The sequence below is a fragment of the Nocardia sp. CA-136227 genome (assembly GCF_050955695.1).
Taxonomy (GTDB): domain Bacteria; phylum Actinomycetota; class Actinomycetes; order Mycobacteriales; family Mycobacteriaceae; genus Nocardia.
Window position 1 is genome coordinate 3,931,410 of the sequence record NZ_CP192081.1, and the last position, 55,190, is coordinate 3,986,599.

Below are 55,190 nucleotides of genomic sequence, written 5' to 3' on the forward strand. Positions count from 1 at the left end.
GTACCGGCCGGGCGGCTCGGCGACCGGAACGGGCACAAGACCGCCTTCCTGACCGGGCTCGGTGTCTTCGTACTCGGATCCGCGCTGTGCGCGGTCGCCCCGAACAGTGCGGCGCTCGTCGCGTTCCGGGTGGTTCAAGCGGCCGGCGCGGCACTGCTCACCCCGTCCTCGCTCGGTCTGCTGCTGGCCGCGACACCGGCGGAGAAGCGGGCGACCGCGGTGCGGCTGTGGGTCGCGTTCGGCGGCCTGGGCGCGGCCCTGGGTCCGGTGGCGGGCGGGCTGCTCGTCGAACTGCACTGGCGCTGGGTGTTTCTGGTGAACGTGCCACTGGGGATCATCGCGGTGATCGTCGGCATCCGGCTGCTGCCGCGGCCCGCGGGCACCGGGGGACCGCTGCCGGACGGGGTGGGCGCGCTGGCGCTGATCGGCTCGGCGGGCTCGCTGATCCTCGCGGTGGTGAAGGGCCAGGACTGGGGCTGGGGTTCGGCGGGCGTGCTCGGCGCGTTCGCGGCGACCATCGCGTTCGCGGCGGTCTTCGTGGTCTCCTCGCGCCGCCACCACAGCCCCGTCGTCGATCCGGGTCTGCTGCGGGTCCCGAATTTCGCTGTCGTACTCGGCAATTCCCTGTTGTTCAACTTCGCGTTCGCGGGCATGCTGCTCTCCGCGGTGCTCTGGATGCAGAACGTCTGGGGCTGGTCCGCGCTGAAGACAGGCCTGGGCATCGCACCCGGCCCCCTGGTGGTGCCGGTGGTGGCCATCGCGGCGGGCCCCTTCATCGCCCGCGTGGGCGTCGGCCGAGTGCTCGCTCTCGGCGGACTGGCCTTCGCGGCCGGGATCGTCTGGTGGGCCCAGGCCGTCGCCCTGCATCCGAACTACGCGACCGGACTGCTCGCCGGCATGCTGCTGACCGGGCTCGGCGTCGGTCTCACCCTCCCGACCGGCACCGCCGCCGGCACCTCGGGCCTCCCACCCCAGCAGTTTGCGACGGGCTCCGCCGTGCTGACTATGGCCCGGCAGATCGGAATGGCCGTGGGCGTAGCGGTTCTGGTGGCAGTGCTGGGTTCCCCGCTCGGGGGACCGGCGACCCTGGACGCCTTCCGACACGGGTGGTACGTGATCGCGGCCGCCTCCTTGGTGGCGGGCGCGCTGGGTCTGGTCGTGCGGATGCCCAAGCCTGCGGCCGGCTAGACCCGAGCCCCGGCATGGTCGAGTAGGGCGAGGATCTCGGCGGTGCGTCCCGTCTCGCCGAGCTTCGGGAAGATCCGTTCGATGCTGTTGCGATGGGCGTCCATGTCCAGATCGGCCATGGCGTCCGTCGCGAGCGTCACGTGGTAGCCGTGCTCGTAGGCGGCTCGGGCGGTCGACTCCACACCGACGCTGGTGGTCAGGCCCGCCAGCACGATCTGGGTGATGTCACGGCGGCGTAGGTGCAGGTCGAGGTCGGTTCCGTGGAATGCGCCCCACGCCCGCTTGGTCACCACGATGTCGTCAGGGTGACCGGTCAACTCGTCGACGATCGCGTCCCAGCCCTCGGGCAGGGCGCTGGGCTGCCGCGGGATCTCGTTGCGCCCCGGCGGCGCATCGGATCCGTCCGCACGTGCCGTGACCCGCACCAGGACGATCGGGGCGTGGTGCTCACGAAAGGCCCGGGCCAATTCGACTGTGCGAGCGACCACCTCGGGGCCGGAGTGCGGGACCACGGGAGCGGCGACGAGGGCCCGCTGCACATCGATGATGACCAGTGCGGTGGAAACATCCAAAGCGGTGACAGTCATGAGGGTGCGCCTTTCTGCGGTACAGCATGGGAAGGAGCCGCGGCCGGGTCGACCGGGGTGATGGGATCGGTTCGGCGGGGGAGTAGGAGCGGGCTGGCCAGGATCAGCAAGCCCGCAGCAGCGATGGCCGTGCGCGGCGTGGTCAGGCTCGCGAGCAATCCGCCCAGGGCGCTGAGCACCGCGATGGCCGCGCCACTGCTGATCGACCACGCCGAAAGAGTTCGGGCGACACGATCTTTCGGCGTGTGTTCCAGCCGGTATGTGGCCAGTACCGGGTTGTACAGGCTCATGCTGATGATGATCGCGAGCTCGACGGCGATCACGGTCATGAGGCCGAGAGCGCCAGGATGGATGAAGACGAGGCCGATCAGCCAGATCGCGCGCAGGGTGCCGACGGTCCGGAGCACCCGGAGTTGGCCGTAGCGGGCCACCACGCGGCCCGCCAGGCGCGAGCCGATCAGGCCGCCGAGGCAGGGGGCGGCGAAGGCGAGACCGTATTGCCAAGGACTGAACCCGAGTTCGCGTAGCAACACGACGGCCAGTAATGGCTCGGTGGCCATGATCAGGCCGCTGACGAGCAACTGGTTGAGGTAGAGGGCCCGCAGTCCGGGGTGATTCAGCAGATGGCGCCAGCCTTCGAGCAGGTCGGCGGTTCGGAGGGGGCTAGCGGTGGTGCGCTGGGGCCGTTGCTCGGCGCCGCGAATCGCCGTGACGCACAGCGCCGAGAACAGGTAGCTCAGAGCGTCGGCGATGACGGTGACGACCGGTCCGAACAGACCGATCGCCGCGCCGCCCAGCGGCGGACCGACCGCGATCGAACTCCAGTTGGTCGACTCGAAGCGCGCATTCGCGACGAGCAGGTCGCCCGGGCGGACGAGGGCCTTCAGATACGCGCCACTCGCCGCGCCGAAAGCGATCTTGGCCGAGGCGACAACCGCCGAGACGATGATCAACTGGATGAAGCCGAGATGGCCCAAGGCGTAGGCGATCGGAATGGTCGCCATGACCGCGAATCGCATCAGGTCCATCGCGATCATCACCGGGCGTTTGGGCTGGAACTCGACCCAGGGGCCGAGCGGCAGGGCGATCAGCGCGCCCACCGCGGGCCCGACCGCCGCGAGCACGGACACCTGAATCGGACTGGCGTGCAACACCGTGACGGCGATCAGTGGAAGTGCGCCGAATCCGAGCCCGGAGCCGTAGGCGCTCACCGCGTAGGACGCCCACAGCCATCCGAACTCGCGGCCCAGTTCTCGTCTGGCCATCACGCTTCCGCACCTCCTGAACAACCTGCTGTTGACACCGGTGATCCAAGCAAGACCGGGAATTCGAGATCAAACAACCGATCAGTCGGCGAGCCACAACCAGGCGTTGTGGGGGGTACGGTGTGCCGGTGGATCTGACGAGTGTGCGAACTTTCGTCGTGGCCGCGGACGCGGGCCAATTCCAGGAAGCCGCCTACGAGTTGTCGATCACCCAGCAGGCGGTCTCCAAACGCATTGCGGCGCTGGAGAAATACCTGGATGTGCGCTTGTTCCACCGGACCGCGCGCGGCGCCGAACTGACCATTGACGGGCGGACTTTCCTGCCGCACGCCCGGGAACTGCTGCGGGTCGCCGACCGCGCCGATGCCTCGGTGCGGCCTGGTCGGCGCGCGCTGCGCGTTGATGTGGTGAATCGACGCGTCGTCATGGCGACACTGTTGCAGGACTTCCACCTCGCACACCCCGATATCGCGCTCGACATCGTTACCCTCGAGGGCGATGCCGAAGCCGCGATCGCGGCAGTCGAAGCGGGCATGATCGACGCCACCTTCCATGCCGTCCCGGCGCGACAGCAGCTGCCCGCGGCGATCAGCAGGGCACGCGTGGTCGACGAGCCGCACGAACTGCTCGTCGGCCCCCGCCATCGGTTCGCCGATGCTCGCGCGGTGACGCCTATGCAACTGGCGGGACATCGCATCTGGATGCCGGGACTGCCCACCCACGGCGAGGTCGCCGACTATTTCGCCGAGCTCACCGAAACGTTCGGGTTCACGATCGACCGGCTCGGCCTCGTCTTCTCGAAAGAGGCCCTACTGGAGGAGATCGCCGACTCGTCGAACCTTGCGACCCTGGTCGGCGAAGGCACCCGGTACCTGTGGCCCGACCGTTTCGACCTCCGACGCATCCCCGTGAGCCGTCCCTCGCTGATCTACCCGCTCTCCATCATCTGGCGTAGTGACAATCCGCATCCCGCCCTCGGCAAACTCCGCGACCATCTCGACTCCCGCCGGACGGTTACGCCCGACCACGAGATCTGGCTCCCGACATGGGCATAACACATCCCGCTACCAGCGGCGCGGAAGTTGGCTCTGCAGGTCCTCGAACATCACGGCGAGCTTGACCGGATCGGTCAGAACCAGCGCCTCGGTGTGCTTGTTCCAGCCAACGTACCGTCGGCCCGACCAGTCCAGTCGCAGCTCCTCGATCACGCTGATCTGCTGCCAGTCCTTGTCGAAATGGACGATCAGGTACACCGGAATACCTGCGCGAGCATACAATTCACGCTTGATGCCGATGTCGTCATCGATAGTGCTGTCGGATGTCACCTCGACGACCAGTAGCGTCTGGTCAGCGACGTGCCCGACATCGTATGGTCCGTCGGAGCAATCCCGCAGGATCAAATCCGGATAGCGTGCCCGCAACCGACGTCGCGGTTCGCCCTGATCGTTGTCGGCCAGTCGCATCGGCGTATCGCTGTGCACCTCCCGACAGGGCCCGTCCGGGTCGATGGCGTACTCGAGTGCGGACCTGAGCCGATGCACGACCCGATCGTGCCCCGGGCTCAGCGCCATGCACTCGAGCAGCACGCCGTCATGGATCTCACCGAAAGCATCGGCGGGGCCGGCGAGAAACTCCTCGACCGTCACGAGTCGAGGCGGCTCCTGGCCCGGCTTTGACATGGCGACAGCCTACCTCCGCTGACGCCGCGCACTCGGGCGTCGGCACCACGCGCGCTATGGTGCGCGAATGCGGACGGAGCGGGAGCAGCGGCTGATCGACACGGTGGCGTGGGTGCGGATCGAGGGCGGGAGGATTCTGTGCGCGCGGCCGAGCGGCAAGGACGTCTTCTATATCCCGGGCGGCAAACGCGAAGGGGACGAGACCGATCTGCAGACGCTCGTGCGCGAGATCCGCGAGGAGCTGACCGTCGAGATCACCGCGGAGACAGTGGCTCACGTGGGCACCTACGAGGCTTTGATTCCCGACGCCGTCGTACGCATGGCCTGCTATACGGCCGAATACTCCGGCGATATCGCGGTCAGCAGCGAGATCGAGGAGATCGCCTGGTTCAGCTACGCGGACCGGCCGCACGTGCCGCCCGTGGACCAGCTCCTTTTCGATGATCTGCATGCCGACGGGCTGCTCGCGCACGGCTGACATTCCCGGCAACTAGAACATGTTGTTGACAGTTGCCTAGGCGTGGGCATCGAGAGACTGGTCCGAATGTAGAACATGTTCTAGTGTGGTGGGCACAACATTTCCAGTGTCGGAAAGTTCAGAGGAGCCCACCACACCATGCGTACCGAGATCTGTGATCGCCTCGGCATCGACGTGCCCATCTTCGCCTTCACCCACTGCCGGGACGTGGCCGCCGCGGTCAGCAACGCGGGCGGTCTCGGTGTGCTCGGCGCGGTCGGGTTCACCGCCGAGCAGCTCGAGGTCGAGCTGCAGTGGCTGGACGAGCACGTGCAGGGCGTCTACGGCGTCGACCTGGTCATCCCGTCCAAGTACGAGGGCAAGGGCGTCGAGGGCCTGAGCCCCGAGGAGCTGGAAGCCCAACTGGCCAAGCTGGTTCCGCAGGGCCACCGCGACTTCGCGGAGAAGATCCTCAACGACCACGGCGTGCCGCACCTGCCGCCGGAGGAGAAGCACAACCAGCTGCTGGGCTGGACCGCCACCACGGTCGCCCCGCAGATCGAGGTCATCCTCAACCACCCCAAGGCCAAGCTGGTCGCCAACGCGCTCGGCACCCCGCCCGACGACGTGATCAAGCAGATCCAGGACTCCGGCCGCCTGATCGGCGCGCTGTGCGGTTCGGTCAAGCACGCCATGAACCACAAGAACGCCGGACTGGACTTCGTGGTCATGCAGGGCACCGAGGGCGGCGGCCACTGCGGCGAGATCTCCTCGGTGGTGCTGTGGCCGCAGGTCATCGACGCGATCGGCGACATGCCGGCGCTCGCGGCCGGCGGCATCGGCGACGGCCGTCAGGTCGCGGCGGCCCTGGCCATGGGCGCCGCGGGCGCGTGGACCGGCTCGCTGTGGCTGACCGTCGAGGAGGCCAATGTGCCGCCCGCGCAGATGCAGACCTACATCGACGCCACCAGCTCCGACACCGTGCGTTCGCGCTCGTGGACCGGCAAGCCGTGCCGCATGCTCAAGAACGACTGGACCGAGGCCTGGGAGGCCGAGGACACCCCGAACCCGCTCGGCATGCCGCTGCAGATGATGGTCGCCCTCGACGGCGTCAAGCGCGGCCACCGCTACCCCGAGCAGGCCAAGGACGTGAACTTCAACCCGGTCGGCCAGGTCGTCGGCATGATGAACAAGATGGAGCGTTCCGCGGACGTGGTGCAGCGCCTCATCAGCGAGTACCTCGAGGCGTGCGAGCGACTGAACAAGCTGAACAACGCCTGATCCACACCGCCTGATTCTCAGGACGATTCGGCGCGCCGGGTAGCCACTACCCGGCGCGCCGTCGTATTTCCGCAGGTGGCGGCACGGGAGAGGCTGCGGCGCCATTGTTTTCGATCTTCGCGGGACCCACCATGGAGTCACGGCGGGTGTGACACAGGTCTCCGAACCTCACGCGCGACTTGCCGTTTCGGGTCGCCGATTGCGAAGGTTTGCGGGATATGTTGCGCACAAATCCATTACGCCTGTCGGATCGCCTGTCCCCGGCCCAGCGCCGCCTGCTGCAAGCGGTCGTATCGCTCTTGATCGTGGTCGCACTGGCCGTCGCGATCACCGTCCTCGAAAAACGCGGCGGCACAGACAAACCAGAATCGAGTGGCCCGCCGATTCCGGATCGCGGCGCACAACCGGCCGGATCGGCCAAGGAGATCAACGCGCTGCTGGGCAAACTCAAGGTGGCCGACGAACTGCCGATGACCGGCTATTCGCGCGATCGGTTCCCGCACTGGGACAGTGAGAAGCCCGAGCACGGATTCGGTGACAGCTTCGCGCAATACAGCCGCTGCACCACCCGTGAGGTGGTGCTACTGCGCGACGGGACCGGACCGGTGAAGCTGGATCCGAGCAGCTGCAAACTGAGTCTCGGCACCGATGCGGGCTGGCGCGATCAGTACGGGGTCATGGACAAGAAGACCAATGCCCTCAAGCCCTACAAGTGGACCACCGATTCGTCGGGCCTGGACATCGACCACATCGTGGCGCTGGCCGAGGCATGGCGGTCGGGCGCGGCGAAACTCGATGACGACACCCGCCGCCATATCGCCAATGACGCGCTGAATCTGGTGATTTCCGATCCCACCGCCAATCGTTCCAAGGGCGATCAGGATCCGTCCAGTTACCTGCCGCCCGGAAACTTCCGGTGCGCCTATATCGGGCACTACATCCAGGTGAAACTAAAGTACGGATTGAACGTCGACACCAAGGAACAGTCCGCATTGCAGACAGCGGTGAAGGACTGCATCAGCAAGGGAGAGTTCACATAGTCGCCATCGTCGAAATCCAGAGCGAGGCAGCCGTCATGACCCGGGAAGAGGGAACGGTCTCCGGGGATCTCGATGTGACGCTGGACTACTCGGGCCACGGGCTCGTCCGCTATCGCGGTACCGCCACCTGGTACACCATCGGAAATCTGGAGGACGAGGAGCCGCGCAGCTGGACCAGCGTGCAGGACCTGGCCACCGCTATCGAGCACGAGAGCGGTGGCCGCGACGCCGCCGGCAATGTGACGCCGTTCGAGGCGTGAATGCTAGTCGCGCACGGCTTTCAGGGCCTCGGCCCGCGTCTTGACCGCATCGGTCATGCCGGTGAAGCCCTTGCGCAGCGCGCCGCCGAGCAGGCCGCCGACCACCACCGACAGTGGGCCGTTGAGCTGGAAGTGCGAGTCGTAGCGGGTGCGGCCGTCACCCAGATCGGTGATCAGGTGCGAGCGTTCGCTGCTGAGCACACCGAGCGGCGCGGGCTTCATGTTGTAGCTGAACTCGCGTCCCGGGGTGCAGGAGCGGATGAACTCGCGCTGCTGCTTGGGCGGGCCGACCAGCTGCACCCGCATGTCGATGGGGGAGCCGGGTTCCAGGGTGGTCTTGCACTCCAGGACGAAGGGATTCCATTCCCCGTACACGTCCACATCGGTGAGCACCTGCCAGACCAGCTCGGCGGGTGCGTCGATCTCCACACTTTTGTCGATGACGAAGGCCATGGGGGAACAATACTGACACCAGTTCTAGACGGTGGGGTGGGTCTCACTCCGCGGAGCCACCCGCATCTCGCTCCGGCGGGGGATCCCGGTGACCGGCAGGTGACCCTACGGTCCGGGCATGACGGTTGAGCAGGCCCCTCTGGCGGTGCCCAGACTGCGGGAACTCGACGCGCTGCGTGGATTCGCCCTCGGCGGAATCCTTCTGGTCAATATCGAGATCATGTCGGACCCGAGCGGATTCGCGCCCGGCGCCGCGCGGACCCTGTCAGAGGCGCTGTTCCACAACAAGTTCTATGTGCTGTTCTCGTTCCTCTTCGGTTACTCGCCGACCATGCAGTTCCGATCCGCCGAACGAGCCGGGGTGAGCGGGCTCGGGGACAGCGCGGCTGCTCGAATCGCCCGAGCGCTATCTGCCGTGGCTGCCTCGCGTGCAGTGGGTAGGTTTCGGTGCCGGACTGCCGATTTCGGCATCTAATGCGCTGACGCAGTGGCCGCCCCTCGCGGGACCCGCCATGATCGCCGGTCCGCTGGTGGCCGCGGCGTACGGGGCCACGCTGCTGCGGATCAGCCACAGCAATCCCCGGGTGGCCGAGGTCTTCGCACCCGCGGGTCGGATCGCCGCCACCATCTATGTCGGCCAATCGTTGATCACGTCACAGATCTTCACCGGCTACGGGCTGGCCCTGGCGGGCCGCATGGCGGACTGGACGGTTCTGGCGATAGCGGTCGTCCTGTACGCGGCGCAGTTGGCCCTCGCATCCTGTTGGACCCGGCAGCACAGGTACGGCCCGATCGAATACCTGCTCCGCGCAATCACATACGGCCCCGGCCACTTACGCCCCAGCCCCCGTACCGTCGACTCATGACCCTCGCCGAGCGCTACCCACTCCTGCACGCCCCCGCTCGCTGGGAGTGGGGCGGGCTCGACGTCCAGTTCTCGACCGAGCTGCCACCCGACGACCTCGTCACCAATATCCACCTCGTCTGTTTCGTCGGCGACCGCATCGTCCTGTGCCGCGACGAGCGCGATGTCTGGATCCTGCCCGGCGGCACCCGCGAGGCCGGAGAATCCATCGAGTCCTGCGTCATCCGGGAACTCGCGGAGGAGGCGGGCGCCGAACTGGACGGGCCCATCCGGCAATTCGGTGCGCACTACGCGACGACGGACCGTCCCGAGCCGTATCGCCCCTGGCAGCCCCATCCGCACAAGGCCTGGCTGTGGTGCATCGCCGAGGTGCGACTGACGGGCGCAACGACCAATCCCGAGGACGCCGAACAGATCCAGGAGGTCGGACTGTTCACTCTCCCGGAAGCCCTGCGCCGAGTCCGCACGGACGGCCACTATCTCCCCGAACTCCTGAAGCTGGCGGTGGAGCTCACGCGTCCGAACGCCTGAACGGAACCGCGGCCGAATACCCTTGCTGGGAAAAAGTTCGGCGCCGGTGTCGATTTCGCCTGTGGCTTTTCGTGTAGGAGGTGAACGGTCGCGGAAGAGCGGTCAACTCGAGCGAAGGAGCATCTCATGCGCAAGGTCAACGCCACGTTGTCCGTCACTCTCGACGGAGTCGTCCAAGGCCTGGGACGTCCGGACGAGGACACCCGCGGCGGCTTCACCCACGGGGGCTGGGGCGGCAAGTACAACGACGAGGTCATGGCCGCGGAGATGGGCAAGGGTATGGCCGAGCCCACGGACATGCTGTTCGGGCACCGGACCTGGACGGACTTCATCACCGCCTGGGCCACCCGCACCGACGACAACCCGTTCACCACGCACATGAACGCGGCCACCAAGTACGTCTGTTCCAGGACTCTGGTGAACGCGGACGCCTGGCAGAACTCGATCCTGTTGTCGGGCGATGCCGCCGAGACGGTGGCCAAGCTCGTGACCGAGGACGGCAGGGACCTGACGATCATCGGCAGCGCCTCGCTGGTTCGCGACCTGCACGCCGCCGGCCTGGTCGACAGCTACACGCTGCTGATCCATCCGCTCACCCTCGGCACCGGCACGCGACTGTTCGAGGGCAACGCCCCGCTGACCGAATTCGAGCTCACCAGCAGCGTCACCACCACCAAGGGCGTGATCATCGCCCACTACACCCGTCTGTGAGGTCGGAATCCATGCAGAAGTACCTGCTGTCGATCTACCAGCCCGAGGGCGAGGCGGATCCCGCGGCCATGGTCCGAATCGTGGCCGATCTGCACCGGTTCAACGAGGAACTGCGTGAGAGCGGCTCCTGGGTGTTCACCGGCGGCCTGCACGCGCCCGGCACGGCAACCGTCGTGCGTCCCGACGGCATGCTCACCGACGGTCCCTACGCCGAGGGCAAGGAACACGTCGGCGGGATCTGGGTGATCACCGCACCCGATCTGGACGTCGCACTGGAGTGGGGCCGCAAGGCTGCCGCCGCGACCACACTGCCGATCGAAGTCCGCCCGTTCCAGGACGTCGAACCGTATTGAGTCCGACACCGGAGGAGATCGCGGCCGTGTTCCGCGCCGAATACGGCAGAGCCGTCGCCGTACTCGTGCGCGGACTCGGCGATATCAGCACGGCCGAGGACGCCGTCGCCCACGCGTTCACCACCGCCCTGCGACTCTGGCCGGTCGAGGGCATGCCGCCCAGCCCGGCCGGCTGGATCATCACCACCGCCCGCAACCGGGCCGTCGACGAGCTGCGCCGCGAATCGGTGCGCGCGCACAAACACGCCGAGGCTCAGCGCCTCCACGGCCCGGACGAACCCGCCGAGGAGGGCCCGGTGCGCGACGACCGTCTGCGGCTGATCTTCACCTGCTGTCACCCGGCCCTGGCTCTCCCCGCGCGGGTGGCCCTCACCTTGCGGCTTCTCGGCGGGCTCACCACGACCGAGATCGCGCACGCCTTCCTGGTGCCCGAACCGACGATGGCGCAGCGCCTCGTCCGAGCCAAGGCCAAGATCCGTGACGCCAAGATCCCCTACCGGGTACCCCGCGACGCCGATCTGCCCGACCGCCTCGGCGCGGTGCTCGCGGTGCTCTACCTGATCTTCAACGAAGGCTACGTCGCCACCTCCGGCGCCGAACTCGCTCGCGCCGAACTCTGCGCCGAGGCGATCCGCCTGGCGCGGCTGCTGGTCGAGCTCATGCCCGACGAGCCCGAGGCCGCGGGACTGCTCGCGCTGATGCTGTTGATCGAGGCCCGCCGCGGCGCTCGCACCGACCCCGCGGGCACTCTGGTCCCGCTGGCCGAGCAGGACCGCTCCCGCTGGAACGCCGATCTGGTCACCGAGGGTCGCGCGATCACCCGCGCCTGCTTGCGCCGTGATCAGCCGGGCCGCTACCAGATTCTGGCCGCGATCAACGCCGTGCACACCGACCCCGTCACCGACTGGACGCAGATCCTGGCGCTCTACGACCAACTCGTGCACTTCGACACCGGCCCGGTGGTCGCACTCCACCGTGCTGTCGCGGTCGCCGAGGTCCAGGGCCCGGCAGCGGCTTTGCCCGTGGTGGATGATCTGAATCTCGGGAAGTACTACCTGTTTCACGCGATCCGCGGTGACCTGCTCGCCCGCCTCGGGCGCACAACGGAAGCCGGTCAGGCGTTCGGGACCGCGGCGCAGCTCACCGAGAACCAGTCGGAGCGCACCTTTTTGCTCGCTCGGCGTGACCGACTCGGTCGAACGGGCCACTCCCGCAACGACTGACAGACAACTTCTCAGCGTCCGGCATCAGTCGGCTGCGCCACTACCCCGGCTACGAGGAGGGCGACAGCGCGTTCGACGCGGTCGGTGTCGCCGGTGATCCACCAATCCATGATCAGGCCGCGGACACCCGAAACGAGCAGCGTCGCCGAGGCTTCGGGGTCGGGCAAGCTCGGGTCGATGCGATGCAGGGACTCGGCCATCGGGGTGACCAGCGCGGTGATCGCGTCGGTCGCGTAGGGCCGGAAGGGGCTGCCGGGAACCGTTGCGGCGCCGAGGACTTGGAGCAGGGCGCGCAGGCTGACCGCGCTGTCGCCGGCGGTGTTCAGGTCGAAAGAGCTGGTCAGACGGGCGGCGAGGGTGGCAGTGTCGTCGATGCCGGAGAACATCGCGCCGATGTCGGGGCGGTGGGATTCCAAGGCGGCGACCAGCATCGCCTCCTTGGTGCCGAAGTAGTGGATGAGCATGCGGGAGCTGGTGCCCAGGTATTCGGCCAGCGGGCGCAGCGAGAGTTCGGTGAGGCCGTGGTCGGCGATGTAGGCGATGACGCCTTCGAGGAGCTGGGCGCGGCGGGCGTGGTCGAGTGGGCGGGGCACCGGTTGACTGTAGCGGGTGCTACAGGTATTCATGTCTCCATGAGTGTAGCGATTGGTACAGAAACTCGACGGGACGTGGTGGTCACGGCGATGGCGGCGACCACCTGCCTGGGGGCCGACCTCGACGCCACCTGGTCACGGCTGCTGGCGGGGGACAGTGGGATCCGCACGCTCACCGACGATTTCGTCACCGAGAATCAGCTGCCGGTGCGGATCGGCGGACGGCTGGTGACACAGCCGGGGGAGCGGCTGACCCGGATCGAACAGCGGCGGATGTCGTTCGTGCAGCAGCTGGCGCTGGTGCTGGGACGGCAGGTGTGGCAGGACGCGGGGACGCCGGAGGTCGAGGCGGAACGACTTGCGGTCGCCGTGGGCACCGGACTCGGCGGCGGGGAGGCGCTCATGAATGCCGTGGACCTGATGAAGACCGGCGGCTACCGGAAGGTGCCGCCCATGACGGTGCCGATGGTCATGCCGAACGGACCGGCCGCCACGGTCGGCCTGGAGATCGGCGCGAAAGGCGGTGTGTACGCGCCGGTTTCGGCCTGCGCGTCGGGCGCGGAGGCCATCGCCCACGCGTGGCGGCTGATCGCCACCGGTGAGGCGGACATGGCGGTCGCGGGCGGCGTCGAGGGCCATATCGACGCGGTGCCGATCGCCAGTTTCGCCATGATGCGGGCCATGAGCACCCGCAATGACGAACCCGAGCGCGCCTCACGGCCTTTCGACCGGGACCGGGACGGCTTCGTCTTCGGCGAGGCGGGGGCGCTGCTGGTGCTGGAGTCGGCCGAGCACGCGCGGGCGCGGGGTGCGCGGGTGCTCGGCCGGGTACTGGGCGCGGGCATCACCTCGGACGGCTATCACATCACCGGCACCTCGCCCGACGGCGACGGTGCGGCCCGCGCCATGCGCAAGGCGCTCGCGACGGCGGGGCTGACAGGCGCGGAGGTCGATCACGTCAACGCGCACGCCACCGGCACTCCGGTCGGTGACGCCTCGGAGGCGAAGGCCGTCATGGCGGTGACGCCGCACGCGTCGGTGTACGCGCCCAAATCGGCGCTGGGACATTCGATCGGCGCGGTCGGGGCGCTGGAGGCGATCCTCACGCTGCGCACCCTGGCCGAGCAGACCGTGCCGCCCACACTGAATTTCGAGAATCCGGACCCGGGGATCGAGCTCGACATGGTCGCCGACAAGCCGCGCGAGCAGCGACTGCGGTACGCCCTGAGCAATTCGTTCGGCTTCGGCGGCCACAACGTCACGCTGGCCCTCGCGCCCGCCTGAGCGGAAATTCGCTCGGCACAATGCGATTCAGGCAGGTCAGGGCAGTTTGTCGGTCTGGACGCGCGGGTCCAGTTTGCGCAGGGTGTCGGGCCGGTCGGTCAGGCACGGCCAATCCCGGCTCACCGCTTCGAGAGTGGCGTGCCCGGCCGGGATGAGGGCGTCGGCGTCGGGCCGATCGGCCAGGGTGTCGCCCAGCTGATCGCTGGCGGGACGGTCCAGCGGCTGGATGACGGTGTTGGGCAGGTCCAGCAGCACCGTGAGGATGTCCCAGCGGCCGGGCGGGATCAGGGCGCGGGCGGCGGCCAGCGCGGTGGCCGGGACGATGATGGTGTGCCCGGCGTCCGCGGTGGCCCACACCACCGATTGCACGTAGGCCACGCGGTGGGCCCAGGCGGTCAGCGCGGCGGTGTCGAAGACGACGCCGCCCAGGGTCGGGGCGGCGGGGCTCATGCCGCGCCGGCGTGATCGCCGGGGGCCTCCTCGTCATCGGATAATGGTGGCAACCCCTGCACCGCCCGGGCGCGATTGATCAGATCCAGCGGCGGGCGGCCGCCGAGCGCGTTCTCCAGGCGGGCCAGTGAGTCGGCGCGGTCGACGCGCGCCTTCACGGACTCGGCGACGAACGCGGAGATCGAGGCGATGCGTCCGGAGCTGCGCCAGTCGTCGAGAGTGGCGGCGATCTCCTCGGGCATCGTCACGGTTATCTTGCGGGTGCGACGCGGTCTCGCCATACCGCGATAGTAAAGCGGTATGCGCGGCGGGCAAAAGCTGACACCCGCGCCGAGCGCCGGAACCGCAGGGGCGCAATCCCGCACGAAATCGGGCTATTCGGATCGGCCTGATCGGAAACCTGCCGGTCAGGCGCGGGGGCGGGTTCGATACGGTGGAGTGTGCCCACCGCCGTGGGCATCGCCGCAAATCTCCAGTCAAGAGGACATAACTCGATGGATCAGAGTTCGATCGTGTGGGCCGACGGTGCCGTGGTCACCATCGACCAGCGAGCCCTGCCGCACCAGGTGCGGGAGCTGCGGCTCACGACGGTCGACGAGGTCATCGACGCCATCAAGACGCTGGCCGTGCGCGGCGCGCCCGCCATCGGCGTGTGCGGCGCGTTCGGTGTGGTGATCGCGGCCCGGGCCGCCACCACCGACGGCGTCCTCGACGAAGCGCTGGTCGAGTCCGAGGCCGCCCGCATCGCGGCCGCCCGTCCGACCGCGGTGAACCTGGCGTGGGGTGTGCAGCGGACGCTGTCCGAGCTGGCCGGGGGTGTCGAGGCGCTCGAGGCGGAGGCGCTGGAGCTGCTGGCCGAGGATGGCCGGGTGAACCTGGCCGCCGCCACCGAGGCCGCCGATCTGATCCAGCGACTGTGCGGGGACCGCCCGCTGCGGCTGCTCACCCACTGCAATACCGGCCGCCTGGCCACCACCGCGTGGGGAACCGCCATCGGCGCGCTGCGGGTACTGCATCAGCGCGGCGCGCTGGCCGAGGTGATCGTCGACGAGACCCGCCCGCTGTTGCAGGGCGCGCGCCTGACCGCGTGGGAGATGGCCGAGGCCGGGATCCCGCACCGGCTCACCATCGATTCGGCGGCGGCCTGGGCCATGGCCACCGAGGGCGTGGACGCGGTCGTCGTGGGCGCGGACCGGATCACCGCCGACGGGGCCGTGGCAAACAAGATCGGCACCTACATGCTGGCCATCGCGGCCGCGCACCACGGCATTCCGTTCATCGTGGTCGCGCCGGAGTCGACGCGCGACATCTCCACGGCCCGCGGCTCCGACATCGTGGTGGAGCAGCGCGCGGCCGCCGAGGTGACCGGATTCGGCAGCGTCGCAACGGCTCCCGAGGGCACGGCCACCTTCAACCCGGCCTTCGATGTCACCCCGGCCGAGCTGGTCACCGCCGTGGTCACCGAGTTCGGGGTGCTCGAGGACCCGTCCGCCGCCCGCACCGCCGCCGGTGCGGCGACCACGCCGGGATCGGCCGACACCGCCGGCGCCGAGATCGCGGACATCGCGCGCGGCCTGTACGCGAGCGGCTGGATGCCGGGCACCGCGGGCAATATCTCTGTGCGCCGGGGCGATACGGCCGTCATCACCGCGAGCGGGCTGTCCAAGGGCGAGCTCACCGCCTCGGACATGGTCACCGTCGCCGTGGTCGACTCGAAGCCCGTGGGCGACTCCGGCCGGAAGCCGTCGGCGGAGACCACCATCCACACCGCCGTCTACCGCACCCGCGGCGCGGACGCCGTGGTGCACGTGCACCCGCCGCACGCCACGGCCGTGTCGATCCGGACCGGCGGAAACGGTGTCACCACCGCACGTTTCGCCGGATACGAGCTGATCAAGGGCCTGGGCTCGGCCCGCCCGGATCTCATCGACATCCCGGTGTTCCCGAATCACGCGGATGTGCCTCGGATCGGCGCGGACATCGAGAAGTATCTGACCGAGCACCCGGAGGCCCCGCCGGTGCTGTTCATCGCCGGGCACGGCATCACCACCTGGGGCGCGTCGCTGGCGCAGGCCCGCGACCGCGCCGAATGCCTCGAGGCGATGTGCGAACTGACCACTCTGACCGGGCACCAGGAGCTCCCGGTGCGCGACCATGTGTGAAACGAATACCGCGTTCCGAGAAGGGAACTTCCGATGACCCTGTTGCAGATCATGTCCGACACCGACGCCGGTGAGGTCGTCCTGCGCACCGATGACGACGCGGTGATCGCCGCCGAACTGGGTAAGCGCGGCATCACCTTCGAGCGCTGGCCGCTGCTGGAGGGCTTCAGCGCCGCCACCACGACCGAGCGGCTGCTGGCCGAATACCAGGGCCGCATCGACGAATTGAACGCCGACGGCCGCTACAAGTTCATCGACGTGGCCCGCATCCACCCCGATGACGCCGACCCGGAGTGGCCCGCCAAGGCGGTCGCCGCACGCACCAAGTTCCTCGACGAGCACCGCCACGCCGAGGACGAGGTCCGGTTCTTCGCCGCCGGCGCGGGCTGCTTCTACCTGCACCTGGGCAACGAGGTGCTGGCGACGGTGTGCACCGCGGGCGATCTGGTGTCGGTGCCCGCGGGCACGCTGCACTGGTTCGACATGGGCACCCGCCCGGAGTTCGTGGCCGTGCGCTTCTTCGAGGAAGAGGACGGCTGGATCGGCGATTTCAGCGGCGACAAGATCTCCGCGGGCTTCCCGACCCTGGACGAATTGCTGGCCCCGGCATGATCAAGGTGGTCGTGCTCGATATCGAGGGGACTACCAGCCCGACCAGTTCGGTGCGGGAGGAGCTCTACGGCTACACCCGGGAACGGCTCCCGGGCTGGCTGGCCGAAAACCGCTCCACCTCTCAGCGCTTCGGCGGCGACGCCGATCCCATCATCGAGGCCACCCGCGCCCAGGCGGACCGCCCGGACGCGGACGCCGCCGAGGTGGCCCGGATTCTCATCGAGTGGCTGAACACCGATGTGAAGTCCGAGCCGCTCAAGGCCGCCCAGGGCATCATCTGCGCCGAGGGTTTCCGCAACGGCGCGCTGCACGGCGAGTTCTTCCCCGACGTCGCCCCAGCCCTGCGGGCCTGGCGTGCCGCGGGGCTGGAGCTCTACATCTATTCGTCGGGTTCGGTGCGCAATCAGAAGGATTGGTTCGAATTCGCGCGCGGCGGCGATCTGTCCCCGCTCATCAGCGGGCATTTCGACCTGTCGACCGCGGGCCCGAAGCGCGAGGCCGCGTCCTACGAGAAGATCGCGAGCGCCATCGGCGTTCCGGCCGAACAGATCCTGTTCCTGTCCGATCACCCGGACGAGGTGGACGCGGCGGCGGCCGCGGGCTGGCAGGCCGTCGGCGTGACCCGCCCGGGCGAGCCGAACAGCCCGCGCGGTCCGCACCGTTGGATCAGCGATTTCGCGGACGTCGTCCCCAACTGACAGTCGCCGCAACGGCATTGGCGCAAGCCATGACAGAGATCGAGCCCGCCCGGCATACGCCGGACGGGCTCGATTCGTCTTCGCCGAAGAACCGCTCAGCGCACCCCGGCGGTGGCGGCCCGGTCGATGAGGTACTCGACCAGCGTCATCAGCACGTTCTTGGCCGAGCCGCGATCACGAGCGTCGCAGAGCAGCACCGGGATTCGCTCATCCAGGTCGAGGGCGTCGCGCACCTCGGCCGGGGTGTAGAGCGGTGCGCCCTCGAAGCAGTTCACGGCCACCGTGAAGGCGACGCCGCGACGCTCGAAGAAGTCGATCGCCGCGAACGAGCCCTCGAGCCGGCGGGTGTCGGCCAGCACGACCGCGCCCAGGGCGCCGCGGGCCAGCTCGTCCCACAGGAACCAGAAGCGATCCTGTCCGGGGGTGCCGAACAGGTAGAGGACCAGGTTCTGGTCGATCGTGATACGGCCGAAGTCGAGCGCGACCGTGGTGGTGGTCTTGCCCTCCACCCCGCGCAGATCGTCTACGCCCGCGGACAACTCGGTGATGAGTTCCTCGGTGCGCAGCGGAGTGATCTCACTGATCGCCCCGACCATCGTGGTCTTGCCCACGCCGAAACCGCCCGCGATGAGAATCTTCACCGAGGCGGCCATGGGCGCGGCGGAATCAAAGTTTTCGGATGCCATCGAGTACCGCTCGCAGAATGTTGAGGTCACCGGGCGCGGCTTCGGGGGAGGCCGGGGCCCGGAACTTGAGGATGTTGTCGGAAATCAGGTCCCCCACCAGAATTTTCGTCACCGCCAATGGCAGCCGCAGAGCAGCCGAGACCTCGGCCACCGTCAGCGGAAGCCGGCACAACCGCACGATTTCCGTGTATTCCGGCTCGCTGCGCCGCAGTGGTGGGGCCGCGTTCGGCACCACCACCACTGTCAGCATGTCCAGATCGTGCCCCGCGCCCATGGTTCGGCCACCGGTCCGTGCGTAGGGACGCACGAGCGGACCGGCCGCGTCATCGAACCACTGTTCCCCCGGCCCCGCGCTCATGACAGCCGCGGATTGCCTTGTCCGGCCAGGTTGTGGCGCGGTGTGGTGGACAGGTAGTTGCCGACCCGCTGCACGGTCAGGTTCATCTCGTAGGCGACCATGCCGAGGTTGGCCTGTTCGGTGGCCTGCAGCGCGAGGCAGGCGTGGCTGCCGGCGGCGGTCACGAACAGCACCGCGCGCTCGAGTTCGATGACCGCCTGGCGGACGCCGCCGCCGTCGAAGCGGCCGCCGGCGCTGCGCGCCAGCCCGTAGAGGGTGGAGGACATGGCACCGAAGTGCTCCGCGTCCTCACGGCTCATGGCGGATGAGCGGCCCAGCAGCAGTCCGTCGGTGGAGTGCACCACCGCGTGACGGACGCCCGCTAGCCGGTCGACCAGATCATCGAGTAGCCAGTTGAGATCACCAGCGTTTGAGGTGGTCACCGTCGCCTTCCTGTCGTTCCTGCTGGGTGCCTTCGAAGAAGGCCTGGGACTCAGGCCCGAACGAACCGGGATCGGCCTGCCGGCCCTGCCTGGTTCCGTTTTCGATGGCGGAGAAAAGGTCTCGGGCCTGCTCGGCCGTGCGGGTGGCCTGGACCGCCGACTCGGGGGTCGACTGCTCCTTCGCCAATTCCGGTGCGAGACTTGCCTGCCGGTGCCGTCGCGGAAGCGCGGGCCGGGCGTCGGAGCCAGTGTAATGGGACCGATCGTGTTCGCGAGCACGGAAGCCGTTTTCGGACGGCGGGACCGCACCGTTCTGCAGGTCCAGTCGCGGCTGCTGCGGCGGTTCGGGCCGCGGCGGCGAGGTGGGCGGGTCGAACGGGGTTGCCGCGCCGAAGGACATGACCGGCGGCACGGCCGAGTCGGTCGTGGGGCCGAAGGTGCCGGCGGGCGGCGCGAAGGAACTCGTCGGCGGGGTGAAGGAGCCGGTCGACGGGGCGAACGAACCCGTCGACGGACCGAAGGGCTCCGGCTCCGGCTCGGCCGGGATGACCGGCGCCTCGGGCGGAGTCGTCAGCGGCGCATCGTAGTTCAGCAGCGGCAGGTCGTAGCTCGAGGTCATCGACGGCGGGACCGCCGGGGCGGCGGGCAGCTGCGGCAGCGCGGCCACCGCGGCCGAGGCGGCGGACAGCCCGCCCGTCTCGAGCTGACGCGGCGCCACCGGGATCTCACCGGTGCGGCCGGAGGCCTGCACGGTCAGGACGGTGGGCACGAGCACGATGGCGCGCACGCCGCCGTAGTCGGATTCGGTGAGCCGCACCGTGATTCCGTGGCGCGAGGCCAGCTGGGCGACCACGAAGCGGCCGAGGCGGAAGTCGTCGGGCAGCATGGCGACACCGAAATCCGGGGCCTCGCGCAGCACCACGTTGATCCGCGCGAGCTCTTCCTCGGGCATACCCATGCCCTGGTCGATGATCTCGATGGCGACGCCCTTGCCGACCACGTTGCCGCGCACCTCGACCTGCGACTGCGGCGGCGAGAAGTGGGCGGCGTTGTCGACCAGCTCGGCGAGCAGGTGCACGAGGTCGGCCACCGCGCTGCCAACGATCGACACCTCGGGCAGTCGGGCGATCTTGACGCGGGTGTAGTCGGCGGTCTCGCCGACGCTGGAGCGCACGATCTCGAGCAGCTGCACCGGGTTTCGCCACTGCCGGCCGGGCTGACCGCCCGCGAGAATGATCAGGTTCTCGGCGTTGCGGCGTTCGCGGGTGGCGAGGTGGTCGAGACGGAAGTAGATGTCCAGCAGCGCCGGATCCTCCTGCTGCGACTCCGCGGCGTCGAGGATCTCCAGCTGGCGGTGCACGATGACCTGGCTGCGGTGGGCGATATTGAGGAACATCGCCTTGACGCCCTCACGGGTGCGGGCCTCGGTGATGGCGGCCGACACGGCGGAGGCGTGGGCGTGGGTGAACGCCTTGGCCACCTGGCCGATCTCGTCGTGGCCGAAGTCCAGGATCGCCTTCTCGTCGGCCGGGTCCAGCGGGCGGCCCTCGCGCAGCTTGGCCATGATCTCGGGCAGCCGCTCGTCGGCGAGTACCAGCGTCTCGTCGCGCAAGCCCTTGAGGCGGCGGATGATCCGGTTGGCGAGGATGAGCGAGACCAGGAAGGCCAGCGCCGACACCGCCACCATGGCGCCACCGACGAGCGCGGAGTTACGGGCGTCGGTGTCGGCCACGTCGGCCGCGGCGCGCTCGTTGTGCTTGCTGTTCTTGTCCCACAGCTTCAGGACCTGGGCGTTGAGGCGCGACACCGTGTCCCGCCATTCCTGCGGGGTGAAGGTCAGCGGCGCGACCACCGGGGGAGTGCCGGGCTTGACCGGAGGCAGCGTCATGGGATCGAGCGCCCGCGAGAGCAGGACGTTCTCCATCATGACGACCTTCGTCCAGTCGGGATCGTTCATGAGGGCCTGCATGTCGGCATTGCCGGCGCCGCCGTCACCACCGGCGAGCACGCCGAGGTTGACGCGGTAGGTGCCTGCCACACGGGAGAATTCGATGGCCAGCTCGGGCGGCAGCGCACCGCCCGCGAGCAGCACCTCGGCCACCGCGGCCTCGCGGGACAGCATTTCGGCGGACTGCACGATCTGCAGGCCGTTGATCATCTCCATGGCGACCGCGGCGTTGGGCGCGCGGTCGGCGACGATGCGGGTGCCGATCCAGATGAACTCGAGCACCTTGCCGTAGAAGTAATAGGTGTCCGACACCGACGCGCCGTTGGTGTCGATCCCGGTGCGCAGTCCGGCCAGCTGGCGGGTGAGGGTCAGGAACCCGCCGACGTCGCCGGTGACCCCTTCCGGACCGGATTCGCGCATGGAGGCCGATACCGGCGCCATCCCCAGCAGGGCGTTGTCGAGCCGGGTTCGCGCCTGCGTGAGGGCCTTCGGGTTGGCGTCGTCGCCACCGGCCATCTGCGCCAGCGAGAGCTGGCGCTCCTGCTCGACCGCCGCGATCAATTCTCCGGTGGGCGCTCCGGCGGCGGACAACGCGTCCGCCCATTCCCGCGCCTGCTTGCTCTCGACCACCAGGTATCCCGCGCCACCCACGCCGATCGCGAGCAGCGCCAGGCTCGGGACGAGTGCGATGGCAAGCACGCGGGTGCGGACCCCGAGCCTTGCTCTGAACATCGGGCAAAGGTAACGGGACGTAGGTCACATATGCCGCATCGATCCCGTTGGGCGGGAGTGCGTTTGACAGTTCGGGTCATGCATGCCGGTGCATCGCATTCGAAGCCGTCGGACAGCAATTAGATAGCTACCCTAATAGACGGCGGCACAGGACGATTCGAGCCGCTCAGGCGTGTCGCCGCGAATTGACGGCATGGGACGAATCCGGCGTGGCGCCCAGCGGTTCGCGCTCGATCAGGACCGTGGGCAGCAACACGATCGCGCGCACGCCGCCATGATCGGAATCGGACAAACGCACCGAGATGCCGTGGCGGGCGGCCAGCCTGGAGACCACGAACAGGCCCAGCCGGGAGTCCTCGGACAGCCGGTTGACCGCGAAGTCCGGTGCGGCGCTCAGCAGCTCGTTGCGGCGCTCCAGGTCCGCAGCGGGCATGCCCATGCCCTGATCGCTGATCTCCACGACCACGCCGCGCGCCACCGCCGTGCCGGTGATCTCCACCCAGGACTGCGGCGGGGAGAAGGAGGCGGCGTTGTCGACCAGTTCGGCCAGCAGGTGCACCACATCGGCCACCGCCGCGCCGACCAGGAAAACCGCTGGCAGACGGCCGATTCGAACCCGCTGGTAGTCGGCGGTCTCGCCGGCGGCGGAACGCGCCAGTTCGAGTAGGGGGACCGGGTTGCGCCACTGGCGGCCGGGGCGGCCGCCCGCCAGGATGATCAGGTTCTCGGCATTGCGGCGTTCCCGGGTGGCCAGGTGGTCGAGGCGGAAGTAGATGTCCAGCAGCGCCGGATTCTCCTGTCGCGCCTGCGCGGCGTCGAGGATCTCCAGCTGGCGGTGCACCACGACCTGGCTGCGGTGCGCGATATTGAGGAATACCGACTTCACGCCCTCGCGGGTGCGGGCCTCGGTGAGCGCCGCGCCGACGGCCGCGGCGTGCGCGTGCCCGAACGCCCGCGCCACCTGCCCGATCTCGTCGTGCCCGAAGTCGAGGACCGGTGCGGCGGCCTCGATCTCGAGGTGCTCGCTCGCGGCGAGGCGTCGCATGGTCTCGGGCAGTTCGTCGTCGGCGAGCGCGAGGGTGCGGTCCCGCAGTCGCCGCAGCCGGCGGATGATCTGGTTGGCCAGCGCCAGCGCGACCAGGATCGAGATCGCTCCGAGCCCCACCATGCCCGCCCCGGCCCACACGGACTTGCGGGTGGTGTCGGCGGCGGCGGCCACCGCCAGCCGCTGGGCCTCGTCGTTCTCGGCCTGCCAGAGTTCGGCCAGCCCGTGGGCCACCTCCGCGGCGCTGCGCTGCCACTGGTCGACCGGGACCGGAAGCGGTTGCGGCGCGGACCGTTTGGCCGTCCCCTCCGGCGCGGCCAGGGTGCGCTGGGCCAGCACCGGTTCCACCTGGCCCAGGTGCAGCCAGGCGGCGCTCCACACCAGGGCGCGCGCCGCGGCGGCCTGCTGCTCGTCGGGCGCGGCCACGATGGCGGCGACCCCGGTGCGGTAATAGCCGACCAGGCTGAGGTATTCGGCCCCGAGCTCGGGGGAAAGATGGTTCCCGTCGAGCAGCGACACCGCGAGCGCGTTGGCGCGGCTCATCGCCTCCAGGCAATGCAGCACCTCCGCCGCCTGCATGAGCTCCACGGCCGTGGCCGAGTCCGGCGCGGTGCGCTGGGCGACCTCCACACCCGCCATCACCGACTGCGGAATGCGGTTGTAGAAGGCGTAGGCATCGGCCGCGGGCACGGTGCCCGCGTCGATCCCGGTCCGAATCCCCGCCAGCCGCTTACTGGTTTCCCCCATCGCCGTCGTGGCCTGCCCCATGGAATCGGGCCCGAGGCGCGACAACTCCGACTGCGCGGGCGCGAGCAGCCGCACCGCCGTATCCAGCCGCTGCCGCGCGGTCGTCAACTGCCGCACCTCGACATCCACCCCGGCCAGCCGCCACAGCGTCAGTTGCCGCTCGGCCTGCACCGCCTCGATCAACTCGCGAGTGGGCGCGATCCCGGCCTGCATCTCACCCGCCCATGCTCGGGCTCGGGAAGCGCGGTCCATCAGAACACCCGCCGCACTGTTACCACTGACCGCCAGCGCCAGGCTCGGGACCAGGGCGATGGCCAGGATCCGAGTCCGGACGCCGAGCTTCGGGAAATGCATCGCCGCAACGTAGCCGGGCGCCGGATCCGCCGTCGGCGCGAGTCCTTTTGTGCGGGATGGTGTTTGACAGCGCTCCGGCGCGTCCCGTAGGCCCTGGCCACGGGGAATCCGTTAACCTGCGAGCCAACTGTGAGATTTCTGCGAGTCGGAAACGAGCAAACCGGCAGCACTAGCTTCAGCCGCGCCCGGAATCGCGGGCCGCGCCGCCGGACCTCGGGGGACGCGACGACGGAGGAGACGAAGTGCAGCACAGGAAACGCGCGTGGTCGGTCGCGATCGCGACGGCGACCGCCGCGATGGCGGCCGCGACGCTGGTCGCCGGATGCGGGTCGGACAGCAAGGGCGACAACGAGGTCCACAACATCATCTACCTGCTCGGTGACGGTATGGGGCGCACCCACGTCACCGCCGCGCGCCAGCGGTTCGAGGGCGCGGGCGGGCAGTTGCAGCTCGAGAAGCTGCCGTATGTGGGCGCGGTCGCGACCTACGCGGTGGAGCCGAACAGCGCCAAGCCGTCGCTGGTGACCGACTCCGCGTCCGCGGCCACCGCGTGGTCGTCGGGCGTGAAGACCTACAACGCCGCCATCGGCGTGGATGCCTACGGCAAGTCGGTGCCGACGCTCATGGAGCAGGCCAAGGCCGCGGGCTTCGCGACCGGCAATGTCAGCACCGCCGAGATCACCGACGCCACCCCGGCGGGCATGTTCAGCCACGCGTTGCTGCGCGGCTGCCAGGGCCCCACCTTCAGCGACTCGACCTGCCTGCCCAAGAAGGCCGACGGCAGCTACGAGGCGCAGCCGGCGGACAAGACGCTGGTCACCCCGATCGCCGAGCAGATCGCGCGCAACAACACCGCCGACGTCATCTTCGGTGGCGGCCTGGCCCGCTTCGAGCCCGACGACCAGAAGGCCATGCTGGACAACGGCTATCAGGTGCTGGGCTCCATGGGTGATCCCGCGCTGAAGGCGCAGACCGCCGAGAGCCAGAAGGTGGCCACCGCCGCCGACCTGAAGTCGGTGACCGCGCAGAAGGTGATCGGCCTGTTCAACCGCGGAAACATGACCGTCACCAATGCGCGTAACGCGCTACCGGATTCGGCTCCGCAGAAGCAGGAGCCGACCCTGAAGGACATGACCACCAAGGCGATCGACCTGCTGTCGGCGCGCAACGGCAAGGGCTTCCTGCTCCAGATCGAGGGCGCGCTCATCGACAAGCGCTCGCACGCCAACGACGCCGCCCAGACCCTCGACGAGGTCAAGGCGTTCGACGACGCCGTCGCCGCCGCCATCGACTTCGCCAAGAAGGACGGGCACACCATGGTGATCGTGACCGCCGACCACGAGTGCGCGGGCTTCAACATCATCGAGAAGAACACCTTCACCAACGCCGAGGCCGTCGCGCCGCCGACGAACGTGGACGCCACCAACCCGGCCAACAACAGCAAGCCCGGCCGTGACGGCAAGGACAACGTGAAGGACCCGGTCCGCTCGCCCGGCCTGGTCAACGGTGCGGGACAACAGGATCCGCGCAACTTCGCCCCCGCCACCTTCCGCACGCCCGACGATCCGGCCGAGGTGAAGGACGGCACGCCCGAGGCGAGCCTGTGGCTGACCTACCTGTCGGGCAACCACACCGGCGCCGACGTGCAGATCTACGCCTACGGCCCGGGTGCGCAGGTCTTCTCGACCAGCCAGGACAACACTTCGCTGTACACCAAGATGCACAAGGCGCTGCTGCCGTGACGCGGCGAACCGGAGCGGTGATCGCGGGTCTGCTGGCGGTGGCGGGCCTGAGCACGGGATGTTCCTCCGCGCCGCAGCCCGCGAGTCCGGCGCCCGCGGCCGCTCCGGTGGCCGCCCCGCGCACGACCGAGCCTCCGGCCGCGACGCTCGCGATCCCGGCGGGGGAGGTGCGCCTGGCGGCCGGGCCGTTCACCGATCGGGTGCGGCTCAGCGGCACCCGTCTCGAAGGGTCTTCCGTGCGTGGCACTCTGGCGATCACCTCCGATGTCAGCGATGTGCTGGCGCTGGAGGTGAGCGCGGCGTTCTACGACGCCAATGGCCGACTGGTCGGTACGGGGATGTTCCAGCACGCCGACGAGGAACCCACCGGCGGCGGGTCGCACGTGCCCAGTGTGAACGGCATTCCCTTCACCATCGTCTCGGCTCCGGCCGATGCCCCGGTGTCGGCGGCGGTGCTGTCGATTCCGGTGCTGGTGAACGAATAGGGCTGGGCCGCACGTCTTTCGGTGATCCCGCGCACGCACCCCTCGCACGTGCGCGGGATCGGGGCCCGACCCGCCGGCGCTGCCTTCACCGGCGGGAGATTCCCTGCCCGGGGTAGTACTGGCTGTTTCTTCGCTCGCCGATCACGATCGGTTACAGAATTCGCAGCAAAATCCTGGAATTCCGGCAATACGGACAAAATAAATGCGGCACTCCGTCCGAGACGGAGTGCCGCATTCGCCCACGGCCGGGCGGTCGCCGATGCGCTTGTCGTCAGGTACGTTTCGCGTACTGGGCCGCGCCGGCCCAATCGAGCATCACGCACGGCTCGTCGCCCAGGACCCAGGCGTCGTGACCGGCCGGGCAGAACAGGTAGTCACCGGGGCCGAGCTCGGATTCCACGCCGTCGTCCATCCGGATCCGCAGCCGGCCGGAGATGCAGTAGCCGACGTGCATGGCCTGACAGGTGTCGGTGCCCGCGATCGGCTTGACGTGGGTGGACCAGCGCCAGCCCGGTTCGAAGACCGCGCGGCCGAACGCGCCGAACGGCGTCTCGATCAGGTCCATCCGGCCCATTCCCGCCTCGAAGGGGCGGGTTTCGTCCGGAGCGTCGAGGCTGCGCACGACCATATTGCGGCCCTGGCCGTCGGCCATATTGTCCTCGCGCAGCAGATCCAGGTTGTGGAAGACCGCCGGGCCATCGCACAGTGCGGCGAGCTCCTGGGCGAAGCGGGTGGTCTCGGGCAGGTCGGAGTTCTTCATCGCCTCTTCGTAGGAGGGGAACTCGACCATCTGCATATAGGTGTTCGGGTGATCGCGATCCTTGGCCTCGAGACCGCGGACGGCTGTGCGCTTGCCCGCCGTCGCGGTGAGCCACGCGTCGAGTTTCTCGTTGAACTCATCGATGTGAGTGGTCGTGAACTCGATCGTCTGAACGAACTTGGTCATTGTGAGCACTCCTTCGAAAAGGGCACCCCGCTGAGAACATTACTCTCGGATCGCTGGGCGATTTGGCAATTTTGTAGCAATCACCAGATTTCCCAGTCCGGGCCCCGCGCCGAGGTCAGGGGGTAGATTGTGTGTATCCAGAAGTTACTCACAAGTAGGAGGCGATGATGCCGGTGCCGGCTGCCGCGGTGTTCGAACGGCTGCGCTCGTTCGCGGCCGTGGATACCACGCAGGACCACGCGACCAGAGCGATCACCGAGGTGTTCACCGGTGACACGCTGGGCGAGGTGCCGGTCGGCACCGCCGCCGATGTCGCCGCCGCCATCGCCAAAGCCCGCGCCGCCCAGGCGGACTGGGCCGCGCGCACCCCCAAGCAGCGGGCCGAGGTGCTGGACCGCTACCGCGCGCTGGTGATCGAGAACCGCGAATACCTGATGGACGTCATCCAGGCCGAGACCGGCAAGGCGCGCTGGGCGGCGCAGGAGGAGGTGATGGGCCTGTTCCTCGCGGCCCGCTACTTCTCCCGGGTCGCGCCGAAACTGCTGGCGGCCCAGAGCGTGCCGGGCGCGTTCCCGGTCCTGAACCGGGCCTCGGTGCGCGCGGTGCCCAAGGGCGTGGTCGGGGTGATCGCGCCCTGGAACTACCCGATGCTGCTCGCGGTCGGCGACTCGATTCCGGCGCTGATGGCCGGGAACGCGGTGGTGATCAAGCCCGACAGCCAGACCCCGTACTCGGCGCTGGCCAATGCCGAACTGTTCGCCCGGGCCGGGCTGCCCGCGGATCTGTTCGCCGTGGTCACCGGTCCCGGCACGGTGGTCGGCACGGCCATCGTCGACGACTGCGACTATCTGATGTTCACCGGCTCCTCCGCCACCGGCCGCACCCTGGCCGAGCAGTGCGGCCGCCGCCTCATCGGCTTCTCCGCCGAACTGGGCGGCAAGAACCCGATGATCATCACGCGCGGCGCCGACCTGGACAAGGCCGCCAAGGCCGCGGTGCGCGCCTGCTTCTCCAACGCGGGCCAGCTGTGCATCTCCATCGAGCGCATGTACGTCGAGCGCGCGGTCGCCGAGCAGTTCACCGAGAAGTTCACCGCCGCGGTCAAGGCCGCGAAACTCGGTGCGGCATACGACTTCTCGAAGGACATCGGCAGCCTGATCTCCGAATCGCAGCTGGAGACGGTCACCAAGCACGTCGCCGACGCGGTCTCCAAGGGCGCGAAGGTGCTCACGGGCGGCAACCCCCGCCCCGACCTGGGCCCGCTGTTCTTCGAGCCGACCGTGCTGTCCGAGGTCACCGACGCCATGGAGTGCGGCCGCAACGAAACCTTCGGCCCGCTGGTCTCCATCTACCCGGTGGACTCGGTCGACGAGGCCATCACCCGGGCCAACGACACCGAGTACGGCCTCAATGCCAGCGTCTGGGCGGGCAGCAAGGCCGAGGGCGAGCGCATCGCCGAGCAATTGCACGCGGGCACAGTCAATGTCGACGAGGGCTACGCCCCGGCCTGGGGCTCCACCGGCGCCCCCATGGGCGGCATGGGCATCTCCGGCGTCGGCCGCCGCCACGGCCCCGACGGCCTCCTGAAGTTCACCGAACCCCAGTCCATCGTGGTCACCCGCTTCCTCAACCTGGACGCCCCGCCCTTCATCCCCCAGGACACCTGGCAGCCCTTCCTGATGACCATCGCCCGCAGCCTCCGCTTCCTCCCGGGCCGCTGACCCGGGAACCGTAGGGCTGCAACAGGTTGTACGGTGGCGCGGCCGACCCGGAGAAACCGGCCGCGCCACCCTCCTTCATCCGGCCAGTTCGTTGCCGCGGAGCGGGGCAGGAGCCGCTTCCAGCACCGCTGTCTCGGCATCGGTGAACAACCGTGACCGGATGACGAATCGGACACCCTCGGGCGCTTCGAGGGAGAAGCCGCCGCCGCGGCCGGGGACCACGTCGACGGTGAGGTGGGTGTGGCGCCAATATTCGAACTGGTCGGCGCTCATCCAGAACGACGTGTCCGGGAAGACGCGGCCGAGTAGGACATCGGCCGCGCCCACCCGGAATTCGCCCAGGGGATAGCACATCGGGGAGCTGCCGTCGCAGCAGCCGCCCGACTGGTGAAACATCACCGGGCCGTTGTGGTCGATGAGCCGTTGCAGCACATCCGCCGCGGCCTCGGTGATGGTCACCCGGGATACCGGACCCGCCGTCATATCGCCCCCCGGTTCAGAAGAATCCGAGTTTCTTCGGGGAATAGGACACGAGCAGGTTTTTCGTCTGCTGGTAGTGGTCGAGCATCATGCGATGGTTCTCGCGGCCGATGCCGGACTTCTTGTAGCCGCCGAAGGCCGCGTGCGCGGGATAGGCGTGGTAGCAGTTCGTCCACACCCGACCGGCTTTCAGCGCCCGTCCCACCCGGTAGGCGATGCCGCCGTCGCGGCTCCACACGCCGGCGCCGAGGCCGTAGAGCGTGTCGTTGGCGATGGTTACCGCTTCGACCTCGTTGTCGAAGCGGGCCACCGCTACCACCGGCCCGAAGATCTCCTCCTGGAAGATCCGCATGTCATTGCGGCCCTCGAAGATCGTCGGCTCGATGTAGTACCCATTGGGGAAACCCTCCACCTTGCGCATCTCACCGCCGGTGAGCACTTTCGCGCCCTCCTGACGGCCGATATCGATGTAGGAGAGGATCTTCTCGTACTGGTCGTTGCTGGCCTGCGCGCCGATCATGGTCGCGTCGTCGAGCGGATTGCCGCCCTTGATGGCCTTGGTCCGCTCGATGCAGCGGGCCATGAACTCGTCGTAGATCGACGAATGGATGAGCGCCCGGGACGGGCAGGTACACACTTCGCCCTGGTTCAGCGCGAACATCACGAAACCCTCGACGGCCTTGTCGAGGAAGTCGTCGTCGGCCGAAAGCACGTCGGGGAAGAAGATATTGGGGCTCTTGCCGCCCAGCTCCAGGGTCACCGGGATGATGTTCTCGCTGGCGTACTGCATGATCAGCCGCCCGGTGGTGGTCTCGCCGGTGAAGGCGACCTTGGCCACGCGCGGGCTCGACGCCAGCGGCTTGCCCGCCTCCACGCCGAAACCGTTGACCACGTTGACGACTCCGGGCGGCAGCAGGTCCGCGATGAGCTCGATCACCAGCAGCAGCGAGGCGGGCGTCTGCTCGGCGGGCTTGATGACGACGCAGTTGCCGGCGGCCAGCGCGGGCGCCAGCTTCCAGGCGGCCATCAGGATCGGGAAGTTCCACGGGATGATCTGCCCGACCACGCCGAGGGGTTCCTGGAAGTGATAGGCGACGGTGTCGGCGTCGATCTGGGAGAGGTGACCCTCCTGCGCGCGGACGGCGCCGGCGAAGTAGCGGAAGTGGTCGACCGTCAAAGGCAGGTCGGCGGCGAGGGTTTCGCGGACCGGCTTGCCGTTCTCCCATGTTTCGGCGACGGCGAGGCGCTCCAGGTTCGCCTCGATCCGGTCGGCGATCTTGTTGAGGATGTTGGCACGATCCGTCACCGAGGTGGCACCCCAGGATTCGGCCGCGCGGTGCGCGGCCTCCAGGGCCATGTCGATGTCCGCCGCGCTGGAACGCGCTACTTCACAAAAGGTCTCACCGTCGATCGGGGAGGGATTCTCGAAGTATCGGCCCTCGATCGGCGCTTTCCACTCGCCGCCGATGAAGTTGTCATAGCGGCGGTTGAAGCTGACGATGCTGCCTTCTGTGCCTGGTTTGGCGAAGATCATGACGCGGCTCCTGATCGCATTATCTGCGGTGACGGGGGCCACTATGAACCGCGAAGGTTGGCGGGAGGTTGGCGCCGGGTTGGCGGAACGTTGCCGCGTCGGTACCTGCGGAATCAGCTGCGGTACCGGACATTTCGGATGCGGGACACGCTGTGCAACCTTGCACGCCCCGCAGTGTCGCTAGCGTAGCGCGGTGTGCAGACGCGCGGTCGCGAGCGCGCGGCGGCTGTCGCCGTGCGGGAGCAGGCGCAGGGCGTGCTCGTGGATCTCGATGTCGTCGGGGCAGCGCTGGCCGAAACGCAGGGCGTGCTCGGGATTGTGGTCGGCCAGCACGGCGGTGCGCAGGCAGACGTCGAGGTGTTCGCGCCACTGCACGATGCCCGGGACGTCCGAATCCGGCAGCAGCGGACCGCGGTACAGCCGCACGGCCGTGGTCAGGTCGCCCGCCTCCAGTGCGGCCAGCAGTTCGACGGCGTCGCAGGCGAGGGGTTCGGTGAGCATGTAGCGGCGGTCGGCGATGCGGCCGTCGGTGGCGGCGCGCAGGCGGGAGACATCGGATTTGAGGGTGCTCGACGACACCGACCGGTCGCCATAGACGGCCTCGTGCAAGCGTTCCGGGGTGAAGCCCTCGGGCTCGAGCGCCAGCAGGGTCAGGATCTCGAGCTGCCGCGGCCGCATCGAGACCTGGCGGCCCTGCTGGTACAACCGGGGGACACCCAGCGCTTCGAGGCGGGGCGTGGCCGGGGGGCGCTGCTGTTCGGAGCGCACTCGGGATTCGATGGCGGTCACCAGGGCTCGGACGGTGGTGAGGATCAGCGGATGCGAGCGGTCCCAATACGTCGATAGATCGAGCACGCCCAATTGGCGGCCGTCGGCGGCGCGGATCGGCGCGCAGTAGCAGACCCAGCCGTGCAATGCCTCGACCAGATGCTCGGCGGCCCACACCTGGGAGGGGCGGCCGCTGTGCAGGGACAGGGCGATGCCGCTGGTCCCCATATAGGGCTCGTCCCAGCAGCCGCCGGGGGCGAGGTTCACCGATTCGGCCCGCCGCCGCACCGACCGGTCGCCGCAACTGAAGAGCACGGTCCCGACCTCGTCGGTGACGACCGCGATCATGCCCGAGTCCTCGGTCAGCGCCCGCAGCTCGCCCGCCATCTCGGTGACCGGGGAGCGCAGCGGCGATTCGGCCCAGCGCGAACCCAATTCGTCGCGGTCGGTTCCCGGGGCCACCGCCCGCGTCGGATCCACCGTGCGCAGCGACCGCTCCCACGACGCGGCCACCTCGCCGCGCAACGCCACCTGGGCGCCGGGCGGACGGCCGGGGGTGGACGTGGTCCACCGCTCCCAGGCCTTCTCCAACTCCGCACGCTGATGCGACGCGGCGGGCAGCTGTGTCATGGCGCAAACTCCTCGCGGTGCCTCCGGACCGAGCGATATCCCATGATGGCGCGCGGTCGCACCGCGCGGGCCGCATTCGCCGCAGTAACCTGCGCTAATTCGTGCCCGGCCCCTTCGCAGCCTTCGCCGCCGGCTCCCGGGCCGTCCGATCAGCTACCCGGGAGTGCGTCGGGCGCCACGAACATGTAGCTCTTCTCCTCGACGCGCTGCTTGATCCGCCACTCACCGTCGACCCGGACGAAGGTGTCGTGGTACCAGAGGCCGCACAGCATCAGACGGCGTTCGCCGTCGGCGGCGCCGACCATCATCGGGTTGTGGCACATGGTCCGCGCGGTGGCGTTGTCACCTTCGACGCGGATGGAGGAATTGCTGATCATGTGTTGGAACGCCGAGAAGTTGGGCATGACCGTGGCGAGGAATTTCTTGGTGGATTCCACGTCACCGGCCGGGCCGCCCATGGCGGTGTAATCGATGTGGGCATCCGGGGTGAAGATCTCGTCCAGCATGTCCCACTGGTGGGTGTCCACGGCGTGGGAATAGCGGACCATGAGGTCCTCTATTTCCATGCGATCCGAAATCTCCTGCAGGGACAACATGCTGCCTCCGGGTATGGCCGATAACTCTTCAGTGACGGTGGGCCACCGTATGCCTAGGGTCGTCGTTGATCTTGCCATTTCCGAAAGACGAGGGGATGCGATTGATCTCGTTCACCGGTCCGTCATTGCGGGCCGGAGTGCGTGGCGGCGGCAGCAGGGCCGCCGCCAGCCACCCGAGCAGCGCGGGCCACACGAAACTCACCGTACCGAGGTCAGGCCACGGGGTCCCCGATCCGGTAATCCTTGACCGCAATGGTCCGCGCCACCTTCTGCGGGGCGCCGCCGATCAGTCCGCGCCAGGGCAGGTAGGGGAGCAGGCGCACGTTCAGATTGCGGAAGGCGATCATCGCCTTGCTGTTCGGGGCGTACCAGCCGCCCACGCCCTCGGCGAACGTCTGGCAGGCGTCCACCATCGGCCGCATCTCCGTCTCGTAGCGATCGAAGGCGACCCGGTGATCGCCTGCGGCCGCGGCCAATTCACCGGCCAGCACATACGCCCCGACCAGCGACAGGTCCGCGCCCTGGCCCGACAGCGGGGACGCGCAGTATCCGGCGTCGCCGACCAGCGCGATCCGGCCCTTCGACCACCGGTCCATGCGGATCTGCGCCATGGCGTCGAAGTAGAAGTCCTGGGCGTTCGGCAGTTCCGCGAGCAGGCGCGGCACTTCCCAGCCCTGGTCGGCGAAGGTCTCGGTGAGGATGCGCCGTTGGGCGTCGGCGTCGCGGTAGTCGTAGTCGAGTGGGCCGGAAGCCCAGGCGAAAATCGCTTTGGCCTCGGTGTTCTCACGGGCACTGTAGGAGCCCGCGATCTTGCCGGGCGTGTTGTGGTCCAGTTCCCAGTGATCCAGATTCAGCAGATTCGGTGTCGTGAAGATCGCGATGTAGTAGCCCATGTGGCGGAGGAATTCCGATTCCGGGCTGAAAGCCAGTTTGCGGGTGTGGGAATGGACGCCGTCCGCGCCGATGACCAGATCGAAGGTGCGGGCGGGGGAGTGCTCGAACGTCACGTGCACGCCTGATTCATCCTCGTGCAACGCGGCAATCGAGTCGCCGAAGAGGTATTCCACATTCTCACGGGTCGCCGCGTAGAGAACCTCGGCCAGATCGCCGCGCTGAATCTCGGTGTCGCCATTGGCCCCGACCCCGTTGAACACCTCGCTGGAGATGGAGGCGCGAGCCTTCCCCTCGGCGTCGACATACGAGGTTCCGCGCTTACCCGTGCTGCGAGCGTGCACCTGCTCGAGCAGACCCATGCGCCGGACCACCTCGGTGGCGCTGCCCAGGACATCGATGGCCTGGCCGCCCGGACGCAGGGCCGGGGCCTTCTCGACCACGGTCGGTTCGAATCCGTAGCGCCGCAGCCAGAACGCGAGGGCGGGCCCCGCGATGCTCGCGCCGGAGATCAGGACGTTCTTGGTGCTCATCTGCCGCATGTCTCGACCATAGATCCGATTTGGGCAAACGCGCAAGACATTTGTCTCAGGCGTTCGCGCTAGAGTGTGGGCATGGGAAACCGTGAGGATCTGCTCGCCGGCGCACGACAGTGCCTGTTCGACAAGGGCTATGCCCGCACCACCGTGCGCGATATCGCCACCGCCTCGGGGGTGAGCATGGCGGCCATCGGCTACCACTTCGGATCCAAGGAGGCGCTGCTCACGGCCGCGCTGACGGAGGCCACCGAGGAGTGGGGAGACCGGTTGGCACGGACGGTGACGGCGACGGAACCGAGTCTGGATCCCCTGCGGCGCTTCGCCTCCCACTGGGATGCCATCCGCGAATCGGTGACGGCCGATCGCGGGCTCTGGGCCGCGACCTTCGACGCGCTCTCGCATCCGGAGACCCGGGCCCAGCTGGCGCAGCGGACGGAGGACGCCCGGGCGGGACTGGCCCGATTATTCGAGGGCGATGAGGAGGACGATGCCGGACGGTCGGTCGGCGCGCTGTACCAGGCGCTGCTCATCGGGATCGCCGCGCAATCGCTGATCGACGGCGAGACCGCCCCCAGCGGAAGCGAACTCGCGGAGGGACTGCGGCGGATCACCGGGGTCCGTGACGCCGCGCCCGAGTAGCCGAACGGATCGCAGGAGGGCCGCGCGGGGTCAGGCGGCCCGCAGATTCCTACTGACTGGGATTCCAGATGCGAGTGCAAACGTCCGAAATGCCGTTATCGTTACGGTGTCCTCGGGTAATTAGTTGGGGGGTAGGCAGTTTCGTATGGAAGCTCTCGAAGTCTTCATGCCGTTCGACCCGGCGGGGCTCAATCCCGCGGAGCCGCAGGCGGAAGCGGGAATGTGGGCCTGGCTGGAAGCCTACTCGCTGGTGCCGACCGAGCCCACTCGGCGGCGCATGGAACGGACCCGACCGGCCCGTATGTACGCACTCTGGTGCCCGGGCGCGAGCGCCGAGGAGCTCACGCTGCTGAGCCAGTACACCGCGTGGGCCTTCATCGTGGACGACCAGTTCGATATCGAAATCCCCGAGCCACCGCGGTGTTTGGCGGCGATCCTCGCCATCGAAGCCGTACTGGACGGTATCGACAAGCCGTCCGGCGTACTCGCGATCGCGTTCGCCGAACTGTGGAAACGGCTGCGCCAGGACCGGTCCCCGGCGTGGCGCGAGAGCGTGCGCGGCGAGATCCGGGACTGGCTGTGGACCTACTACGCCGAGAGCGTGGGCCGGCTCTCCGGCAACCTCCCCGACCTCGAGGACTACCGCGCGCATCGGCGAGATGGCGTGGCGCTGTTCGTGTTCCTCGATATCAGCGAGCGCGCCGAGGGCGTCGACCTGAGCCCCGCGACCCGGCACCTGCCCGCCATGCGCAGTCTGCGCGCCGCGGCCGTCGAGCACATGGGCCTGTTCAACGACGTGCTGTCGGTCGCCTCCGACGAGGCGTCCGGCTATCTGTACAACTCGGTGCTGCTGGCGCAGTATCACCACGGCCACGATCGAGCTCAAGCCCGGCAACTGGTGAACGGCATGCTGTCCGAGTGCGTGGCGCGCATGACCGACGCGGTCGAGCGCCTGCCCACCGAACTCGACGACGCCGGCATCACCGGCCGCGAACGCGCCGACGCCCTCGCCACCGCCGCGAATTACACCGTCTACGTGCGCGCCAACCACGACTACCACTACCAGGCCGCCCGCTACACCAGCGCACCCGCCGAGGCGCTCGAACACGGGCTGCCGCTGACCTGACCACGCCCAACCGCGCACCGTTGCCGAACTGAAATTCGCAGGCAACCCCCGGGTTTCAGTTTCCGATGGGACGATGGGGTTCTTCTGAGCATTGCTACCCAGCTGCCACCGGGTGGCTGCGGTAACCGTGTCCGAGAGAGCGGGGCCGATTATGCGAGCGTCGAAACCGATCCGTTTCACCGTGGGAGCGCACGGGGAGAGCAAGCGCCGGTGGGGGCTGTCCCGCCCGGCCGTGGCCGCCCACGCCGGGCACGACGAATCCCGTGCCCGGGCAGCCGAATCCATAACGCGCCCACTCGACACGACCGCGGAGCGAAGAGCCCGTAGACAATTGAGCGAAGCCAGAGCGGCCATAGACCCGGTGTTGCGGACCGCGGTCAGTGGCCTGACCGAGCCGCTGGACCTGATGGCCGGGTACCACTTCGGCTGGTGCGATCCCGAGGGAGCGGCCGTCAGCGGCGTGCAGGGCAAAGCACTGCGCCCGGCGCTCACCTTCGCGGCCGCGACCGCGTGCGGCGGGGACCCGGGCAAGTCGGTGCACGCGGCGGCCGCGGTCGAACTGCTGCACAACTTCTCGCTGGTCCACGACGACGTGATGGACTCCGATGCCTTCCGCCACGGCCGTCCAACGGTGTGGCGGGTCTGGGGTGAGACCACCGCGACCCTGCTCGGCGACGCGCTGCAGGCGGTGGCGCTCGGCGCGCTGTGCGACGGCGTGCCGGAGACCGTCACCGCGGAGGCGGTCATCCGATTGACCCGGGCCACGGTCGACCTGTGCCACGGGCAGTACGCGGACTGCGACTTCGAGACCCGGTCCGCCGTCACCGTCGACGAGTACCTGGGCATGGCCGCGGGCAAGACCGGCGCGTTGCTCGGCTGTGCCTGCGCGCTGGGCGCGCTGTGCGCCGGCGCCGACGAGCGCGTGGTGGCCGCGATGCACACCTTCGGCGCGGAACTGGGCCTGGTCTTCCAGCTAGTCGACGACTACATCGACATCTGGGGCGATCCGAAGGTCACCGGGAAACCCGCGCACAGCGATCTCATCCATCGCAAGCAGTCGTTCCCGGTGGTGTGCGCGCTGGAATCGGGCACCGCCGCGGGTCGCGAGTTGGCTCGGCTCTACCGCACCCGGCATCCGTTGACCGCGGCACGCGCGGCGCGGGCCGCGGAGCTGGTCGAGCGGGCGGGTGGCAAGCAGCGCACGCTGCGGCGGGCATCGACGGCATTGGAAGCGGCTTTCGCGGCGCTGCCCGGTGATCTGGTGTCGGATGATCTGACCGCATTGGCTCAGCTGGTCGCCCATCGCGATCACTGATCCGGAGTACGGCCGTGCGGGCGGGGCCTGAAAAACAAAGTACGTGTAACCGGCGGTTACACGTACTTTGTTTTTTGAGAAATATCTGATGAGGTACGCCGACTGTATCAGAGCCATCGACAATGTGGTGATGGCGAAGCCTTGTCTGCTGTTGCAGCTGCGACCCGAGCAAGCGGCCTCCGACCAGGAGTATGAAGCGATCCTCGACGCAGGCGGTCTCGCGCCGCAGGAGGTGACCCGGGTCGAGATGAATCGCGGCATGCCCGATCTCGACCTCGACGACTACTGGGCCGTCATCGTCGGCGGCGGGCCCAGCAATATCAGTTACCCCGAGGACCGCAAGTACGACTACCAGCGGGTCTTCGAACCAGAACTGCGGAAGCTGCTCATCGAGGTGGTGCGCCGGGACTTCCCCTACCTGGGCGCCTGCTACGGGTTGGGCGCGCTGGCCGATGCCCTGGGCGGGCAGGTCGGGACCGGCCGCTACGCCGAATCACCGGGAGCGACCACCATCGAACTGACCGGCGACGCCGACGACGATCCACTGCTGCGTGGCCTGCCGGACGCCTTCCGCGCCTTCGTCGGCCACAAGGAGTCCTGCCAGGACGTCCCGCCCGGCGCGACCCTGCTGGCCAGGTCCGCCGGCTGCCCGGTCCAGGCGGTCCGGGTCGGCGAGCACGTCTACGCCACCCAGTTCCACCCCGAACTCGACGGCCACGGCCTGGCGCTGCGCATCGAAATCTACCGCCACGACGGCTATTTCGACCCGGACGAGGCCGACTACCTCACCGAACTCGGCCACCGCGAGCACATCACCGTGCCCCAGGAGATCCTGCGCCGCTTCGTCGCCCGCTACCGGGAGTGACTGGCGATCACCGCTGTTCCCGCACCCGGCACCGGATCCCTCAGGGCACGGGCCCGACCGGGTGCAGCACGAGGTCGGTGGTGAGCGGGATTTCGCCCGGGGGAGTGGTGAATTCGAAGTCCCGGATGAGGGTCGCGACCGCGATGCCGGCCTCGAGCATGGCGAAGCGCTCCCCGATACAGCCGCGCGGGCCGTGGCCGAAGGGCAGCCAGGCGAACTTGTGGCGGCCGGCGTCCGCGCCGGGGACGAAGCGGTGCGGGTCGAACCGGAACGGGTCCGGCCCTCCATCTACGGATCCGCGGTGGAGCCGTCGACCTGGCCCGCGACGCTGCGCGAGCTGGTCGACGCCTTCGGGGCCTACGGGGCGGTTGTCGTGCGGGCGACGGGACCGGACCGCGAGATCACCCAGGGTGTGGGGCTCGATCTCGACGCCGCCGCGCGCTGGAACCAGTACTACCGCGCCTTGGATCCGGTCGCCGAGCTCGTCGAGCGGAGTCCGGCCGGGACGGTCGGCCGGGTGGTCGACGCGATCACGGCGACCGAACGGTCCCGGAGCGAGTTCTTCGTCGACTGGGCCCGTCCCACCGGTGTCCGCGACGCGGTGTTCGCGCGATTCTCCGAGCGCTGTGATGGTCCGACCTGGCTGTGCCTGCCGTCGGAATCGACGCATCGGTACAACGAGCCGTGGCCGACGGAGCTGATGCGACAACTCGTTCCGCATTTGCGGGCGGCGGCTGGGATCGAACGCATGGTGTCCGAGCAGGCGCGGGAATTGCGGCTCACCACGGACATCCTCGAACAGCTCGATCGGGGTGGGCTGCTGATCGACCAGCACGGGTTCGTGCGGCACATGAACTCGGCCGCGCACGCGATCCTGACGCGTCGGGACGGGCTGTCGGTGGACGGACGCGGCGAGCTCAGCGCGGCCGCACCGGGAACTCGGACGGCCTTACGGGCCCTGATCGCGTTGGCCTGCGGCGGGGACGATGCGGTACCCGCCGCCGGGAGCCTGCGCGTCCCCCGATCCGGGCCCGGGCAGTACTACGTCCTGCACGCGGTGCCGATTCGACTGGGCGACAGTGCGTTTCAGTGCCCCCGGCTCGCGCTGATCACCATCGTGGACCCGGAGGACGCGTTGCGGCGTTCTCCGGTGGAGATCTGGCGGATGCTCTACGGATTCACCCCGCGCGAGGCGGCCATCGCCGAAGGCGTGCTGCGCGGCGAGGGGCTGCAGGCGGTGGCCGATGCGCTGGCGGTCACGCTGCCCACGGTGCGGGTGCATCTGCAGCACATCTTCCAGAAGACCGGCACCCACCGTCAGGCCGAACTCACCCGGCTGTTGCTCGCGACCGGACCGGTCTTCACAAGCCCTCGAGTCGTCGGCCGCGCACGGTGACGGGTCGCGATCGCGGCGGCGACCAGGAGTGCCACGGTGAGCCAGATGTAGGCGTTGTGAACGATGACAGCGAAATGGCCCGGGTCCGCCAGGCGCAGAATGCTTTCGGAGGGCAGGCCGAGGAACGGGAAGACACCGCCCGAGCAGAGGAGGAAGATCGCGATCAGCGCCGCGGCGGTCAGCGCCGAGCGGTGGCGAACGGTGAGGTCGGCCGTGCAGATCAGCAGGGGTGCGAGCCAGACCCAGTGGTGAATCCAGGTGTAGGGGGAGATGGCGGCGGCGGTCATGCCGCACAGGGTCAGGGCGGCGAGTTCCTGGCCGGTCGCGGAGAGGCGGCGGGCCACGACGAGACAGGCCAGGGCGGTGGCGAAGGCGGCTGCGGGCCAGAGCAATTGGGCCAGGCCGCCGGAGCCGAGGGATCGGGCGAGCAGGCCACGCAGCGATTCGTTGTCGGGGTTGCCGGGGACGCCGACGCGGGCCGGGTCGGCGAAGGCGCCACTCCAGAAGGTGAGGGAGTCCTTCGGCATGACGGCCAGACCGATTGCCAGGGTGGCGGCGCAGGCGCCCGCCGCGGCCGCGGCGGCGCGGAAGCGACCGGTCACCAGCAGGTAGAGGATGAAGAAGGCGGGCGTGAGTTTGATTCCGGCGGCGATACCGGTCAGCGCGCCTTTCCAGCGGGAGGAGTCGGGCAGGGTCATATCGGCCAGGACCAGCAGCAGGAGCAGCAGGTTGACCTGGCCGAGGCCGATCGTTTGGCGGGTCGGCTCACACCACAGCAGCACCGCGGTGGCGGCGGGGATGACGATCAGCAGGCGCCGGTCGCGACGGAAACCCAGCAGCGACAAGGCCGCCCACACCGATCCGGCGAGCAGTGCCACGTTGCCGAGCGCACCGGCCAGAGTGAGCGACGCACCGTGCAGCATCACCAGTGGCACGAACAGCAGAGCCGCGAAGGGCGTGTAGACGAATTCCCATTCGCCGCGCGCGTGCCCGCGCAAGGGAGTGTCGTAGACCGAAACCCCTTGCACCACACGGTCGGCCGCGACCCGGTAGACATCGAGATCGTCCAGCGGGAACATCGCGCGCGGCGGCAGCAGGGCCTGGCGCAGGTACCAGTAGGCGGCCAGGACGCCCAGAGCTCCGATCAGCCACACCACCGGCAACGGCACCGACCGCCCGGGCGGTGCGACTGGATTCAGGGAGGCCGCGTCGCCCCTCGTCGGAACGGGCATGCGGACTCCCACGGTGGTTCGGGCTGGCGTGTGCCCGAACCACCGTAGTGGCGATTCAGTTGTCGCGCAGGGCGATCAATCCCGGGATGACACCCAGATAGGCGGTGCCATCAGGGCCGATGCTGATTCCGGCGTAGTTGTTGTTGAAGCCGGGACCGGTGCCGGCGAGGTGCTTCCAGACCGTGGCCCCGGTCCGGAAGTCCAGCGCGGTGAGGTACCAGGGGTCGCTGGGTTCGGAGCCTTTGGTGTAGCTGTAGATCAGGCCGGTCGCCAGTGAGAGCTTGGGGACGACGGTGGGCGCGGCCTCGGTGGTGTTGGCCCAGACCTGGTGGCAACCCGCGCCGTCAGCGTCGATGTCGATGCGGGCGAAACCGGGCGTGGTGGTCTTTCCGAGCAGGGTGGCCTCGGGACCGGTGTACCCGTAGTTGTTCTCGACGATCAGCGAATTGCCCGCGCTGATCAACGAATTCTCGGTATCACTGGCTCCCGCGCCGAACACGGGGACGGCGCACACCTGTCGCTGTGCCGCCCCGGGCGCGGTGCGGTAGACGACGACGTTCATCGGATCGGCGTTGTCGGTGATGGCGACATAACCGCCCGACAGGATGGTCGGTGTGGTGCCGGTGCCGTCGTCGACCTGGCCCGGTTTGCGTTGTCCGCTATTGGCGTAGGTGGTGCGCCAGGTGATGGCGGGCGCACCGCCGGGTCCCGAGTCGAAGCGGAGCAGTTCGCGGTTGGTGGCGATGTAGACGTCGCCGTCATTGCCCACCGCGAAGGAGTTCTCGATCTCGCCGTTCGCGCCGTCGCCGAGCCGGATCACCTGTGCCGCACCGGTGTTCAGGTCCAGGGTGCCGACCACGCCGTTGGTGCGGGCCACGAACCACAGCAGCCCGTTGCTGTCGGGCAGCGCCGAGTTGAAGGTCTCGCCGGGCCGCAGCAGCCCGGTCAGGTCGTGGTCGTGCACGACGGTGAAACCGTCACCGGCGCTGTTCACCGCGAAGACGCGGATGTGGCCGTCGCGGGAGGCGACGACGGCGCGATCCTGATCGTCGAGGTAGAAGTACGCGCCGCCGGTGAAGTTGCCGAACGCGCCCGGCCGCAGGAAGGCCCCGGGGTCACCGGGAAGTGCGCTGCGGCCCAGCACAATCAGGGTGACCGGGTCGAGCAGGTACAGCGCGGGCGACGGCCCGATGCAGGTCGTGATGATCCGACCGGCGTGATCGAAGGTGAGCGATCCGCACTCGCCGCCGATGACCGCCGACACCATGCGAATATCGTGGCCGAGCGGTCCGGGGCGGGTGGTGGTGTTGCTCATCCAGCCGTCGTCGTGGATGCCGGAACTGCCGTTGGGCGCCAGGTAGGGGTGCTGCGGAACCGGCGGCAGACCGGTGACCGGTTGCGCGACAGCCGGATTGCCGAGGAATACCGGCGGTGCGCCGGGTACGGCCGGGATGGGCAGGGCGGCCGCGGTTCCGGCGACCGCGGCGAGCAGGGTGGCGGCGCCGCCGATGACGCCGCCCCGGGAGCTATTTCGCACCGATGCCGTCCCGGAGGAAGTCGGCGAGCTGCTCCCCGAAGGGTTTCGCGGTCTGGGTGAAGTAATCGTTCCATCCGTCCTGCTGGGCCTGCTGCAGGTAGGAGGGTAGCGGCTGCTGCAGTTCGGTACGCACGGCCTCGTCGTGAAGCCGGCTCATGGTGTCCCGCAGAGCTCCGCCGATGGCCGCTGTGTTGTCGAGTTCGAGCCGACCATCCGGGGTGGAGTAGTCGTAGAGCTCGTACTCCTCCTGCTGCGCGGCGTCGATGCGTAACGTGCCCGCTGCCCAGTGCGAGTAGCGGACGAATTTGGCGTCGGCGGTGCGCAGCGCGATCACGTGTCCCGGTGCGTCACCGTTGAATCGGACCGCGGCCTCCTCGATGGAGTGCTCGTCGGTGGTGTGCAGGATCCACGGCCGTCCGGGCGCGCGGGGATCGCGGGCCACCGCGGCGATATCGTGCCGCCCGGCCAGGTGCGCGTAGCGATCGTCGGAGCGCCAGCCGGTGCCGCCGGTGCCGATGGTCAGCAGCAGGGCTGCCAGGTCGACGCTGGAGGTGAGCTGGTCGCGTACACCAGGGGACGGGGTGAGCAGCCCGCGCGGGTCGTGGATGTAGAGCGGTACCCGAAGGGCCTCGTCGTACGCCCCGCCGCCCTTGCCGTGCAGGCCGTGGGAGCCCGCGTAGTCGCCGTGGTCGGAGGTGAAGACCACCACCGTGTTCGCGGCGACCTCGGGCCGGGACTCGACCGCGGCGATCACGCGGCCGATCTGGATGTCCACCTGCTGCTGGAACCACAGGTAGAGGTTGCGCAGCTCGATCCATTCCTGGTCGGCGCCCGGCGTGCCGTAGGGGGCCAGACCGAAGGTCGCCGCCGACACCTCGACCAGCGCCATCTGCAGTCGCGGCTTACGGGAAAGCTGGTCGAGGGTCTCGAAATTGCCGGGCAGGTCGTTGATCCAGCGCGGAATGTTGTTGTTGGCCAACGTACGTCGCGTCCAGCGCGGCCACCATTGGATGTCGTGCGGATTGACCAGCGACACCGTCGTGCACCACGGGCCTTGCGCCGCATCGGTGTCGAGCCACTGGACGAATTCGTCGACGATGCGGCCGTCCATCTGCAGTCCCTGTTCGGGCGCGCCATTGGGGGAGGGGTAGGTGCCGCCGTCGAAGCCGTAGCGGTCCAGGCCGCCCGGGGTGGTGTCGGCGTAGTGGCCCAGATGCCATTTGCCCCACCAGGCGGTGCGGTAGCCCTGTTCGCGCAGCATCGAACCCCAGGTGGGGAAGCCCGCCGCCAGCTCCGACTGCGAAGTCGACAGGCAGCCGGTCTGGTGGGCGTACAGGCCCGTCACCAGGGCGCCGCGGGAGGGGGTGCAGTCGTTGGCGGCGGTGTAGTGCTGTTCGAACGAGACCGACTTGTTCCGCAGCGCGGCGGTATTCGGCAGGATCGTGTCGAGGACGGACTGCTCGGGGAACCAGATCGGGGCCCGCATCTCGTCGACGATGACGACCAGGATGTTCGGCTTGCCCGGGTCGTTGTCCCGGCGGTCGGGTTCCGCGGTGGCCGGGCCCGCTGCCGCCACTGCGGCCGCCGTGGCGCCGGCCATCGCGCCGGTGCCGAAAAACCCTCTCCTGCTGATCATTCGGTCACTCCTGTGGTGGTGCCGGTGGCGGCGATGAACGCGCTCACCACGGCGGCGAGTTCGGGTCCGCGGTCCTCCTGGAGGAAGTGACCGGCGTCGGTGATGGTGGTGTGTGCCTGACCGGCGGCGCCGGGCACCTTCTCCTGGAAGGGCCGGTGACCGCCGGCGGTGATCGGGTCACCGTCGGAGAAGGCGGTCAGCACCGGCTTCTCGAACCGCGCCAGCTGTTCCCAGGCGGCCCGGTTGGCCGGGGCGGCCGGATCGTCGGGGCGGGTGGGGACCAGGAGCGGGAACGCTCGCGCGCCCGCCTTGAAGGTCTCGTCCGGGAAGGGCGCGTCGTAGGCGGCCACCACCTCGGGGGACAGGGTGGTGCGGCAGCCGCCCGCGATGATTCCGCCGACGGGGAAGGTCGGCGTCTCCTGGGAGAAGCGCTGCCAGGCGGCGAAGGCGTCGGTGAGTTTCGCGTCGCCGGTGGGCAATCCGGTGTTGGCGACCACCACGCGGGCGAACCGGTCGGGGTGTTCGGCGACCAGCCGCAGGCCGATGAGGCCGCCCCAGTCCTGGCAGACCAGCGTGATGCCGGTCAGGTCCAGGCGGTCGAACAGGACCTCGCGGATCCACTCGACATGGCGGGCGTAGGTGTAGTCGGCGCGATCGGCGGGTTTGTCGCTGCGGCCGAAGCCGATGAGATCCGGTGCGATGCAGCGCGATCCGGCTTTCACCAGCACGGGGATCATGGTCCGGTACAGGAAGCTCCAGGACGGTTCGCCGTGCAGCAGCAGGACGACGTCCCCGTCGCGGGGACCCTCGTCGAGATAATGCAGCCGTAGCCGGGTCGCGCTCCCGTCCCCGGCGGCCACGTCGGTGTAGTGGGGTTCGAAGTCGAAGTCCGGCAGATCGGCGAACCGGTCGTCCGGTGTCCGCAGTGCGTGCATGCTGCCGACCCTAAAACTATTTGCACGTGGAGTGCAACAATCAATTTTCCTGTGTAGGGTCGACCGTGATGGACGGACGTACAGCACGAGCGGCGAAGAACCGCCAAGCGGTCCTCGAGGCCGCCCTGGCGCTCATCGACGAGGGCAATCTGCAACCGACCGCGCAGGCGGTCGCCGAGCGGGCGGGCGTCGCCACACGGTCGGTGTACCACCACTTCCAGGACCTGGAGACGCTGTATCTCGACGCGGCGCAGACCCAGATCGCCCGGCATTGGATCGCACTCCTGGAACCGGTGACCGGCGACCTGAACCAGCGCATGGACACCCTCGTGACCCTGCGCTCCGACCTGTTCGAGAACGTCACCAACACCCGCCGGGCCGCGCTGCTGCGCGAACACGAATCCGCGGTCCTCTCCGAACGTCTGAACGAGAGCCGCGCGGCGCTACGCGCCCACCTGCGCACCAATCTGCCCGAAATCGACGCGCTCGAACCAGCGTCCCGCGAGGCCGTCTTCGCGATGTGTTCCTGGGAGACCTGGGACGCCCTGCGCCGCCATCAAGCCCTCCCCGTCGACGCCGCCCGCGCGGCCGTCACCGCGGTCCTGACCCGCATGCTCACCTGAGTCGCCAAGAAGGAACATCCCCATGGCCATCGTGCCCGACGCCGATCAGTTCACCCCCTTCCCGACCCCGTGACCAGGCCCCCGGGGCGCGACTAGGCTCTGCCGGGTGCTGTTCCTCCGAGTGCTCGGCCCGATCGAGGTCGAGGTGGACGGTCGGCTCGTCGACATCGGCGGGCCCGTTCCCCGGCGGTTCCTCGCGGCCCTGTCGACCACGCTCGGCTCCGCGATGTCCGACGAAGCGCTCGGTGAGCTGATCTGGAGCGCCGAGCGGCCACAGCAGGTGGGCGGCACACTGCGGGTGGTGGCTTCACGGCTGCGGTCGGCGTTCGGTCCGACCGCGCGGGATCTCTTGCAGCGCAGCGTATCCGGGTATCGACTGGACGTACCTCCAGAGTGGACCGACAGTGGGCGCTTCGCGGCATCGGTCACCGAAGGAGTTCGGGCGCTGGCGGCCGGTGAGCCGGCGCGCGCTGAGCGGCTCCTGGCGGACGGGCTGGCGTCGTGGCGCGGAGAACCGTGGCCTGAGCTGGATCATGCGCCCGCGTTGCCCGCCGAACGGACGCGTCTCGCCGAGCTGCGCGATGTCGCGGTCGAAGAGTTGCAGGCGGCGCGACTGGCCTGCGGGCAGACCGCGGCGGCAGTCGCGGAATTGAGCGAGGCGGTGGCGCGAGCCCCGTTCCGGGAACGGCGGTGGGAGCTGCTGGCGCTGGGGCTGTATCGCGGCGGGCGGCAGGCGCAGGCGCTGGCCGAGCTACGGCGAGTGCGGGAACTACTGGTCGAGGAACTCGGCGTCGAACCCGGGCCCGCGCTACGCCTGCTCGAGCAGCGGATGCTCGCGCACGATCCCGGACTGCTGGCCGCGACCACGGCCCATCCTCGGCCACCGGTCGACGGCGTGGTTCGCGCTGTGCCGCAGCCCGTTTCGAGGCTGCTCACCTCCTTTGTCGGTCGTGACCGAGAACTGCGGCTGCTGACCGAGCTGATGGGGGAGCAGCGGATGGTCAGCCTGGTGGGGCCCGCCGGAGTCGGCAAGACCAGGCTGGCGGTCGAATACTGTGCGGCGCGGGAGGATACGGTCGACCGCTGGATCGTGCGCCTGGGTGATGCCCGCCGGAGCGATGCGGTCGCCATGGCGGTCGCATCCGCGCTCGGGCTCATCGATCACACGGGCGAGCCTGCCGCTTCGGTGCGGCGCGCGCTCGCGGTACGGCCGGGGCTGCTGGTGCTCGACAACTGCGAGCATCTGATCGAGCCCGTCGCCGAGCTGAGCGTGCTGCTGCTCGCCGGCTGTCCTGAATTGCGGATTCTCGCGACCAGCCGCCAGCCTCTGGGCATCGACGGTGAGCAGGTGCTGACGGTCGAACCCCTGCCCGTGACCGGCCCGGACGGTAACGATGGCAGCGCGGTGCAGCTGCTGATCGACCGAGTTCGGGCCGGTCGATCGAATTGGCAACCGGCCGAGGATGATCGGGCGTGCGCGCGGGAGATCTGCGCGACCCTGGACGGGCTGCCACTGGCGATCGAATTGGCCGCCGCCCGGGAGCGTGCGTTCGGGCTGCGCGACATCGCCTCCCACATTCGCGATCGGCTCGACGTGCTCGGACCGACACCACGGGGATCCCTCTCACCACATGCGGGACTCGAAGCCGCCATCGGATGGAGCGTCGAGCACCTCACCGACGCCGATCGCGCGATGCTGTTGCGGCTGTGGCCGTTCGAAGGCGGATTCACCTGGCAGGCCGCCGAAGCGGTCCGGCCCGCGGCGGCCGGAACCGCGGTGCTCGCCACCTTGGCGTCACTGCTGGATCGGTCGGTCATCAGCGCGGACACCACCACCGGCCCGACCCGGTATCGGATGCTCGAGACCATTCGCCGCTACTGCCGGGACGTCGATCCCGATCCACAGGCCAGTCGTGCCGCACACGCCGCGTGGGTGCACGACTTCGCAGCAGCGCAGACCGCACTGCTGACCGGGCATGGGGCCGGGCCCGCCTACCGCGCCTTGGCGGGGGAGATGCCCAACATTCGCACCGGCATCGACCACGACCTCGATCACGATCCCGTGCGCACGCTGAGGACCACTGCCGCACTGCAATTCGCGTGGACGACCCTCGGAGTGCTGGCGGACGGTCGCCGTCTGCTGCGGACCGCACTGGACCGCGCCGCACCGGCGGAACACACGGATCGGGCGCGCGGGCTGGCCGCCCTGTCCATCGTGTCCTTCCATGCCGGGGATCCCGCCGAGGCACTCGCGCACGCGGACGCCGCCCTGGACCTCCTGACCGCCCCGGAGTCCGAGCGCGATCTGATGTTGCACGCGTTGATGTTCCGGGCATTGGCGCTGACCGCGCTCGGCGACCCGACATCCACCCGGGCGGCGGTCGACCGCCTGAACGCGGAGGTCGACCGCCTGCCCACGCCCGAGTGGATCCGCGGCTGCGCCCAGTTCGGCCACGGCATCACCCTGCTGCTGGAAGGCGACAGGACCGAGGCCCTCCGATGGCTGCGCAGTGCGCGACAGCTCAGCGCCGACTGCGGTCACCTCTGGTGCCAGGGCATGGCCGATGTGGTGGTCGCCTGGTCGGTGCTCTCGCCGGGTGACGACAGGGACGCCGCCGCGGAGGCACTGACCGCGCTCGATCGGGCCTTGGGCGTGTTCGCCGAACAGTCGAATATCTCCGATGCTCTCGGCGCGATCTACGCGGCCGCGCACGCCCTCGTGCTGACCTCCGAACCCCGAGCGGCACTTCAGCTACGGGCGGCCGCACTGCACCACTCCGAGCGGGTCGGAGCCGACCCGCGCCGCTATGCGCAGTTCGCGCATCCGGCGCTGATCGAGCGGATGAACCGGCTGCTGCCCGCCGCGGACGCGGCGGCCGCCGAACAGGCCGGGAAGCGGATGAGCTGGACGGATATGGTCGATCTCGTCCACGACGCCGCGGGGAAGCCGCTGTAGCGGATTTGAAACACCCGTCGGCGACGGTGAACCGGTGACCACCTTCGACCTGTCCGCCGAGACCACCGTCGATTGCCCGGCCTCGAAGGTCTGGGCGATCCTCGCCGACTACGCGAACGACACCGCCTGGCGCTCTGGCGTCGTCGCCATGACCGCGAACCCGCCCGGCCTCGTCTCACCCGGCACCCGCACCGCCGAGGAACTCCGATTCGCCGGACGCACCTGGCGCAATGATGGCGAAGTCCTCGCGGTCGACCCCGGCACCCGGATGACCTGGCGCACCACCTCGGGAGCCGATGCCGAGGGCGCGCGCACCGTGACCCCACTCGGTACGGATCGATCTCGGATTCGCTTGGAACTGCGGGTCACTCCGCACGGCATGCAGCGGCCGTTCGGCGCGCTGCTGGCCCGCATGCTGCGGCGGAATCTCGATCGCGACGTCGCCGCACTGCGGGCGCTGATCGAGCGCACGAGTGTGTGACGTTCCCAGCGCTCACCCACTTCGATCGGCCGAAGCCGTTGCGATGCAACGGCTTCGGCCGTCCCCTCTTATCGAAGCGGTCACCGTGCGTGCGCGGTGGCCTTCGCGGCCGGGTGGGGTGTGCCCACCAGGGTCGCCGGGTAGAGCGTCTGGGCGAACTTGCGGTCCTGGGGGTCGATGTCGAGGCCGCCGGGAACGGGCTTGCCGTCGCGCATGATCGAGCCCGGCAGCTGGTAGCACATGATCGACAGGGTGTCGGCCGGTGTGGCGATGAGGCTGACGTCCTCGAGCGGGGTCAGCACCTGGGCGCGGGTGGTGTCCGGGCTCCAGCCGTCGGTCGCCTGGAAGTACTTGATCGCCTTCTTGGGGTCGATGTCATCGACGACCTCGCGGCGCAGGTGCTCGTGCGGGAAGCCCAAGGTGTGGCCGGTCTCGTGGCGCACGACCCGCTTGTACTCGCTCTCGGGGGTGTCCATGGAGAAGGAGTCCAGGTTCATGGTCGGCTGGTCGGCGGCGATGTGCAGGATGTCGGTGCCCAGATACGACCAGTAGCCGTCGCCGGGGGTGCGCGCGATCCGCACTTCCGCATCCTTGCTGCGGCTTTCGGAGAACTTGATGTTCGCGCCCGGCGACCACGCGTTCATGTGGCTGACGATGCGCTTCTTGAGGTCGGCGTCGTCGGTGTCGAGGAACCGCACCGCGAGATGCACGCCGCCACTGCGCCAGTACTTGGTGGTCATGGCGGAGATGAATTCCTTGTTCACCGTCCCCGGCGCGACCAATCCGGTGACCGGACGCACGTACGGGCGGTTCGCGGGATTGATCTCCACGGCCGTCCTGGCGGCCGCGAACAGGGTGTCGCCGGGCAGACTGCGCGGCGTGCACACGATGATGACGTCTCCGGTGGACATGTCTTTCACTCCTGATGGTGGTTCGTTGCGGTGAGGGTGACCTCGGTCCAGAGGTCGCCGTGCACGGCCAGGTGGCCGGGTACGGCTTCGGGCGGCTGGTCCGCGCGGACCACCGTGTGATGGTGCTGTTCGAGCGACTCGACCAGCGACTTCTTGGGTATGGTCTTCACCCATCGCTGCACCGGCCCGAACGGGACCATCGCGTACCCCGATGTCTGCCAGTCCTTTTCGACGAATCGGCGAGGAGTGGCGTTGTGCGAGCCGTGATGGCCGACCTTGTACAGCGCCAGGTCGGTCAGCAGGTCGACATTGCGGGCGTCGGAGAACACGTACTCCCACGCACCTTGCTGCGCGTCCCCGGGGAACAGCAGCCGCGTTCCGGACACATCGAGGACGAAGAAGACACTGGTGTTGTTCACGGCGTTCTCCAGAATCGCCGCGGCGCGCAGCAATCGGTCGTCATCGTGCACCAGATTCTCCAGCGCCAGATCCGTTTTCGCCTCCGGAAGCCGGCCCGGCAACTGACCGGTGCTGATGTACCGCGCGTGGAACAGCGGCGTGAGCGGCCCGGCGGAGCCGGTGCCGGCGCCCGCGCGGACCAGCGGCCACGACTGCTGGGCCGGCGGATCCATGCGCTTGAGGAACTTGATGTCGCGGGAGGGCCCGAGAATGTGGGCGATCACGCCGACGCGGTCCACGGCGATCCGGTTCTCGGCCTCGGTCCGGCTGGGCAGGAACCGAACCCGATGCGGGGCGGCGAACCCGCGCTGATTGCGGCCCAGCAGCCGATCGGTCGCGGCGGCATTGCCCTGCGCGTTGAGCGCGAACATGCGGGCCTGTTCGACACCGGCGGGCAGGCGGCCGTCGAGTTCGGCGACGCGCCGTTGGCTCAGCGCCAGCAGGCCGTTGGCGGCCTCGGCCTGACCGCCGCGGATACGGCGCGCGTCCGCGTCGTCGGGATCCTCGACGAACGGCACCCACACCTCGTCCACCAGCACCTGTTCCCACTCCTCGCAGGCGAATCCGGTGATGTGGTCGGCGTGGTGGTGGGTGGCGACCACGACATCGAGGTGCGGGCGGTGGTCGGGCGCGGCCTCGGTGAGATCGGCGATGATGGCGCGCACCGAGTCGCGGATCGGGCGGGCCCGGCCCTGACTGTGCACGCCGCAGTCGACCAGCATCCGCCAGGTGTCGTCGCCGCGGCGGACGGTCACCGTGAACGCGTCGCCGAAGCCCACGTTGTACATGCGGACCGAAATCGTTGTCCGGGTGGCCATCTCGCACCTACTCCCCGGTGTCGGAATGGATCGTGGCGAAGCCGAGACGGTGGATCGCGTGCTCGGCCGTGAAGTCGCTCAACGGGTCCGCGGCCTCCAAAGACTCGAACCATTGGGTCATTTCGGCGAGCCGCTGCTTCCCGGCTTCATGGAACTCTCTGGCGTTGTCGTCGGTCGCCACCGCCGGATCACTCAGGGGCAGCGGCTTCGCGATGATGTATTCGACGCCGCCGTCCACCCGGACGACCAGGGCGGTGCCGGCGCGGATCGCCGGCGGCTTGTACTGCTTCGGGTCCTCGAGGTCGGTGCGCCGCTGCAGTAGCTGAATGGCCAGCTCCGGGCGCGGCAGCCGGTCGCCCGCCCGCCGGTAGGAGACGTGGATGCCTTCGCAGCTGATCGGCAGCTTCGGATCGAGTCCGATTTGCAGGGCGTTCACGCGGGCCCAGGCGGTGATGCCGATGGCGACCTCACGGAAGACCACACTCGTCGTCGGGAGCTCCAGGGCGCGGGGACTGCCATTGCCGTCGGGGACCGGCGGCGTGCGCAGTTCGCCCGCCGCGCCGCCCGGGTCTAGGTCACGGGAGGCCGACAGGATGACCTTGGACAGGTCCACCGCGTGCTTGCCGCGGCTGACGTTCAGGCCGGTGTCGGGCTGATGCCAGACCAGCGCCTCATCGGTCAGCGAGGCGACGCTGGTCGGCCAGATGCCGCGCCGGCGCAGCGCCTCCACCAAGGTGGCGCGCAGATGCTCGCGGTCCTCGGGGTAGAGGCCGCGGTCGGCGGTGACGATCGCGCGCACCACATCGCCGAAGCGGACATCCACCACCGGCAGATAGTCGAAGGCGCGCACCACCATTCCGAGTAGGCGGTCCGCGGTCTTGACCGCCTCGTCGGCGATGCGGGACACCAGATCCGGATGCAGGTGGCCGGGCGGCAGCACGCCGGTGCCGCCGGTCGCGATCCGCAGCAGGTCCGCGATGGCGCTCTGATAGGAGTCGAGGTAGGCGTCGAAGACCGCGGCCACGAAGCACGCGCCCAGTTCGTGCGGCTCCTGCGCGGCCAGAAACTGATTGGGGGTGCGGTCCGGGCTGCGGATCGCCGAGCGCAGAGCCGCGCCGCGGCCGGTGGATTCGCCGAATTCCCGTGCCAGATCCAGGAGTCCGCCGCTCTTGCCGAGCTCGCCCGAGGTTTTCGTGATGGCGTCGACGACGACGTCGCGGTGGGTGAAATGCTGGAACAACGCCATCAGATCGGCCACCGCCTCGTGCCAGGCGAAGACGTCCCGATGCGTGGATTCGCTGTAGAGACGGCGGATTCGGTGCACGATCGCGTGGGTCACCTCGTGGGCGACGATATCGCTCGACAGGCAGGTGAAGATGATCTGACTGGGCAGATTCGCGCCTGGATTCTCGGCATCGGCCCGGTAGTAGCCGAACAGGACCGCGCGGCGCTTCGGATCGAAATAGGCGTTCTGGCCCTCGAAGGCGTGCGGAACCAGGCGCAGGACCTGCTCGCGGTGCCAGCGGAAACGGCGGCCCATGAAACGCTCGAAGCGTTCCAGGACGCTCATCGCGACGGCGTAGACGACCTGCTGATGGGCGCGGGGATCGCTCTCGGTCGGGCGAATCCCGTCCTGCGCCAACAGATACGGGTCGTCGAGGTCGATCGGGGCGTACCACTTCTCGCGGCTGGCGTCGTAGTCGACGACCTGCACGAGTCCACCGTCCGGGCCGGGGCCCTTGAACTTCTCGAACGGGATGTCCAGGGTGAGGAAGCGGCCGGTCAGGCGCGTCGACATGGGGTCGAAGGCGAAGGTCCGCAGTCGCCGGCGTGCGGGCGGGCAGATGCCGCCCATGCTGTAGGCGACTACAGGTGCGGTTTCGTCCATTGCTCGTCCTCCCACCGGACTGCGCGCGGGATCCGCTTGCCGTAGTTCGTATCCGTCTCGCACCGGGTCCGCACGCTCGCGTGCAACAGGGCATCCGCGGGAATGCGGCGGTGACGGTAGGTGAGCAGTGCCCAGATCCAGCCCATGCGGTGCACTCGGCCGCTCGCATGGTTCTCGGTCAGGGCGCAGACATCGCGGTAGGCCTTGGGCTTCAGGGTCAGTCCGGCCTCGATCGCGCCGTCGGCGATCCATTTCAACGCGATCCCGGCCAGGCGCGGATCGTCCTCGAAGGTGCCGCCGACATCGGAATGGACCCCGGCGAACCAGGCCTCGGTGAGGACGGGCCGTTCGCCCTTCGGAACGACGAGATATTGCTCGTACGGGCGACGCTTCTCGTCGATGGAAACGGCGTGCCGGACGCGTTCGACATTCGGGATCTGACGGGTGAAAGGCCAGTGCAGATTCCAGCGGAACAATCCGGCCGCCTTCACCGTGTCCCAGACCCCCAGATATTCGATGGGAATCGAGAATTCGCGCTCGGGGGTCTTCGAGCAGAAGGAGCGGGCATAGCGGCGCAGTTCGGGCCAATCCGTCGTCTTGCGCGTATAGGCGCTGACGACGTATTGGACGAGATTCTCGCTGCCGGGCCGCAGCAGCCCGGGCTCGTGCAGCAGCCCGGCCAGGGCCCGCGCGGTGTAGGCGCCACGGCTGAAACCGAAGACGAACACCCGGTCGCCCGGTCGCCAGTGTTCGATCAGATAGGTGTAGGCCTCGGCGAGATTCGAGCGCAGACCGCTGCCCACGGCCAGGCCGAGCATGCGCGACACCCAGCGCGCGGGCGGTGACCACGCGCCCCGGGCGCTGAAGGTGCCGACACCCGGATCGTAGAACGCGATCTGGCGGGCGGAATCGCTCAGATCGAGCATCTCGAACAGACGGACGACATTCGTGCTGCCGGTGGCCCGGAGTTGATTGCCTGTCCCGTCGAGACAGATGACGATGTTCTTCGCCGCCGATTCTGTAAACACCTATCGAGTGTCGCGCCGAAGAATCGCCAGGTATCGAGTAGTGGCGTACTCGAATTTCGGTAAACGGAGGGGTCAACTACTGAATTCGCGTACCCCAGGTGAGTGCTTTCCTATCGCCGGGGCCCGCACGGGCGCGGAACCGACTCCTTGGCGGGGCCGGCAGCGCACTCCCTGCCCAGGCCGTAATCGTACATTTGCCCCATTGTCCCGGCGACCATGATCAAACGCCCGAAAACGGCAATACCGGCCCATTCTCGATCACGAGTTCCGTTGCAAGCCAACCGGTTTCGCGGATTCCAGCAAGCACGATTCGGGACCAAAGACCCTTTCCCCGGCGGGATCGGATGCCGTCCACTGAAATCACCGGCTCGGACGAAATCGCCACCAGCGGAACAGATTCCGAGCCGGGCAGGGGATAAGCCGGACGGAAGAAGGCTCACCATGCCATTGTCAGCAGCCGAGCTCGCCAGCCTGGGGAACACACCCATCACGCTGCGATCGACAGCCTTCGCGAACGTGTACCTACGGTTGGACGGGTCGGCCTCGACCACTTTCACCGACAACGGGAGCGGGACGGTCAACTGCCAGTACACCGCGGGGCTCTACGAGAAATTCCGGGTGCGGCCGCAAACCGACGGCTCGTACGCCTTCGAGTCGGCCACGTTCCCGAACGTCTTCCTGCGGATGGACGGCACCGGGGTGACCTCGCAGACCGCGTCCGGCGGCGGAACGGTCAACTGCCAGTACAGCACCGGCGGCCCGGGTCCCTTCGAGAAGTACCATCTCAGCCCGCAGTCCGACGGCTCGTTCTCCTTCGAATCGATCGGCTTCCCGAAGGTGTACCTGCGGATGAACGGCACCGGGGTCACCTCGCTGAGCAACAATGGGGGAGGCGTCGTCAACTGCCAGTTCGCCGCCGAGGGTGGCATCCACGAGAAGTTCTTCCTCGAACTGGCCGACCAGCGCCTCGACTTCCAGATGCAGCATCAGCAGCAGACGCAGTGGTGCTGGGCCGCGACGTCGACGAGC

Annotated in this window: 55 protein-coding genes and 1 pseudogene (2 of these 56 cut by a window edge); 28 read left to right on the forward strand and 28 right to left on the reverse strand. The window is 68.7% G+C overall.

Going from position 1 to position 55,190, the window contains the following annotated elements; all coding sequences use genetic code 11:
* On the forward strand, positions 1 to 1,188 hold the 3' portion of the coding sequence (locus ACQP06_RS18100; RefSeq protein WP_433665724.1) for an MFS transporter. 210 nt of this gene lie to the left of the window's left edge; the window shows 1,188 of its 1,398 coding nt (coding positions 211-1,398); the start codon falls outside the window, past its left edge; its stop codon occupies positions 1,186 to 1,188.
* Here ACQP06_RS18100 and ACQP06_RS18105 read toward each other — a convergent pair.
* Complete coding sequence (locus ACQP06_RS18105) at positions 1,185 to 1,775, reverse strand: isochorismatase family protein (protein ID WP_433665725.1); 591 nt, start codon at positions 1,773 to 1,775, stop codon at positions 1,185 to 1,187. The genes ACQP06_RS18100 and ACQP06_RS18105 overlap by 4 nt on opposite strands.
* Complete coding sequence (locus tag ACQP06_RS18110; protein WP_433665726.1) at positions 1,772 to 3,040, reverse strand: MFS transporter; 1,269 nt, start codon at positions 3,038 to 3,040, stop codon at positions 1,772 to 1,774. Before ACQP06_RS18110 ends, ACQP06_RS18105 begins: the two co-directional genes overlap by 4 nt.
* 143 nt (positions 3,041 to 3,183) lie before the next feature.
* On the opposite strand from ACQP06_RS18110, the gene ACQP06_RS18115 reads away from it, so the two are divergent.
* A complete protein-coding gene (locus ACQP06_RS18115; RefSeq protein WP_433673356.1) occupies positions 3,184 to 4,095 on the forward strand; it encodes a LysR family transcriptional regulator in 912 nt (303 codons plus the stop codon).
* Between the two features lie 9 nt (positions 4,096 to 4,104).
* Here the strand turns inward: ACQP06_RS18115 and ACQP06_RS18120 are convergent, their stop codons facing one another.
* Positions 4,105 to 4,686: a Uma2 family endonuclease gene (locus ACQP06_RS18120; protein WP_433665727.1), complete on the reverse strand. Its 582-nt coding sequence runs from the start codon at positions 4,684 to 4,686 to the stop codon at positions 4,105 to 4,107.
* Between the two features lie 100 nt (positions 4,687 to 4,786).
* On the opposite strand from ACQP06_RS18120, the gene ACQP06_RS18125 reads away from it, so the two are divergent.
* The 4 genes from ACQP06_RS18125 (at position 4,787) to ACQP06_RS18140 (ending at position 7,757) form a co-directional block, all read left to right on the forward strand.
* Positions 4,787 to 5,197: an NUDIX hydrolase gene (locus ACQP06_RS18125; RefSeq protein ID WP_433665728.1), complete on the forward strand. Its 411-nt coding sequence runs from the start codon at positions 4,787 to 4,789 to the stop codon at positions 5,195 to 5,197.
* A gap of 138 nt (positions 5,198 to 5,335) precedes the next feature.
* Complete coding sequence (locus tag ACQP06_RS18130; RefSeq protein WP_357081768.1) at positions 5,336 to 6,457, forward strand: NAD(P)H-dependent flavin oxidoreductase; 1,122 nt, start codon at positions 5,336 to 5,338, stop codon at positions 6,455 to 6,457.
* Between the two features lie 218 nt (positions 6,458 to 6,675).
* Positions 6,676 to 7,497 (forward strand): HNH endonuclease family protein, encoded by an 822-nt coding sequence (locus ACQP06_RS18135; RefSeq protein ID WP_433665729.1) that lies wholly within the window; start codon positions 6,676 to 6,678, stop codon positions 7,495 to 7,497.
* A 35-nt stretch (positions 7,498 to 7,532) separates the two neighbouring features.
* Positions 7,533 to 7,757: a hypothetical protein gene (locus ACQP06_RS18140; RefSeq protein WP_357081764.1), complete on the forward strand. Its 225-nt coding sequence runs from the start codon at positions 7,533 to 7,535 to the stop codon at positions 7,755 to 7,757.
* A 3-nt stretch (positions 7,758 to 7,760) separates the two neighbouring features.
* Here ACQP06_RS18140 and ACQP06_RS18145 read toward each other — a convergent pair whose 3' ends face one another.
* Positions 7,761 to 8,210 (reverse strand): SRPBCC family protein, encoded by a 450-nt coding sequence (locus ACQP06_RS18145; protein WP_433665730.1) that lies wholly within the window; start codon positions 8,208 to 8,210, stop codon positions 7,761 to 7,763.
* Between the two features lie 118 nt (positions 8,211 to 8,328).
* On the opposite strand from ACQP06_RS18145, the gene ACQP06_RS18150 reads away from it, so the two are divergent.
* The 6 genes from ACQP06_RS18150 to ACQP06_RS18175 all read left to right on the forward strand — a co-directional run bounded on the left by ACQP06_RS18150 (position 8,329) and on the right by ACQP06_RS18175 (position 11,893).
* Positions 8,329 to 8,685, forward strand: a complete 357-nt coding sequence (locus ACQP06_RS18150) for a hypothetical protein (RefSeq protein ID WP_433665731.1) — start codon at positions 8,329 to 8,331, stop codon at positions 8,683 to 8,685.
* Positions 8,639 to 9,076, forward strand: a complete 438-nt coding sequence (locus ACQP06_RS18155) for a DUF418 domain-containing protein (RefSeq protein WP_433665732.1) — start codon at positions 8,639 to 8,641, stop codon at positions 9,074 to 9,076. The genes ACQP06_RS18150 and ACQP06_RS18155 overlap by 47 nt, the downstream gene beginning before the upstream one ends.
* Positions 9,073 to 9,606, forward strand: a complete 534-nt coding sequence (locus tag ACQP06_RS18160) for an NUDIX domain-containing protein (RefSeq protein WP_433665733.1) — start codon at positions 9,073 to 9,075, stop codon at positions 9,604 to 9,606. The genes ACQP06_RS18155 and ACQP06_RS18160 overlap by 4 nt, the downstream gene beginning before the upstream one ends.
* 126 nt (positions 9,607 to 9,732) lie before the next feature.
* Positions 9,733 to 10,317 (forward strand): dihydrofolate reductase family protein, encoded by a 585-nt coding sequence (locus tag ACQP06_RS18165; protein ID WP_433665734.1) that lies wholly within the window; start codon positions 9,733 to 9,735, stop codon positions 10,315 to 10,317.
* Positions 10,318 to 10,328: 11 nt separating this feature from the next.
* Positions 10,329 to 10,670, forward strand: coding sequence for a YciI family protein (locus tag ACQP06_RS18170; RefSeq protein ID WP_433665735.1), 342 nt, complete (start codon positions 10,329 to 10,331; stop codon positions 10,668 to 10,670).
* A complete protein-coding gene (locus ACQP06_RS18175; RefSeq protein ID WP_433665736.1) occupies positions 10,667 to 11,893 on the forward strand; it encodes an RNA polymerase sigma factor in 1,227 nt (408 codons plus the stop codon). The genes ACQP06_RS18170 and ACQP06_RS18175 overlap by 4 nt, the downstream gene beginning before the upstream one ends.
* 11 nt (positions 11,894 to 11,904) lie before the next feature.
* Here ACQP06_RS18175 and ACQP06_RS18180 read toward each other — a convergent pair whose 3' ends face one another.
* On the reverse strand, positions 11,905 to 12,486 hold the full coding sequence (locus tag ACQP06_RS18180; RefSeq protein ID WP_433665737.1) for a TetR/AcrR family transcriptional regulator: 582 nt from the start codon (positions 12,484 to 12,486) through the stop codon (positions 11,905 to 11,907).
* A 39-nt stretch (positions 12,487 to 12,525) separates the two neighbouring features.
* Between ACQP06_RS18180 and ACQP06_RS18185 the strand changes: the two genes are divergently transcribed.
* Positions 12,526 to 13,770 (forward strand): KasA/KasB family beta-ketoacyl-ACP synthase, encoded by a 1,245-nt coding sequence (locus tag ACQP06_RS18185; RefSeq protein ID WP_433665738.1) that lies wholly within the window; start codon positions 12,526 to 12,528, stop codon positions 13,768 to 13,770.
* A gap of 36 nt (positions 13,771 to 13,806) precedes the next feature.
* Here ACQP06_RS18185 and ACQP06_RS18190 read toward each other — a convergent pair whose 3' ends face one another.
* Positions 13,807 to 14,220: a hypothetical protein gene (locus ACQP06_RS18190; protein ID WP_357081746.1), complete on the reverse strand. Its 414-nt coding sequence runs from the start codon at positions 14,218 to 14,220 to the stop codon at positions 13,807 to 13,809.
* Entirely contained in the window at positions 14,217 to 14,501 is a 285-nt protein-coding gene (locus tag ACQP06_RS18195; RefSeq protein WP_357081744.1) for a hypothetical protein, read from the reverse strand. Before ACQP06_RS18195 ends, ACQP06_RS18190 begins: the two co-directional genes overlap by 4 nt.
* Before the next feature lie 213 nt (positions 14,502 to 14,714).
* On the opposite strand from ACQP06_RS18195, the gene mtnA reads away from it, so the two are divergent.
* The 3 genes from mtnA to mtnC are packed head-to-tail and all read left to right on the forward strand — an operon-like array spanning position 14,715 to position 17,692.
* The gene (gene mtnA, locus ACQP06_RS18200; RefSeq protein ID WP_433665739.1) at positions 14,715 to 16,382 is read left to right on the forward strand and encodes an S-methyl-5-thioribose-1-phosphate isomerase; all 1,668 of its coding nucleotides are present in this window, start codon (positions 14,715 to 14,717) and stop codon (positions 16,380 to 16,382) included.
* 33 nt (positions 16,383 to 16,415) lie between these two features.
* Entirely contained in the window at positions 16,416 to 16,994 is a 579-nt protein-coding gene (locus ACQP06_RS18205) for a 1,2-dihydroxy-3-keto-5-methylthiopentene dioxygenase (protein WP_433665740.1), read from the forward strand.
* On the forward strand, positions 16,991 to 17,692 hold the full coding sequence (gene mtnC / locus ACQP06_RS18210; RefSeq protein ID WP_433665741.1) for an acireductone synthase: 702 nt from the start codon (positions 16,991 to 16,993) through the stop codon (positions 17,690 to 17,692). The genes ACQP06_RS18205 and mtnC overlap by 4 nt, the downstream gene beginning before the upstream one ends.
* A gap of 95 nt (positions 17,693 to 17,787) precedes the next feature.
* On the opposite strand, the gene ACQP06_RS18215 is transcribed toward mtnC, so the two are convergent.
* From ACQP06_RS18215 to ACQP06_RS18235, 5 genes are all read right to left on the reverse strand, one after another.
* On the reverse strand, positions 17,788 to 18,378 hold the full coding sequence (locus ACQP06_RS18215) for a GTP-binding protein (RefSeq protein WP_379278596.1): 591 nt from the start codon (positions 18,376 to 18,378) through the stop codon (positions 17,788 to 17,790).
* Positions 18,359 to 18,736 (reverse strand): DUF742 domain-containing protein, encoded by a 378-nt coding sequence (locus tag ACQP06_RS18220; protein ID WP_433665742.1) that lies wholly within the window; start codon positions 18,734 to 18,736, stop codon positions 18,359 to 18,361. The genes ACQP06_RS18215 and ACQP06_RS18220 overlap by 20 nt, the downstream gene beginning before the upstream one ends.
* Complete coding sequence (locus ACQP06_RS18225) at positions 18,733 to 19,158, reverse strand: roadblock/LC7 domain-containing protein (RefSeq protein ID WP_040857697.1); 426 nt, start codon at positions 19,156 to 19,158, stop codon at positions 18,733 to 18,735. The genes ACQP06_RS18220 and ACQP06_RS18225 overlap by 4 nt, the downstream gene beginning before the upstream one ends.
* Positions 19,136 to 21,838, reverse strand: coding sequence for a nitrate- and nitrite sensing domain-containing protein (locus tag ACQP06_RS18230; protein ID WP_433665743.1), 2,703 nt, complete (start codon positions 21,836 to 21,838; stop codon positions 19,136 to 19,138). Before ACQP06_RS18230 ends, ACQP06_RS18225 begins: the two co-directional genes overlap by 23 nt.
* Before the next feature lie 166 nt (positions 21,839 to 22,004).
* Positions 22,005 to 23,984 (reverse strand): sensor histidine kinase, encoded by a 1,980-nt coding sequence (locus ACQP06_RS18235; RefSeq protein WP_433665744.1) that lies wholly within the window; start codon positions 23,982 to 23,984, stop codon positions 22,005 to 22,007.
* A 242-nt stretch (positions 23,985 to 24,226) separates the two neighbouring features.
* On the opposite strand from ACQP06_RS18235, the gene ACQP06_RS18240 reads away from it, so the two are divergent.
* Both ACQP06_RS18240 and ACQP06_RS18245 read left to right on the forward strand, forming a co-directional pair.
* The gene (locus tag ACQP06_RS18240; protein WP_433665745.1) at positions 24,227 to 25,726 is read left to right on the forward strand and encodes an alkaline phosphatase; all 1,500 of its coding nucleotides are present in this window, start codon (positions 24,227 to 24,229) and stop codon (positions 25,724 to 25,726) included.
* Positions 25,723 to 26,211 carry a hypothetical protein gene (locus tag ACQP06_RS18245; RefSeq protein ID WP_433665746.1) on the forward strand — a complete coding sequence of 163 codons (489 nt, stop codon included), beginning with the start codon at positions 25,723 to 25,725 and terminating at the stop codon, positions 26,209 to 26,211. The genes ACQP06_RS18240 and ACQP06_RS18245 overlap by 4 nt, the downstream gene beginning before the upstream one ends.
* Before the next feature lie 271 nt (positions 26,212 to 26,482).
* Here ACQP06_RS18245 and ACQP06_RS18250 read toward each other — a convergent pair whose 3' ends face one another.
* Positions 26,483 to 27,157 carry a cupin domain-containing protein gene (locus ACQP06_RS18250; RefSeq protein ID WP_433665747.1) on the reverse strand — a complete coding sequence of 225 codons (675 nt, stop codon included), beginning with the start codon at positions 27,155 to 27,157 and terminating at the stop codon, positions 26,483 to 26,485.
* A 167-nt stretch (positions 27,158 to 27,324) separates the two neighbouring features.
* Between ACQP06_RS18250 and ACQP06_RS18255 the strand changes: the two genes are divergently transcribed.
* Positions 27,325 to 28,878, forward strand: a complete 1,554-nt coding sequence (locus tag ACQP06_RS18255) for a succinic semialdehyde dehydrogenase (protein WP_433665748.1) — start codon at positions 27,325 to 27,327, stop codon at positions 28,876 to 28,878.
* A 75-nt stretch (positions 28,879 to 28,953) separates the two neighbouring features.
* Here ACQP06_RS18255 and ACQP06_RS18260 read toward each other — a convergent pair whose 3' ends face one another.
* The 6 genes from ACQP06_RS18260 to ACQP06_RS18285 all read right to left on the reverse strand — a co-directional run bounded on the left by ACQP06_RS18260 (position 28,954) and on the right by ACQP06_RS18285 (position 34,319).
* Positions 28,954 to 29,403, reverse strand: coding sequence for a DUF779 domain-containing protein (locus ACQP06_RS18260; RefSeq protein WP_433673357.1), 450 nt, complete (start codon positions 29,401 to 29,403; stop codon positions 28,954 to 28,956).
* A complete protein-coding gene (gene exaC / locus ACQP06_RS18265) occupies positions 29,375 to 30,892 on the reverse strand; it encodes an acetaldehyde dehydrogenase ExaC (protein WP_433665749.1) in 1,518 nt (505 codons plus the stop codon). Before exaC ends, ACQP06_RS18260 begins: the two co-directional genes overlap by 29 nt.
* A gap of 180 nt (positions 30,893 to 31,072) precedes the next feature.
* Positions 31,073 to 32,290, reverse strand: coding sequence for a transcriptional regulator (locus ACQP06_RS18270; RefSeq protein ID WP_433665750.1), 1,218 nt, complete (start codon positions 32,288 to 32,290; stop codon positions 31,073 to 31,075).
* A gap of 149 nt (positions 32,291 to 32,439) precedes the next feature.
* Positions 32,440 to 32,886 carry a nuclear transport factor 2 family protein gene (locus ACQP06_RS18275; protein WP_433665751.1) on the reverse strand — a complete coding sequence of 149 codons (447 nt, stop codon included), beginning with the start codon at positions 32,884 to 32,886 and terminating at the stop codon, positions 32,440 to 32,442.
* A 28-nt stretch (positions 32,887 to 32,914) separates the two neighbouring features.
* Positions 32,915 to 33,088: a hypothetical protein gene (locus ACQP06_RS18280; RefSeq protein ID WP_433665752.1), complete on the reverse strand. Its 174-nt coding sequence runs from the start codon at positions 33,086 to 33,088 to the stop codon at positions 32,915 to 32,917.
* Between the two features lie 10 nt (positions 33,089 to 33,098).
* Positions 33,099 to 34,319, reverse strand: coding sequence for an FAD-dependent monooxygenase (locus ACQP06_RS18285; protein ID WP_433665753.1), 1,221 nt, complete (start codon positions 34,317 to 34,319; stop codon positions 33,099 to 33,101).
* Between the two features lie 72 nt (positions 34,320 to 34,391).
* On the opposite strand from ACQP06_RS18285, the gene ACQP06_RS18290 reads away from it, so the two are divergent.
* The 4 genes from ACQP06_RS18290 to ACQP06_RS18305 all read left to right on the forward strand — a co-directional run bounded on the left by ACQP06_RS18290 (position 34,392) and on the right by ACQP06_RS18305 (position 38,261).
* Positions 34,392 to 34,955, forward strand: a complete 564-nt coding sequence (locus ACQP06_RS18290; RefSeq protein WP_433665754.1) for a TetR/AcrR family transcriptional regulator — start codon at positions 34,392 to 34,394, stop codon at positions 34,953 to 34,955.
* A gap of 145 nt (positions 34,956 to 35,100) precedes the next feature.
* Entirely contained in the window at positions 35,101 to 36,081 is a 981-nt protein-coding gene (locus ACQP06_RS18295; RefSeq protein ID WP_433665755.1) for a terpene synthase family protein, read from the forward strand.
* Positions 36,082 to 36,412: 331 nt separating this feature from the next.
* Positions 36,413 to 37,396 carry a polyprenyl synthetase family protein gene (locus ACQP06_RS18300; RefSeq protein WP_433665756.1) on the forward strand — a complete coding sequence of 328 codons (984 nt, stop codon included), beginning with the start codon at positions 36,413 to 36,415 and terminating at the stop codon, positions 37,394 to 37,396.
* 130 nt (positions 37,397 to 37,526) lie between these two features.
* A complete protein-coding gene (locus ACQP06_RS18305) occupies positions 37,527 to 38,261 on the forward strand; it encodes a glutamine amidotransferase (protein ID WP_433665757.1) in 735 nt (244 codons plus the stop codon).
* A 40-nt stretch (positions 38,262 to 38,301) separates the two neighbouring features.
* Here ACQP06_RS18305 and ACQP06_RS18310 read toward each other — a convergent pair.
* Positions 38,302 to 38,481 (reverse strand): annotated as a pseudogene (locus tag ACQP06_RS18310) (cytochrome P450); the annotation flags it as partial.
* Here ACQP06_RS18310 and ACQP06_RS18315 point away from each other — a divergent pair.
* On the forward strand, positions 38,482 to 39,657 hold the full coding sequence (locus ACQP06_RS18315) for a helix-turn-helix transcriptional regulator (protein ID WP_433665758.1): 1,176 nt from the start codon (positions 38,482 to 38,484) through the stop codon (positions 39,655 to 39,657). It abuts the pseudogene before it with no gap.
* On the opposite strand, the gene ACQP06_RS18320 is transcribed toward ACQP06_RS18315, so the two are convergent.
* From ACQP06_RS18320 to ACQP06_RS18335, 4 genes are read right to left on the reverse strand one after another with little or no spacing between them, the layout of a single operon-like run.
* Entirely contained in the window at positions 39,579 to 40,889 is a 1,311-nt protein-coding gene (locus ACQP06_RS18320) for a glycosyltransferase 87 family protein (protein WP_433665759.1), read from the reverse strand. The two genes, ACQP06_RS18315 and ACQP06_RS18320, sit on opposite strands and share 79 nt — an antisense overlap.
* Before the next feature lie 55 nt (positions 40,890 to 40,944).
* Positions 40,945 to 42,426 (reverse strand): hypothetical protein, encoded by a 1,482-nt coding sequence (locus tag ACQP06_RS18325; RefSeq protein ID WP_433665760.1) that lies wholly within the window; start codon positions 42,424 to 42,426, stop codon positions 40,945 to 40,947.
* Positions 42,416 to 44,062 (reverse strand): sulfatase-like hydrolase/transferase, encoded by a 1,647-nt coding sequence (locus ACQP06_RS18330; protein ID WP_433665761.1) that lies wholly within the window; start codon positions 44,060 to 44,062, stop codon positions 42,416 to 42,418. Before ACQP06_RS18330 ends, ACQP06_RS18325 begins: the two co-directional genes overlap by 11 nt.
* On the reverse strand, positions 44,059 to 44,997 hold the full coding sequence (locus tag ACQP06_RS18335) for a haloalkane dehalogenase (protein WP_433665762.1): 939 nt from the start codon (positions 44,995 to 44,997) through the stop codon (positions 44,059 to 44,061). Before ACQP06_RS18335 ends, ACQP06_RS18330 begins: the two co-directional genes overlap by 4 nt.
* Positions 44,998 to 45,065: 68 nt before the next feature.
* Here ACQP06_RS18335 and ACQP06_RS18340 point away from each other — a divergent pair, with 68 nt between their 5' ends.
* The 3 genes from ACQP06_RS18340 (at position 45,066) to ACQP06_RS18350 (ending at position 49,057) form a co-directional block, all read left to right on the forward strand.
* Complete coding sequence (locus ACQP06_RS18340) at positions 45,066 to 45,620, forward strand: TetR family transcriptional regulator (RefSeq protein WP_433665763.1); 555 nt, start codon at positions 45,066 to 45,068, stop codon at positions 45,618 to 45,620.
* Positions 45,621 to 45,726: 106 nt separating this feature from the next.
* A complete protein-coding gene (locus ACQP06_RS18345) occupies positions 45,727 to 48,576 on the forward strand; it encodes an ATP-binding protein (RefSeq protein WP_433665764.1) in 2,850 nt (949 codons plus the stop codon).
* 34 nt (positions 48,577 to 48,610) lie between these two features.
* A complete protein-coding gene (locus ACQP06_RS18350; RefSeq protein WP_433665765.1) occupies positions 48,611 to 49,057 on the forward strand; it encodes an SRPBCC family protein in 447 nt (148 codons plus the stop codon).
* Between the two features lie 80 nt (positions 49,058 to 49,137).
* Here the strand turns inward: ACQP06_RS18350 and ACQP06_RS18355 are convergent, their stop codons facing one another.
* The 4 genes from ACQP06_RS18355 to ACQP06_RS18370 are packed head-to-tail and all read right to left on the reverse strand — an operon-like array spanning position 49,138 to position 54,161.
* A complete protein-coding gene (locus ACQP06_RS18355) occupies positions 49,138 to 49,968 on the reverse strand; it encodes a M12 family metallopeptidase (protein ID WP_433665766.1) in 831 nt (276 codons plus the stop codon).
* A gap of 5 nt (positions 49,969 to 49,973) precedes the next feature.
* On the reverse strand, positions 49,974 to 51,245 hold the full coding sequence (locus tag ACQP06_RS18360) for a hypothetical protein (protein WP_433665767.1): 1,272 nt from the start codon (positions 51,243 to 51,245) through the stop codon (positions 49,974 to 49,976).
* A gap of 7 nt (positions 51,246 to 51,252) precedes the next feature.
* Positions 51,253 to 53,133 carry a hypothetical protein gene (locus tag ACQP06_RS18365; RefSeq protein ID WP_433665768.1) on the reverse strand — a complete coding sequence of 627 codons (1,881 nt, stop codon included), beginning with the start codon at positions 53,131 to 53,133 and terminating at the stop codon, positions 51,253 to 51,255.
* Entirely contained in the window at positions 53,112 to 54,161 is a 1,050-nt protein-coding gene (locus ACQP06_RS18370) for a DUF2235 domain-containing protein (RefSeq protein ID WP_433665769.1), read from the reverse strand. The genes ACQP06_RS18365 and ACQP06_RS18370 overlap by 22 nt, the downstream gene beginning before the upstream one ends.
* A 441-nt stretch (positions 54,162 to 54,602) precedes the next feature.
* Between ACQP06_RS18370 and ACQP06_RS18375 the strand changes: the two genes are divergently transcribed.
* A protein-coding gene (locus ACQP06_RS18375; protein WP_433665770.1) for a fascin domain-containing protein crosses the window boundary here: on the forward strand, positions 54,603 to 55,190 show its 5' portion. 417 nt of this gene lie beyond the right edge of the window; 588 of the gene's 1,005 nt are visible here — the first part of the coding sequence; its start codon is at positions 54,603 to 54,605; the stop codon falls past the right edge of the window.

What these genes read in the sequence shown, in the direction of transcription:
- ACQP06_RS18275 (WP_433665751.1), bottom strand. Translation starts at nt 32,886, where the DNA reads ATGTTGTCCCTGCAGGAGATTTCGGATCGCATGGAAATAGAGGACCTC.
- mtnA (WP_433665739.1), top strand. Translation starts at nt 14,715, where the DNA reads ATGGATCAGAGTTCGATCGTGTGGGCCGACGGTGCCGTGGTCACCATC.
- ACQP06_RS18215 (WP_379278596.1), bottom strand. Translation starts at nt 18,378, where the DNA reads ATGGCATCCGAAAACTTTGATTCCGCCGCGCCCATGGCCGCCTCGGTG.
- ACQP06_RS18205 (WP_433665740.1), top strand. Translation starts at nt 16,416, where the DNA reads ATGACCCTGTTGCAGATCATGTCCGACACCGACGCCGGTGAGGTCGTC.
- exaC (WP_433665749.1), bottom strand. Translation starts at nt 30,892, where the DNA reads ATGATCTTCGCCAAACCAGGCACAGAAGGCAGCATCGTCAGCTTCAAC.
- ACQP06_RS18335 (WP_433665762.1), bottom strand. Translation starts at nt 44,997, where the DNA reads ATGCACGCACTGCGGACACCGGACGACCGGTTCGCCGATCTGCCGGAC.
- ACQP06_RS18190 (WP_357081746.1), bottom strand. Translation starts at nt 14,220, where the DNA reads ATGAGCCCCGCCGCCCCGACCCTGGGCGGCGTCGTCTTCGACACCGCC.
- ACQP06_RS18140 (WP_357081764.1), top strand. Translation starts at nt 7,533, where the DNA reads ATGACCCGGGAAGAGGGAACGGTCTCCGGGGATCTCGATGTGACGCTG.
- ACQP06_RS18185 (WP_433665738.1), top strand. Translation starts at nt 12,526, where the DNA reads ATGAGTGTAGCGATTGGTACAGAAACTCGACGGGACGTGGTGGTCACG.
- ACQP06_RS18355 (WP_433665766.1), bottom strand. Translation starts at nt 49,968, where the DNA reads ATGTCCACCGGAGACGTCATCATCGTGTGCACGCCGCGCAGTCTGCCC.
- ACQP06_RS18160 (WP_433665733.1), top strand. Translation starts at nt 9,073, where the DNA reads ATGACCCTCGCCGAGCGCTACCCACTCCTGCACGCCCCCGCTCGCTGG.
- ACQP06_RS18320 (WP_433665759.1), bottom strand. Translation starts at nt 40,889, where the DNA reads ATGCCCGTTCCGACGAGGGGCGACGCGGCCTCCCTGAATCCAGTCGCA.
- ACQP06_RS18125 (WP_433665728.1), top strand. Translation starts at nt 4,787, where the DNA reads ATGCGGACGGAGCGGGAGCAGCGGCTGATCGACACGGTGGCGTGGGTG.
- ACQP06_RS18195 (WP_357081744.1), bottom strand. Translation starts at nt 14,501, where the DNA reads ATGGCGAGACCGCGTCGCACCCGCAAGATAACCGTGACGATGCCCGAG.
- ACQP06_RS18150 (WP_433665731.1), top strand. Translation starts at nt 8,329, where the DNA reads ATGACGGTTGAGCAGGCCCCTCTGGCGGTGCCCAGACTGCGGGAACTC.
- ACQP06_RS18365 (WP_433665768.1), bottom strand. Translation starts at nt 53,133, where the DNA reads ATGGACGAAACCGCACCTGTAGTCGCCTACAGCATGGGCGGCATCTGC.
- ACQP06_RS18230 (WP_433665743.1), bottom strand. Translation starts at nt 21,838, where the DNA reads ATGTTCAGAGCAAGGCTCGGGGTCCGCACCCGCGTGCTTGCCATCGCA.
- ACQP06_RS18250 (WP_433665747.1), bottom strand. Translation starts at nt 27,157, where the DNA reads ATGACCAAGTTCGTTCAGACGATCGAGTTCACGACCACTCACATCGAT.
- ACQP06_RS18170 (WP_433665735.1), top strand. Translation starts at nt 10,329, where the DNA reads ATGCAGAAGTACCTGCTGTCGATCTACCAGCCCGAGGGCGAGGCGGAT.
- ACQP06_RS18135 (WP_433665729.1), top strand. Translation starts at nt 6,676, where the DNA reads ATGTTGCGCACAAATCCATTACGCCTGTCGGATCGCCTGTCCCCGGCC.
- ACQP06_RS18305 (WP_433665757.1), top strand. Translation starts at nt 37,527, where the DNA reads ATGGCGAAGCCTTGTCTGCTGTTGCAGCTGCGACCCGAGCAAGCGGCC.
- ACQP06_RS18340 (WP_433665763.1), top strand. Translation starts at nt 45,066, where the DNA reads ATGGACGGACGTACAGCACGAGCGGCGAAGAACCGCCAAGCGGTCCTC.
- ACQP06_RS18255 (WP_433665748.1), top strand. Translation starts at nt 27,325, where the DNA reads ATGCCGGTGCCGGCTGCCGCGGTGTTCGAACGGCTGCGCTCGTTCGCG.
- mtnC (WP_433665741.1), top strand. Translation starts at nt 16,991, where the DNA reads ATGATCAAGGTGGTCGTGCTCGATATCGAGGGGACTACCAGCCCGACC.
- ACQP06_RS18270 (WP_433665750.1), bottom strand. Translation starts at nt 32,290, where the DNA reads ATGACACAGCTGCCCGCCGCGTCGCATCAGCGTGCGGAGTTGGAGAAG.
- ACQP06_RS18360 (WP_433665767.1), bottom strand. Translation starts at nt 51,245, where the DNA reads ATGGCCACCCGGACAACGATTTCGGTCCGCATGTACAACGTGGGCTTC.
- ACQP06_RS18235 (WP_433665744.1), bottom strand. Translation starts at nt 23,984, where the DNA reads ATGCATTTCCCGAAGCTCGGCGTCCGGACTCGGATCCTGGCCATCGCC.
- ACQP06_RS18165 (WP_433665734.1), top strand. Translation starts at nt 9,733, where the DNA reads ATGCGCAAGGTCAACGCCACGTTGTCCGTCACTCTCGACGGAGTCGTC.
- ACQP06_RS18145 (WP_433665730.1), bottom strand. Translation starts at nt 8,210, where the DNA reads ATGGCCTTCGTCATCGACAAAAGTGTGGAGATCGACGCACCCGCCGAG.
- ACQP06_RS18290 (WP_433665754.1), top strand. Translation starts at nt 34,392, where the DNA reads ATGGGAAACCGTGAGGATCTGCTCGCCGGCGCACGACAGTGCCTGTTC.
- ACQP06_RS18110 (WP_433665726.1), bottom strand. Translation starts at nt 3,040, where the DNA reads ATGGCCAGACGAGAACTGGGCCGCGAGTTCGGATGGCTGTGGGCGTCC.
- ACQP06_RS18105 (WP_433665725.1), bottom strand. Translation starts at nt 1,775, where the DNA reads ATGACTGTCACCGCTTTGGATGTTTCCACCGCACTGGTCATCATCGAT.
- ACQP06_RS18130 (WP_357081768.1), top strand. Translation starts at nt 5,336, where the DNA reads ATGCGTACCGAGATCTGTGATCGCCTCGGCATCGACGTGCCCATCTTC.
- ACQP06_RS18330 (WP_433665761.1), bottom strand. Translation starts at nt 44,062, where the DNA reads ATGATCAGCAGGAGAGGGTTTTTCGGCACCGGCGCGATGGCCGGCGCC.
- ACQP06_RS18220 (WP_433665742.1), bottom strand. Translation starts at nt 18,736, where the DNA reads ATGAGCGCGGGGCCGGGGGAACAGTGGTTCGATGACGCGGCCGGTCCG.
- ACQP06_RS18295 (WP_433665755.1), top strand. Translation starts at nt 35,101, where the DNA reads ATGGAAGCTCTCGAAGTCTTCATGCCGTTCGACCCGGCGGGGCTCAAT.
- ACQP06_RS18285 (WP_433665753.1), bottom strand. Translation starts at nt 34,319, where the DNA reads ATGCGGCAGATGAGCACCAAGAACGTCCTGATCTCCGGCGCGAGCATC.